This is a genomic window from Pseudomonas sp. PDM05 (genome assembly GCF_014851685.1).
In the GTDB taxonomy this organism is placed as follows: Bacteria; Pseudomonadota; Gammaproteobacteria; order Pseudomonadales; family Pseudomonadaceae; genus Aquipseudomonas.
The window spans coordinates 514,696-570,281 of the sequence record NZ_JACVAC010000001.1; the positions used below are offsets into that span (position 1 = coordinate 514,696).

General features: G+C 59.7%; 59 protein-coding genes, 5 tRNA genes and 4 pseudogenes (2 of these 68 only partly in view). 19 read left to right on the forward strand and 49 right to left on the reverse strand.

Features of this window, described 5'->3' with window-relative positions; genetic code table 11:
• Positions 1-313 carry the 5' portion of a GntR family transcriptional regulator gene (locus IB241_RS02400; RefSeq protein ID WP_192296803.1) on the reverse strand. The gene continues 356 nt to the left of window position 1, outside the view, so only the first 313 of its 669 coding nucleotides appear in the window; its start codon is at positions 311-313; its stop codon lies off the left edge, out of view.
• Between the two features lie 376 nt (positions 314-689).
• On the opposite strand from IB241_RS02400, the gene IB241_RS02405 reads away from it, so the two are divergent.
• From IB241_RS02405 to IB241_RS02415, 3 genes are all read left to right on the forward strand, one after another.
• Positions 690-1,532, forward strand: a complete 843-nt coding sequence (locus IB241_RS02405; RefSeq protein ID WP_225595207.1) for a lipopolysaccharide biosynthesis protein — start codon at positions 690-692, stop codon at positions 1,530-1,532.
• 151 nt (positions 1,533-1,683) lie between these two features.
• Positions 1,684-1,926 carry a hypothetical protein gene (locus IB241_RS02410; RefSeq protein WP_192296804.1) on the forward strand — a complete coding sequence of 81 codons (243 nt, stop codon included), beginning with the start codon at positions 1,684-1,686 and terminating at the stop codon, positions 1,924-1,926.
• 118 nt (positions 1,927-2,044) lie between these two features.
• Entirely contained in the window at positions 2,045-2,371 is a 327-nt protein-coding gene (locus IB241_RS02415; protein WP_192296805.1) for a DUF2388 domain-containing protein, read from the forward strand.
• A gap of 335 nt (positions 2,372-2,706) precedes the next feature.
• Here IB241_RS02415 and IB241_RS27875 read toward each other — a convergent pair whose 3' ends face one another.
• From IB241_RS27875 to IB241_RS02430, 4 genes and pseudogenes are all read right to left on the reverse strand, one after another.
• Positions 2,707-3,144: a methyl-accepting chemotaxis protein gene (locus IB241_RS27875; RefSeq protein ID WP_225595239.1), complete on the reverse strand. Its 438-nt coding sequence runs from the start codon at positions 3,142-3,144 to the stop codon at positions 2,707-2,709.
• 99 nt (positions 3,145-3,243) lie between these two features.
• Positions 3,244-4,020, reverse strand: a pseudogene (locus tag IB241_RS27880) (PAS domain-containing protein); the annotation flags it as partial.
• Between the two features lie 164 nt (positions 4,021-4,184).
• Entirely contained in the window at positions 4,185-4,931 is a 747-nt protein-coding gene (locus tag IB241_RS02425) for a C40 family peptidase (protein ID WP_192296807.1), read from the reverse strand.
• 2 nt (positions 4,932-4,933) lie between these two features.
• Positions 4,934-5,635 (reverse strand): phage minor tail protein L, encoded by a 702-nt coding sequence (locus tag IB241_RS02430; protein WP_192297229.1) that lies wholly within the window; start codon positions 5,633-5,635, stop codon positions 4,934-4,936.
• Between IB241_RS02430 and IB241_RS02435 the strand changes: the two are divergent.
• The 3 genes and pseudogenes from IB241_RS02435 to IB241_RS27475 all read left to right on the forward strand — a co-directional run.
• Positions 5,635-6,879, forward strand: a pseudogene (locus IB241_RS02435) (DNA cytosine methyltransferase); the annotation flags it as partial. The gene IB241_RS02430 and the pseudogene IB241_RS02435 overlap by 1 nt on opposite strands.
• Positions 6,880-7,368: 489 nt before the next feature.
• Entirely contained in the window at positions 7,369-7,737 is a 369-nt protein-coding gene (locus IB241_RS27885) for a hypothetical protein (protein ID WP_192296808.1), read from the forward strand.
• Positions 7,679-7,828: pseudogene (locus tag IB241_RS27475) on the forward strand (site-specific integrase); the annotation flags it as partial. The gene IB241_RS27885 and the pseudogene IB241_RS27475, both read left to right, overlap by 59 nt.
• A gap of 79 nt (positions 7,829-7,907) precedes the next feature.
• On the opposite strand, the gene IB241_RS02445 reads toward IB241_RS27475, so the two are convergent.
• From IB241_RS02445 to thrS, 9 genes are all read right to left on the reverse strand, one after another.
• A tRNA-Pro gene (locus IB241_RS02445) sits at positions 7,908-7,984 on the reverse strand.
• 90 nt (positions 7,985-8,074) lie between these two features.
• Positions 8,075-8,431: a MerR family transcriptional regulator gene (locus IB241_RS02450; protein ID WP_010209127.1), complete on the reverse strand. Its 357-nt coding sequence runs from the start codon at positions 8,429-8,431 to the stop codon at positions 8,075-8,077.
• Entirely contained in the window at positions 8,412-8,714 is a 303-nt protein-coding gene (gene ihfA / locus IB241_RS02455; RefSeq protein WP_002553164.1) for an integration host factor subunit alpha, read from the reverse strand. The genes IB241_RS02450 and ihfA overlap by 20 nt, the downstream gene beginning before the upstream one ends.
• Positions 8,715-8,717: 3 nt before the next feature.
• A complete protein-coding gene (pheT, locus tag IB241_RS02460; protein WP_192296809.1) occupies positions 8,718-11,096 on the reverse strand; it encodes a phenylalanine--tRNA ligase subunit beta in 2,379 nt (792 codons plus the stop codon).
• A gap of 26 nt (positions 11,097-11,122) precedes the next feature.
• On the reverse strand, positions 11,123-12,139 hold the full coding sequence (pheS, locus tag IB241_RS02465) for a phenylalanine--tRNA ligase subunit alpha (RefSeq protein ID WP_017737822.1): 1,017 nt from the start codon (positions 12,137-12,139) through the stop codon (positions 11,123-11,125).
• A gap of 109 nt (positions 12,140-12,248) precedes the next feature.
• Positions 12,249-12,605, reverse strand: a complete 357-nt coding sequence (rplT, locus tag IB241_RS02470) for a 50S ribosomal protein L20 (RefSeq protein ID WP_003174975.1) — start codon at positions 12,603-12,605, stop codon at positions 12,249-12,251.
• 30 nt (positions 12,606-12,635) lie between these two features.
• Positions 12,636-12,830 (reverse strand): 50S ribosomal protein L35, encoded by a 195-nt coding sequence (gene rpmI, locus IB241_RS02475; protein ID WP_002553160.1) that lies wholly within the window; start codon positions 12,828-12,830, stop codon positions 12,636-12,638.
• A gap of 60 nt (positions 12,831-12,890) precedes the next feature.
• The gene (gene infC, locus IB241_RS02480; RefSeq protein ID WP_169850653.1) at positions 12,891-13,442 is read right to left on the reverse strand and encodes a translation initiation factor IF-3; all 552 of its coding nucleotides are present in this window, start codon (positions 13,440-13,442) and stop codon (positions 12,891-12,893) included.
• Positions 13,442-15,364 carry a threonine--tRNA ligase gene (thrS, locus tag IB241_RS02485; RefSeq protein WP_192296810.1) on the reverse strand — a complete coding sequence of 641 codons (1,923 nt, stop codon included), beginning with the start codon at positions 15,362-15,364 and terminating at the stop codon, positions 13,442-13,444. The genes infC and thrS overlap by 1 nt, the downstream gene beginning before the upstream one ends.
• 366 nt (positions 15,365-15,730) lie before the next feature.
• On the opposite strand from thrS, the gene IB241_RS02490 reads away from it, so the two are divergent.
• Together IB241_RS02490 and IB241_RS02495 are read left to right on the forward strand one after the other, a co-directional pair.
• Entirely contained in the window at positions 15,731-16,045 is a 315-nt protein-coding gene (locus tag IB241_RS02490; protein ID WP_192296811.1) for a hypothetical protein, read from the forward strand.
• Positions 16,046-16,334: 289 nt separating this feature from the next.
• A complete protein-coding gene (locus tag IB241_RS02495) occupies positions 16,335-16,547 on the forward strand; it encodes a cold-shock protein (protein WP_003234260.1) in 213 nt (70 codons plus the stop codon).
• A gap of 73 nt (positions 16,548-16,620) precedes the next feature.
• Here IB241_RS02495 and IB241_RS02500 read toward each other — a convergent pair whose 3' ends face one another.
• Positions 16,621-16,941, reverse strand: a complete 321-nt coding sequence (locus tag IB241_RS02500) for an I78 family peptidase inhibitor (protein ID WP_192296812.1) — start codon at positions 16,939-16,941, stop codon at positions 16,621-16,623.
• Between the two features lie 144 nt (positions 16,942-17,085).
• The gene (locus tag IB241_RS02505; RefSeq protein WP_192296813.1) at positions 17,086-17,394 is read right to left on the reverse strand and encodes a hypothetical protein; all 309 of its coding nucleotides are present in this window, start codon (positions 17,392-17,394) and stop codon (positions 17,086-17,088) included.
• 154 nt (positions 17,395-17,548) lie between these two features.
• On the opposite strand from IB241_RS02505, the gene IB241_RS02510 reads away from it, so the two are divergent.
• Positions 17,549-17,761, forward strand: a complete 213-nt coding sequence (locus IB241_RS02510; RefSeq protein ID WP_192296814.1) for a hypothetical protein — start codon at positions 17,549-17,551, stop codon at positions 17,759-17,761.
• Positions 17,762-17,779: 18 nt separating this feature from the next.
• Here IB241_RS02510 and IB241_RS02515 read toward each other — a convergent pair whose 3' ends face one another.
• From IB241_RS02515 to IB241_RS02545, 7 genes are read right to left on the reverse strand one after another with little or no spacing between them, the layout of a single operon-like run.
• The gene (locus IB241_RS02515) at positions 17,780-18,808 is read right to left on the reverse strand and encodes a nucleoside hydrolase (RefSeq protein ID WP_192296815.1); all 1,029 of its coding nucleotides are present in this window, start codon (positions 18,806-18,808) and stop codon (positions 17,780-17,782) included.
• Between the two features lie 26 nt (positions 18,809-18,834).
• Positions 18,835-19,239: a D-ribose pyranase gene (gene rbsD / locus IB241_RS02520; protein WP_192296816.1), complete on the reverse strand. Its 405-nt coding sequence runs from the start codon at positions 19,237-19,239 to the stop codon at positions 18,835-18,837.
• Positions 19,236-20,153 (reverse strand): ribokinase, encoded by a 918-nt coding sequence (rbsK, locus tag IB241_RS02525; protein WP_192296817.1) that lies wholly within the window; start codon positions 20,151-20,153, stop codon positions 19,236-19,238. The genes rbsD and rbsK overlap by 4 nt, the downstream gene beginning before the upstream one ends.
• Positions 20,154-20,176: 23 nt before the next feature.
• Positions 20,177-21,199, reverse strand: coding sequence for a LacI family DNA-binding transcriptional regulator (locus IB241_RS02530; protein ID WP_192296818.1), 1,023 nt, complete (start codon positions 21,197-21,199; stop codon positions 20,177-20,179).
• 3 nt (positions 21,200-21,202) lie between these two features.
• Positions 21,203-22,180: an ABC transporter permease gene (locus IB241_RS02535; protein WP_192296819.1), complete on the reverse strand. Its 978-nt coding sequence runs from the start codon at positions 22,178-22,180 to the stop codon at positions 21,203-21,205.
• The gene (locus IB241_RS02540) at positions 22,177-23,730 is read right to left on the reverse strand and encodes a sugar ABC transporter ATP-binding protein (protein WP_192296820.1); all 1,554 of its coding nucleotides are present in this window, start codon (positions 23,728-23,730) and stop codon (positions 22,177-22,179) included. Before IB241_RS02540 ends, IB241_RS02535 begins: the two co-directional genes overlap by 4 nt.
• A gap of 57 nt (positions 23,731-23,787) precedes the next feature.
• Entirely contained in the window at positions 23,788-24,747 is a 960-nt protein-coding gene (locus tag IB241_RS02545; protein WP_192296821.1) for a sugar ABC transporter substrate-binding protein, read from the reverse strand.
• Positions 24,748-25,230: 483 nt separating this feature from the next.
• Here IB241_RS02545 and IB241_RS02550 point away from each other — a divergent pair, with 483 nt between their 5' ends.
• From IB241_RS02550 to IB241_RS02560, 3 genes are all read left to right on the forward strand, one after another.
• Positions 25,231-26,319 (forward strand): asparaginase, encoded by a 1,089-nt coding sequence (locus IB241_RS02550; protein ID WP_192296822.1) that lies wholly within the window; start codon positions 25,231-25,233, stop codon positions 26,317-26,319.
• A 171-nt stretch (positions 26,320-26,490) separates the two neighbouring features.
• Positions 26,491-26,742 (forward strand): DUF1654 domain-containing protein, encoded by a 252-nt coding sequence (locus tag IB241_RS02555; protein ID WP_192296823.1) that lies wholly within the window; start codon positions 26,491-26,493, stop codon positions 26,740-26,742.
• A 4-nt stretch (positions 26,743-26,746) separates the two neighbouring features.
• Positions 26,747-27,436 carry an endonuclease gene (locus IB241_RS02560; RefSeq protein ID WP_192296824.1) on the forward strand — a complete coding sequence of 230 codons (690 nt, stop codon included), beginning with the start codon at positions 26,747-26,749 and terminating at the stop codon, positions 27,434-27,436.
• Positions 27,437-27,467: 31 nt separating this feature from the next.
• Here the strand turns inward: IB241_RS02560 and IB241_RS02565 are convergent, their stop codons facing one another.
• Positions 27,468-27,833 carry an SPOR domain-containing protein gene (locus IB241_RS02565; RefSeq protein WP_192297230.1) on the reverse strand — a complete coding sequence of 122 codons (366 nt, stop codon included), beginning with the start codon at positions 27,831-27,833 and terminating at the stop codon, positions 27,468-27,470.
• 262 nt (positions 27,834-28,095) lie between these two features.
• On the opposite strand from IB241_RS02565, the gene csrA reads away from it, so the two are divergent.
• Positions 28,096-28,290, forward strand: coding sequence for a carbon storage regulator CsrA (gene csrA, locus IB241_RS02570; protein ID WP_003192511.1), 195 nt, complete (start codon positions 28,096-28,098; stop codon positions 28,288-28,290).
• Between the two features lie 209 nt (positions 28,291-28,499).
• Positions 28,500-28,763: a hypothetical protein gene (locus tag IB241_RS02575; protein ID WP_192296825.1), complete on the forward strand. Its 264-nt coding sequence runs from the start codon at positions 28,500-28,502 to the stop codon at positions 28,761-28,763.
• Between the two features lie 28 nt (positions 28,764-28,791).
• On the opposite strand, the gene IB241_RS02580 is transcribed toward IB241_RS02575, so the two are convergent.
• From IB241_RS02580 to IB241_RS02600, 5 genes are all read right to left on the reverse strand, one after another.
• Positions 28,792-29,457, reverse strand: a complete 666-nt coding sequence (locus IB241_RS02580) for an HAD-IA family hydrolase (RefSeq protein ID WP_192296826.1) — start codon at positions 29,455-29,457, stop codon at positions 28,792-28,794.
• A 108-nt stretch (positions 29,458-29,565) separates the two neighbouring features.
• Positions 29,566-30,018 carry an anti-virulence regulator CigR family protein gene (locus IB241_RS02585; protein WP_192296827.1) on the reverse strand — a complete coding sequence of 151 codons (453 nt, stop codon included), beginning with the start codon at positions 30,016-30,018 and terminating at the stop codon, positions 29,566-29,568.
• Positions 30,019-30,096: 78 nt separating this feature from the next.
• Positions 30,097-30,726 carry a pyroglutamyl-peptidase I gene (gene pcp, locus IB241_RS02590; RefSeq protein ID WP_192296828.1) on the reverse strand — a complete coding sequence of 210 codons (630 nt, stop codon included), beginning with the start codon at positions 30,724-30,726 and terminating at the stop codon, positions 30,097-30,099.
• Positions 30,727-30,733: 7 nt separating this feature from the next.
• The gene (locus IB241_RS02595; protein ID WP_192296829.1) at positions 30,734-31,684 is read right to left on the reverse strand and encodes a DUF979 domain-containing protein; all 951 of its coding nucleotides are present in this window, start codon (positions 31,682-31,684) and stop codon (positions 30,734-30,736) included.
• Entirely contained in the window at positions 31,681-32,397 is a 717-nt protein-coding gene (locus tag IB241_RS02600; RefSeq protein ID WP_192296830.1) for a DUF969 domain-containing protein, read from the reverse strand. The genes IB241_RS02595 and IB241_RS02600 overlap by 4 nt, the downstream gene beginning before the upstream one ends.
• On the opposite strand from IB241_RS02600, the gene IB241_RS02605 reads away from it, so the two are divergent.
• Together IB241_RS02605 and IB241_RS27480 are read left to right on the forward strand one after the other, a co-directional pair.
• Positions 32,396-32,773 carry a hypothetical protein gene (locus IB241_RS02605; RefSeq protein ID WP_192297247.1) on the forward strand — a complete coding sequence of 126 codons (378 nt, stop codon included), beginning with the start codon at positions 32,396-32,398 and terminating at the stop codon, positions 32,771-32,773. The two genes, IB241_RS02600 and IB241_RS02605, sit on opposite strands and share 2 nt — an antisense overlap.
• Positions 32,774-32,854: 81 nt before the next feature.
• A pseudogene (locus tag IB241_RS27480) lies at positions 32,855-33,091 on the forward strand (helix-hairpin-helix domain-containing protein).
• 83 nt (positions 33,092-33,174) lie between these two features.
• On the opposite strand, the gene IB241_RS02610 reads toward IB241_RS27480, so the two are convergent.
• A tRNA-Val gene (locus tag IB241_RS02610) sits at positions 33,175-33,251 on the reverse strand.
• Positions 33,252-33,435: 184 nt separating this feature from the next.
• Between IB241_RS02610 and IB241_RS02615 the strand changes: the two genes are divergently transcribed.
• A complete protein-coding gene (locus IB241_RS02615; RefSeq protein WP_192296831.1) occupies positions 33,436-34,719 on the forward strand; it encodes an NAD(P)/FAD-dependent oxidoreductase in 1,284 nt (427 codons plus the stop codon).
• Between the two features lie 237 nt (positions 34,720-34,956).
• Here IB241_RS02615 and IB241_RS02620 read toward each other — a convergent pair.
• The 19 genes from IB241_RS02620 to leuC all read right to left on the reverse strand — a co-directional run bounded on the left by IB241_RS02620 (position 34,957) and on the right by leuC (position 54,019).
• A tRNA-Asp gene (locus tag IB241_RS02620) sits at positions 34,957-35,033 on the reverse strand.
• A gap of 105 nt (positions 35,034-35,138) precedes the next feature.
• Positions 35,139-35,215: transfer RNA gene (locus IB241_RS02625), tRNA-Asp, on the reverse strand.
• A gap of 54 nt (positions 35,216-35,269) precedes the next feature.
• Positions 35,270-35,345 (reverse strand) — tRNA-Val (locus IB241_RS02630).
• Positions 35,346-35,452: 107 nt separating this feature from the next.
• Positions 35,453-36,217, reverse strand: coding sequence for an SDR family oxidoreductase (locus tag IB241_RS02635; protein ID WP_124410364.1), 765 nt, complete (start codon positions 36,215-36,217; stop codon positions 35,453-35,455).
• An 11-nt stretch (positions 36,218-36,228) separates the two neighbouring features.
• Entirely contained in the window at positions 36,229-37,440 is a 1,212-nt protein-coding gene (locus IB241_RS02640; protein ID WP_192296832.1) for an O-succinylhomoserine sulfhydrylase, read from the reverse strand.
• Between the two features lie 65 nt (positions 37,441-37,505).
• Positions 37,506-39,011 (reverse strand): amidophosphoribosyltransferase, encoded by a 1,506-nt coding sequence (gene purF, locus IB241_RS02645; RefSeq protein WP_017737850.1) that lies wholly within the window; start codon positions 39,009-39,011, stop codon positions 37,506-37,508.
• A gap of 41 nt (positions 39,012-39,052) precedes the next feature.
• Positions 39,053-39,610, reverse strand: a complete 558-nt coding sequence (locus IB241_RS02650) for a CvpA family protein (protein ID WP_003192538.1) — start codon at positions 39,608-39,610, stop codon at positions 39,053-39,055.
• 274 nt (positions 39,611-39,884) lie between these two features.
• Entirely contained in the window at positions 39,885-40,562 is a 678-nt protein-coding gene (locus IB241_RS02655; protein ID WP_192296833.1) for an SPOR domain-containing protein, read from the reverse strand.
• A complete protein-coding gene (folC, locus tag IB241_RS02660) occupies positions 40,546-41,853 on the reverse strand; it encodes a bifunctional tetrahydrofolate synthase/dihydrofolate synthase (protein ID WP_192296834.1) in 1,308 nt (435 codons plus the stop codon). The genes IB241_RS02655 and folC overlap by 17 nt, the downstream gene beginning before the upstream one ends.
• Positions 41,850-42,770 (reverse strand): acetyl-CoA carboxylase, carboxyltransferase subunit beta, encoded by a 921-nt coding sequence (gene accD / locus IB241_RS02665; RefSeq protein WP_192296835.1) that lies wholly within the window; start codon positions 42,768-42,770, stop codon positions 41,850-41,852. Before accD ends, folC begins: the two co-directional genes overlap by 4 nt.
• A gap of 244 nt (positions 42,771-43,014) precedes the next feature.
• Positions 43,015-43,635, reverse strand: a complete 621-nt coding sequence (locus tag IB241_RS02670) for a phosphoribosylanthranilate isomerase (RefSeq protein ID WP_192296836.1) — start codon at positions 43,633-43,635, stop codon at positions 43,015-43,017.
• Positions 43,636-43,699: 64 nt separating this feature from the next.
• Entirely contained in the window at positions 43,700-44,524 is an 825-nt protein-coding gene (gene truA / locus IB241_RS02675) for a tRNA pseudouridine(38-40) synthase TruA (protein WP_192297231.1), read from the reverse strand.
• Positions 44,525-44,718: 194 nt separating this feature from the next.
• A complete protein-coding gene (locus IB241_RS02680) occupies positions 44,719-47,298 on the reverse strand; it encodes a FimV family protein (RefSeq protein ID WP_192296837.1) in 2,580 nt (859 codons plus the stop codon).
• Positions 47,299-47,460: 162 nt separating this feature from the next.
• Entirely contained in the window at positions 47,461-48,471 is a 1,011-nt protein-coding gene (locus IB241_RS02685; protein WP_192296838.1) for an aspartate-semialdehyde dehydrogenase, read from the reverse strand.
• Between the two features lie 250 nt (positions 48,472-48,721).
• Entirely contained in the window at positions 48,722-49,834 is a 1,113-nt protein-coding gene (asd, locus tag IB241_RS02690) for an aspartate-semialdehyde dehydrogenase (protein WP_192296839.1), read from the reverse strand.
• 64 nt (positions 49,835-49,898) lie between these two features.
• Positions 49,899-50,981 carry a 3-isopropylmalate dehydrogenase gene (gene leuB, locus IB241_RS02695; RefSeq protein WP_192296840.1) on the reverse strand — a complete coding sequence of 361 codons (1,083 nt, stop codon included), beginning with the start codon at positions 50,979-50,981 and terminating at the stop codon, positions 49,899-49,901.
• A 53-nt stretch (positions 50,982-51,034) separates the two neighbouring features.
• On the reverse strand, positions 51,035-51,799 hold the full coding sequence (locus IB241_RS02700; RefSeq protein WP_192296841.1) for a class I SAM-dependent methyltransferase: 765 nt from the start codon (positions 51,797-51,799) through the stop codon (positions 51,035-51,037).
• A 146-nt stretch (positions 51,800-51,945) separates the two neighbouring features.
• The gene (gene leuD / locus IB241_RS02705; RefSeq protein ID WP_015884976.1) at positions 51,946-52,590 is read right to left on the reverse strand and encodes a 3-isopropylmalate dehydratase small subunit; all 645 of its coding nucleotides are present in this window, start codon (positions 52,588-52,590) and stop codon (positions 51,946-51,948) included.
• 10 nt (positions 52,591-52,600) lie between these two features.
• Entirely contained in the window at positions 52,601-54,019 is a 1,419-nt protein-coding gene (gene leuC / locus IB241_RS02710) for a 3-isopropylmalate dehydratase large subunit (protein ID WP_192296842.1), read from the reverse strand.
• Positions 54,020-54,159: 140 nt separating this feature from the next.
• On the opposite strand from leuC, the gene IB241_RS02715 reads away from it, so the two are divergent.
• The gene (locus IB241_RS02715) at positions 54,160-55,050 is read left to right on the forward strand and encodes a LysR family transcriptional regulator (RefSeq protein WP_192296843.1); all 891 of its coding nucleotides are present in this window, start codon (positions 54,160-54,162) and stop codon (positions 55,048-55,050) included.
• 65 nt (positions 55,051-55,115) lie between these two features.
• Positions 55,116-55,586, forward strand: partial view of an EAL domain-containing protein gene (locus tag IB241_RS02720; protein ID WP_192296844.1) — the 5' end (the start) only. It continues 2,808 nt past the right edge of the window; only the first 471 of its 3,279 coding nucleotides appear in the window; the start codon lies at positions 55,116-55,118; its stop codon lies off the right edge, out of view.

Consider the following 55,586-nt stretch of genomic DNA (forward strand, 5'->3'; position numbering starts at 1 on the left):
CGACCGCGACACGCACTGCCAGGCCTTCGAGGGCGCTGCGCATTTCGAAGACTTCGTGCAATTCATCGATGTCCAGGCCGCTGACGATCGCGCCACGGTTGGGGCGCAGGGTCACCAGGCCCTGGGCATCCAGGCGGCGGAACGCTTCACGCACCGGCATGCGGCTCATGCCGATTTCACTGGCGATGTCCTCGGCGATCAGCCGGTCGCCCTTGCGGTAGCGGCCACCGCAAATGGCATCGAGCAGAAAGTTGTAGGCCTCCTCCTCGGCGGTGAGGGGTTGGCGGTCTACGTAAGCGGGGGCAAATTGCATCGGCAGCACCTTTTGAATTTTTGTATCCAATTATCCACGGATGCAAAAAAGCAGAATATGTGCCAACTGCTGTGTAGCCGGATTAAGTCACTGATTTAAAGAAAGTAACCGGCATGCTCGGCTTTCGGACATGCAGGCAAGGAAGGCGGGTTGTGCTACCGAATAGCCCAGCGGCTGCCCCAATACTGTGCCGAACGGTAGCGTTGTCGGGGCCGGTACACACCCAATGCGGGAGCGGGCAAGCAGATTTTCCAGTTCTCCATGGGGCAGACGTTTTGAGCGGGGGTTTATGTAGTTTTCTTCATCAATTGAATTATCCGAGCCCCCTAAGATCCGACCCTATACACATTTTTACTTTATTGCATGGTTGGGTCCGATGAAACCGATGTCCCTCGTCGACACCACGCCTGCCCGCGACAGTCAGCAGGCTTTGTATGCAGCAGCGTCGGGATCACGGCGATCCCAGCTGACCCTGCACGATTTTGACGCCTGTCGAAACACCCGCACCGGGCCTGTGTTCATCATCGCGTCCGGCATGTCGGCCAAGTCGTTTCCACTCGAACAGTTTGCCCACGTGCCGATGATCACGATGAATGGCGCTATTTCGATGTTTATGGATACCGGCGTTAAACCGTGTTTTTACGCCTGCACCGACAAGAGCTTTTCCGAGCAACAGCCGGAGTTGTTCAAGTACGCGATGGCTGTCAGCCAGAACGTGGCACTTTGGGAAGATCACGCACGTTCGTCGGGCATTCGTCCTACCGGACGGGTGTATCCGCTATCCAAGGCAAAACGCCCGTCCTGGCTCGACGCTGTTCTGGGCAAGCATGAGGCGCTGGTCGCCAATCATGCGTTGCCGGGATTTCGCCAGCGGCCTGTTGGGTTCAGCAAGGACATGAGCGAGGGCTTCTTTGACGCACGCACCGTGGCCTACCTGGCCTTGCAACTGGCCTATCATCTCGGGTTTTCCAAGGTGTTTTTGGTGGGGGTGGATCTGAACGAGAAATCGGGAAGGTTTTACGAAAAGCGGGAGGGCATCAACTCCCCTTGCGGGCTGGACCAGCACTATCACACGCGGATATTGCCGTCGTTTGAGTTGATGTCCGAGAAGGTCGTCGGGGATGGGTTCAGGGTTTATAACCTTTCGGATTGTTCGAGGATTCCGGAGGCAGTGGTGCCGCGAGTGACGTTGGCGCAAGCACAGGCGTTGCTTGGATAACTGATGCCGGTTGGGCAGGCCGGCAATGCCTAGCAGCATTCGACCAACAACTGCGCCTTTACGTATCGCCCGAGCAAGGTCGGCGCCACTCATCACGGGCATGTGGCAGTCGGTAATTTGCAAAGTAGCAATGTGACTTTAAGTAAGCCTAATGGCGCTCACCAAGCCAAACCAGCGACTGCGCCGCGACCTGAAGGCCATCGACTTCAACCTTGAGCAGTCCTGTGTCGACCTGGATAGGTTGGCCAGCCTACTCAGCGATGCCAATGCCATAGCCCTGATGGGTTTGGTGGGCACGCTCTATGAGGAAGCCGACAGGCTGGTGGGTTATGCGGCTGAGGTGAAGGCGGGAAGGATTGTGAGGACCAAAGATGCGCCATCTGTCACAGCATAAGATTCGCGACTGCTACAAGCCTGGGTGTACAGCCCGGCCCTGCCCCGGGCTTCTTGTATCTGGCGATCCCCGACCCTGCTAAGGTGGCGCCCTCAGATCGCAATGGAAGCATCGAAGAATGGATTCATGGAAGACTCTGGCAATTGCCCTCTTGGTGTCTATCAGCACACCGGCCGTATCAGGTGATGGCGCCAACCCTATCGCTGCCGCGATATTTCTCACAATCTCCGCGCCGACCATTTTAATTGGCGCGACCACATCTCTCACGACCGAGCCGCCGAAGATCTTCAAGTCAGCCAAGACCGACGCCCTGGCATTCATTGGTTCAGACGGCGAGATTCGTGGCGCAGAGTTTGAGCAGGCATCCAGATACTACCATTCGACCTATCCTTCTCCGCTCATGTCAGACATGCAGCTGGCCCAATCGATAGCTACATCATTCTGAAAACGGCCTTCAAGCAGGCCGCGATGCGAGACCTTTCGTTTCGGCGACATCCTTTTCACCTGGCATTTACAGTACAGGACGTACTTGGCAGCCCTTGAACTGCAGGCAGACGGAAGCTGGATTGCCTACTTCGGTGTTGAGATTGAGCTATCACCAGATGCTCGCAAAAAGCTATCGACGATTTGATTGGCGAGGCAGAGGCCGATATCGCTGATGGCCGCTGAGTAGGTTGAGTGGGATCCGAATGCGCTGAAGGAGCTTAGGAAGCTCGGCGGCGCTATCCGTCTCCAGTTTCTGAAAAAGCTTCAGGAGCGAAAATAGAGCTAACCCAATTGCTAAGCCACCTGTGTAGCGAACCTACCCACCGCGTCAACCACTCGCTTGGCTCCATCTTGAATTTCAACAATAACCTGGCCTGCCTGAGTGGCAAGTTCAAGGCCCTGCTCGGCTTGAGATTTGCTATTTGCCATCTCTGCGACGGTTTCATCTACCAGTTTCTGGTTCTGCAACACAACTGACGCGATTTCTTCAGTAGCTGTGCTGGTTCGTCCAGCTAGCTGTCGTACCTCATCAGCCACAACGGCAAAACCTCGACCTTGCTCGCCTGCGCGAGCTGCTTCAATCGCTGCGTTTAAAGCCAAAAGATTGGTTTGCTGGGCGATGCTGCTGATCGTCTGAATAATTGAGCTGATCAACAGTGACTGCTTGCCAAGCGCCTCCACTCCCCCAGAGGCTGCCTGCATATCAACGGCGATTTTACGCATTGTATGCATAGTGTCATTAACTACGACCGCACCTCGTTGAGCGCTTACATCAGTTTGCTGCGATATTTCGAATGCTGTTTTGGCTGCACCACTGACTTCTTGTTCCCGGGCCACCTGATCACTTACTACCGTCGCGAACTTTACCACTTTGCAAAGTTTTCCCTCTGGGTCATAGACCGGATTGTAAGTAGCTTCCAGCCAAACGGTTTGGCCGCGACTATCTATACGTTCAAATCGACCAGCGACAAACTCTCCTCTGTTCAACGTTAACCAAAAATCCTTGTACTCCTGGGAGGAAGTATGCTCTGGCTTGCAGAAAATACGGTGATGGCTCCCTTTCGCCTGTCCAATGCTATAGCCCATTGCTTGTAAAAATTGGTCATTTGCCGTGAGTACATGCCCAGAAAGATCGAACTCAATCACCGCAGTAGAACGTAACAGCGCGTTAATGAACGATGCATTTTCTGAGGCTTTTTCTATTCGGGACGTGATATTTGTCGCATAACATGTGACATGACTTAGCTGGCCGCTCTCATCTGTGATGGGCTGCCAATGTGCATGAATCCAAACCAATGAACCGTCAGCGTGAAGGTACCTGTAATCGTCGGTGATAGACTTGCCCGCAGCAACTGCAGCTCGGAAGTTATGAAAGCACGGCAGCTTCGAAACGTACTGCGGAACAATATCTGCCATGGCGCGACCTAGAAGTCGGTCCGGAGCGTAGCCCAAAGCAGCTCCAAAATTTTCGTTGCATGCCTTAATTTTAAACGTCGAGTCGATACTCAGCGTCAACATTTCACGGTTCAAGCCATCGCGTAGCTGGCGCAGCTCAAACAGTTCGCTTTCTTGTGATTGAAGCTGCTTTTTAAGCCTAGCGTTGAACATACGAAATAGCCTCTTGGGTCATATCTACTCTATCGGCATGTCATTGCGCAAATTAAGGGCATCTGATGATAAAAATGTAGCTGCCTATGACGCACTGAGCAAATAGGATGCTGCGTCCATGAGATGCGCAACACGATCTCTCCCCGCCTTACTAAACGGGCCTTTTAATCGCTTTGAGCATCTTTGTGTCTAAGAATCAGACGGGTTCGGTCATACCAGGGACCGCCATAGACGAGGATCTCGGAGGGGCGACCGTATAGGTTGTGTAGCAGAAACGCGCCCGACCCTTCTCCGGCCAATGCCGTATCAGTGCCCAGGTAGATCCCAGCATGATTCAGGTGAACCGTCCGCCCCACATGCATGACGATCAGGTCACCGCGCTGCGCTTGATCGACGCGCACAAACCCCGCAGCCTCGTAGTTCGCCTCGTACAGGCTGGCGTTCTCCGCACTCTCCCACCAGCCGTCGGTGCGCTGGAAGGCTTCAAACTCCAAGCCCAACTCACGCTGGTACCAGTCAGCACAGACCTGCCAGCAGTCCCAGGCGCCATGTACGAAGGGGCGCTTGAGCAGCAGCGTGATGCCCGTAGGCGTGATCGTGCGCATGTCGCCCTCTGGCCATGACAGGATGTGCCAGGGCAAGGCGGTGGCCTCGCACATGGCCTGGTCATGCGGTGACGGCCTGCTGGTGGCGTCAGGATGCGAGTGAACGATGCCGATCACCTCGCCCAGGTCTTCCCCCGCAGCGTAGTCCTCTGGATCAAGCCGAAACTCTTCATTCGGTTCCGTGGCGATGTTCCGGCACGGGAAGTACTTCTGTGCCCGGCCAACGGCCAGCAACAGGCCGCAGCACTCGCGTGGATATTCCGCCGCCGCGTGCGCCTGGATGGCCGCAATTATGTGCTTGCGCATGGTCAGCTCCGGGCAATCAGGGAAACGGCGGGGAATCCGCCGAAGGCCAATTCGTTGTTCTCGCCGAAGCGCAGCTTGCAGGACGACAAGCAGCCCTTGCACTGGTCAAGCGCCGGATCATCCGTGGGGTTGTCCTCGTCATCGAACATCGCCGAGCCGGTGTAGCCGCAATCCGGCCCCCGGTAGCCATTGATCATGGCCCAGTGGCAAAACGTCGTCATCTGCCGTCCCGGCAGCCCGTGGTTGTCGATCTCGCCCGGGGAAGACAGCTCCCAGACCACCGCTTCGCCGTCCTCACTGGTTTTCTGGTCGATGAACCAGATCTCCAGCGCCTCCCGGGTCGGATCAGCCGTTGGGTTCCCCTCCGGAAAATTCGCCGCATCCAGGTACTGCACCAAAGTTTCCCGAACCGTCAGCTTGAACTTGAGCATGTCCTCGAACGCCAGGCACAGCGCCGTGACTCGTCCGTTGATGTTGCCGGCGGCGAACGTCGGGCGTGAGGCGGTGCCGTCACTGCTGGAGGAAATGCCCTCGATCTGCACCGGCCAAGCCGCGTATTCCTCGCCCTGCCACCAGATGGACTTGGCGGGCAGATCCTCTTCCGAGTGTTCGTAGGCCAGCAGCTCTTCCGGCGTGTGCGGAATCGCGTGCCCGTGGAAGCGCAGATAGTCGGCACCGTATTCGGTCCCGTCGATTTCAAACAGGCGAACAGGTGCCGGTGTCGAACCAGTTCCTGGTGCCTGACCCGAAACAACGCGGCCGCACCTGGCGCCGCTTTGTGGCCCTGCTGGAAGGCATAGGCTATGTGGTGGAGTGGCCAGAGCCGACCCACGCGAAGAGCCCGGCCAAGGGCCAGCAGAAGTACAAGACCGCGGCCGACTGCATCGACTTCAGCGACCAGGACAAAAGCATCTTCGGTCGCAAGAAAGACCTGGCTGACGCCACCCTGCGCCGCGTCGCCAAGGGCATGAAGAAATTCGTCATCGACAGCCCGGCGCCGTTCATTGTGCCTATCGCGAACTGGTCGGGTGAGTCGGTGCAGTCCGCCAGCGAGCCGCTGCGCACGATCACTTCGTACCCCAAGGGCGGTGCCTTCTCGGTGGTCAGCCCGGTGATCGCACCGGCAACGCACCAGGGCAGTGACCGGATCAATGACCCGCTCGAACCACTGCCGACGGTGACCTGTGCGAATCGCGGCGAGCTGACGCTGATCAGCCCACTGATGGTCGGGGCCGGTGGCCCAGCATACTCAGGCAAGCCCGTAAGCGTGGATCAACCCACCGGCACCCTGATGACCCAGAACCACCGGGCACTCGCCTCGGCCTGCATCGTCCAGGCCGGGCACGGCGAGGGTTCCGGTGCGACCAAGCGCCGCTCCCACGGGGTGAACGACATCTGCGGCTCGGTGGGCACGGTCACTGCCAGCGCCGGCGGCCAGCACCACGGGCTGGTCAGCGCATTCATGGAGCGGGCATTCGGCGGAAGCGTGGGCCAGGGCCTGGATGATCCGACGCCGACCATCACCGCCGGTGGCGGCGGCAAGAGTTCACTGGTGTCGCTCACCCTGTCACCTGAACACGAAGCCGGTGCCCTGCGCGTCGCTGCCTTCCTGATCAGCTACTACGGTACCGAGAACGTCAGCGTCTACGATGCGCCGACCCCAACTATCACCACCAAGGACTGCCTGGCCCTGGTCACCGTCAGGGTTAAGGGTACGCCCTACGTGATCGTCGACATCTGCCTGCGGATGCTCAAACCGGCCGAGCTTTACAAGGCCCAGGGCTTCCCAGCCGACTATCACATTACCCACGGCGCCGACGGCAAGCCTTTCACCATCACCCAGCAGGTGCACATGTGCGGCAACAGTGTGAGCCCACCGCCCATGGCAGCACTGGCCAGGGCCAACGACCCATGGCGCGCCGAAGAACGACAAGCACGCGCCACATAACTCCCCCACTCCACCGCCCGGGCATGGCCCGGCAAGGACTCCCCGTTAAACGGATTTACCTCAGCGGGCCCATGACCGGCCTGCCCGGCCTAAACTTCGAAGCCTTCCACGCAATGAACATCTGCATGCACGCAGGGCAGCCCTTAGTCCGAACTGATCTCAATATCTTCTGGAAAGATAAGCTTTCCATGCCAGCCGTGCCCGGCTGTAAGAGCAGATATCGGAGCAAGTAAAAGTGCTGCCAGTAACAGGGCTCTCTTCAACCCGCCGATGCTGCTGACCATCACCCTGCAGATAAGCCATAGATGAAGAAGACTCGCACCACACGCAAGAAAGATAAACCCGAAGGCCTGAAACGAGCTAGACATCCGTGTTCCTCACGTCCTTGAAAACCGAAGCATAGCGCGTCGGAAGCGCCCCCTGTCAGAAACCCCTCCCCCTTCAAAGTCAGCCGCAATAGCGGCAAGGACACCCGGCCCGGAATGGGCTGTGGGAGCTCAACAGCTGATCCCTCGATTCATCAGGGCAAAGGAAGCACCTGGATACCTGGGAATGTGCCGGGCAGTTTTCGACGAAACCGTCAGACCCTTCGTCAGCGAGTTCCCCATCGGCGGGCGTGGCGTCGGGTTCGACCGCCAGGAGTTGGACGACTGGGCCACGGCTTACGTCGAGGCAAAGGCGATTGATAAAAAAGGCGCAACGGAGCAACAATCGCCCCGCAGCGAGCGCCAGAAAGGAGATAAGTCATGGCGCGAAAATCGATCACAGGCCTCTTCCAAAGGAAAGGTATCTGGCATATCGACAAGAAAATTTGGGGCACAAGAACGGCAGCATCACCAATCACTACTCGGGCGCTGAGCTCGGGCATCTGATAGAGGTTGCGAACATGGTATCAGCAACCGATTCGCGAGGACCGGTCCTGACAATTTTGAAGAGGAAGCAGGCGTGAAAAAACGACAAGTCACGCAAATGTCACGCACATGAAAAAGGCCAATGTTGTGAACATTGGCCTAAGTCATTGAAAAATATGGTCGGGACGGAGTGATTCGAACACTCGACCCCTAGCACCCCATGCTAGTGCGCTACCGGACTGCGCTACGCCCCGACTAGGCGTGTTACTGGGTTCGCTTCTTGATGAAGCGATCCGGAATATACCGCAAGCTTTTGAAATGTGGAAGTATTTTAAAAGCCGGTATCACTTCTTCAAAACCACCAGCACATCTTCGAGCTCGGCGATCATCTGGCGGATCATTTGCTTGTATTGGGTGGTGTCGTCTTTGGCTTCATCACCGGACATACGCTGGCGCGCACCGCTGATGGTGAACCCCTGGTCATAGAGCAACGCGCGGATCTGTCGGATCATCAGCACATCCTGGCGCTGATAATACCGACGGTTCCCGGTGCGTTTGACGGGGTTGAGTTGAGGAAACTCCTGCTCCCAATAGCGCAGCACGTGCGGTTTTACCGCACAGAGCTCGCTGACTTCACCAATGGTGAAGTAGCGTTTGCCTGGGATGACGGGTAGCTCGTCGTTATGACTTGGTTCCAGCATAAGCCTCAACTCGGGCCTTCAACTTCTGCCCTGGACGAAAGGTGACCACACGGCGAGCCGTGATCGGGATTTCTTCTCCCGTTTTTGGATTGCGGCCAGGCCGCTGGCGTTTGTCCCGCAGGTCGAAATTGCCGAAACCGGACAATTTGACCTGCTCGTTGTCTTCCAGAGCGTGTCTGATTTCCTCAAAAAACAGCTCGACCAATTCCTTGGCCTCGCGTTTGTTCAGACCCAGCTCTTCGTACAGACGTTCCGCCATCTCAGCTTTCGTCAAAGCCCCCATACGTCACTTCCTTAACGTGGCGTTCAACCTTTGTTCGAGCGAGGTGAGGATATTTTGTGTCGTGGTATTCACCTCATCGTCATTAAGAGTGCGCGATGGATGCTGCCAGGTCAAGCCAACTGCAAGGCTTTTTCTATGCGGATCAATACCTTTACCCTGATAGACGTCAAATAGCCTGAGGTCTGTCAGCCATTCCCCTGCATTTTCACGGATTACATCCAGGACAGCAGTGGCGGCCACTTCACGGTCGGCGATCAGCGCCAGGTCGCGGCGCACTTCAGGGAAGCGCGACAGCTCGCTGAACTTCGGCATCTTGCCTGCGGCAACTTCCGCCAGGACCAGTTCGAAGACGAAGACCGGGCGATCAAGACCGAGGGTTTTCGACAATTCAGGGTGAATGGCACCGATGAAACCAACCAAACGACCTTCACGCTCGATGCGCGCTGTCTGGCCCGGGTGCAACGCCGGGTGGCTGCCGGGTACAAAGCTGAATGCATCCAGCGCACCAGCAAAGCCCAGTACCGCTTCTACATCAGCCTTGACGTCGAAGAAGTCCACGGCATCGCGGCCCTGCGCCCAACCTTCCGGCAGGCGGCTACCGCACACCACGCCAGCCAGCATCGGCTCTTGCTTCAAACCATCCAGTTGGCCGACGAAACGCAGACCGCTTTCGAACATGCGCACGCGATCTTGCTGACGGTTCAGGTTGTGGGAAAGTGCTTTCACCAGGCCTGGCCACAGGGACGAACGCATGGCAGCCATGTCGTTGGAAATCGGGTTGGCCAGCAACAGCGGCTCGACGCCTGGGTTGAACAGTTCGAACTGCTTCGGATCGATGAAGCTGTAGGTCACCGCTTCCTGATAACCACGGGCAACCAGCAGACGACGCAACTCAGGCAGGTGCGCGCGCGCCTCGGCCTTGGGTTGTGGTGCCAGGCGCGCTTGTGGGTAACGAACCGGCAGGCGGTTGTAGCCGTACAGGCGGGCCAACTCTTCGATCAGGTCGACCTCGAGGCTGATGTCGAAACGATGACTTGGCACTTCAACGTGCCACTGCCCTTCCCCACTCACGGAGATCGCCAGGCCCAGGGCCGACAGCAGTTGCTCGATTTCAGCCGGCTCGATCACCAGGCCAAGCATTTGCTCAACGCTTTTGGCCCGCAGGGTGATCGGCGCAACGGACGGCAGGTACTGTTCGTTGACGGTTTCGGTGATCGGGCCGGCTTCGCCGCCAGTGATTTCCAGCAGCAGGCCAGTGGCGCGCTCCATGGCTTCACGGGCCAGCTTCCAGTCCACACCACGCTCGTAACGGTGCGAGGCATCGGTGTGCAGGCCGTAGGAACGCGCCTTGCCCGCGATGGCGATCTGGTCGAAGAACGCACTTTCAAGAAAGACGTCACGCGTGGTCGCGGACACGCCGCTGTGCTCGCCACCCATCACGCCGGCAATCGCCAGAGCGCGGGAGTGGTCGGCGATGACCAGGGTGTCGGCACGCAGGCTGACTTCCTGGCCGTCAAGCAGTACCAGCTTCTCGCCTTCTTCCGCCATACGTACGCGGATGCCGCCGTTGATCTCGGCGAGATCGAAGGCGTGCAGCGGCTGGCCCAGCTCGAGCATCACGTAGTTGGTGATGTCGACGGCCGCGTCGATGCTGCGCACATCGGCGCGACGCAAACGCTCAACCATCCACAATGGGGTCGGCTTGGACAGGTCGACGTTACGGATCACACGACCCAGGTAACGCGGGCAGCCGTTTGGCGCCAGCACTTCAATCGGGCGCACCTCATCGTGTACCGCTGGCACAGCGGCGACGGTTGGACGCGTGACTGGGGCGTTGTACAACGCGCCCACTTCACGGGCCAGACCGGCCAGGGACAGGCAGTCGCCACGGTTCGGGGTCAGGTCGACCTCGATGCTTGCGTCTTCCAGTTCCAGGTAAACGCGAATGTCCTGACCCACTGGCGCGTCGGCCGGCAGTTCCATCAGGCCATCGTTGCCCTCGCCTACTTGCAGTTCGGCCTGGGAGCACAGCATGCCGTTGGACTCGACGCCACGCAGCTTGGCCTTCTTGATCTTGAAATCGCCCGGCAGTTCGGCACCGATCATGGCGAACGGGATCTTCAGGCCCGGGCGCACGTTGGGCGCTCCGCACACGACCTGGAAGGTTTCCGCGCCATTGCTGACCTGGCACACACGCAATTTGTCGGCATCCGGATGCTGCTCGGTGCTCAACACCTCGCCCACCACCACACCGCTGAAAACACCGGCGGCCGGGGTAACGCTATCGACCTCAAGACCGGCCATCGACAGACGGGCAACCAGCTCGTCGCGACCTACCTGCGGGTTTACCCAGCCACGCAGCCATTGTTCACTGAATTTCATCCTGCTCTCCTAAAGATTCGTTACGACTAGCGAAATTGCGCGAGGAACCGCAAGTCGTTGTCGAAGAACAGACGCAAGTCGTTCACGCCGTAACGCAGCATGGCCAGACGCTCAACGCCCATGCCGAAGGCAAAGCCCGAGAACTCTTCCGGGTCGATCCCGGACATGCGCAGCACGTTGGGGTGAACCATGCCGCAGCCCATCACTTCCAGCCAGCCGGTCTGTTTGCAGACGCGGCAGCCTTTACCGCTGCACATCACGCATTCCATGTCGACTTCGGCGGATGGCTCGGTGAAGGGGAAGAACGATGGACGGAAACGTACCGCCAACTCCTTCTCGAAGAACACGCGAAGGAACTCTTCGATGGTGCCTTTGAGGTCGGCGAAATTGATGTCGCGATCAACCAGCAGGCCTTCGACCTGGTGGAACATCGGCGAGTGGGTAATATCGGAGTCGCTACGGTACACACGGCCTGGGCAGACGATGCGGATCGGCGGCTTGTTCGCTTCCATGGTGCGGACCTGTACCGGCGAGGTATGGGTGCGCAACAGCATGTTCGCGTTGAAATAGAAGGTGTCGTGCATCGACCGGGCCGGGTGATGGCCTGGGATGTTGAGCGCCTCGAAGTTGTGATAGTCGTCTTCGACCTCAGGGCCTTCGGCAATGCCGTAGCCAATGTGGGTGAAGAACTGCTCGATACGTTCCAGAGTCCGGGTGATCGGATGCAGGCCGCCCGAGGCCTGGCCACGGCCAGGCAAGGTTACGTCAATGGACTCGGCGGCGAGTTTGGCCGCAAGATCAGCCTCCTCCATCGTCGCTTTACGCGCATTGAGCACCTCTGTGACACGCTCCTTGGCGACGTTGATCAGCGCACCGACTTGCGGACGCTCTTCAGCCGGCAAATTCCCCAGGGTCTTCATCACCTGAGTCAATTCACCCTTTTTGCCAAGGTAGTGAACCCGGATTTGCTCCAGGGCATTGATATCTTCAGCGCTTTGCACAGCCTCAAGAGCTTGAGCGACGAGCGCGTCCAGGTTTTCCATGTACAGACTCCAGATACAAAATAGGGGAAGAGCTTGAAGGCTCTTCCCCTATTTAAGACGTTTACCACCTTGGGCTACAGGAGCAGCCCAGGGTGATTGTCGGGGGTACTTAAGCCAGAGTGGCTTTAGCTTTCTCGACAATCGCAGCAAACACCGCTTTTTCGTTCACTGCCAGTTCGGCCAGAACCTTACGGTCGATCTCGATGGAAGCTTTTTTCAGGCCAGCGATGAAACGGCTGTAGGACAGACCGTTAACACGTGCACCAGCGTTGATACGAGCGATCCACAGAGCGCGGAACTGACGTTTTTTCTGACGACGGTCACGGTAAGCGTATTGGCCTGCCTTGATTACCGCTTGCTTGGCAACACGGAATACGCGTGAACGCGCGCCGTAGTAGCCTTTAGCAAGTTTCAGAATTTTTTTGTGACGTTTACGGGCAATGACGCCACGCTTTACACGAGCCATGAGTTACTTCCTCTATTCTTGATCCAAAAATTAACGAAGGCGCAGCATGCGCTCGACTTTTGCCACGTCAGACGGATGCAGCAAGCTGCTACCGCGCAGTTGACGCTTACGCTTGGTCGACATTTTGGTCAGGATGTGGCTCTTGAAAGCGTGCTTGTGCTTGATACCGTTAGCAGTTTTCAGAAACCGCTTAGCAGCACCACTTTTAGTCTTCATCTTTGGCATGTTCGGATACTCCGCATTCAGTTGATAAACATAATCAGAAGGCCTGCCGTGCCCTGTTGATTACTTCTTCTTTTTCGGGGCGATGACCATGATCAGCTGGCGTCCTTCCATCTTAGGATGCTGTTCGACGGAACCGTACTCGAGCAGGTCAGCTTCAACCCGCTTGAGGAGTTCCATACCCAGCTCCTGGTGGGCCATCTCACGGCCGCGGAATCGCAAGGATACCTTGGCCCTGTCCCCATCACTCAGGAAACGTACCAGGTTGCGCAGTTTTACCTGGTAATCCCCTTCCTCCGTCCCTGGACGAAACTTGATTTCTTTTACTTGAATCTGCTTCTGGTTCTTCTTCGCCGCAGCAATCTGCTTCTTCTTTTCGAAGATCGATTTGCCGTAGTCCATCACCCGGCAAACAGGCGGGACTGCGTCGGCGGAGATTTCCACCAGGTCCAATTTGGACTCTTCAGCGATACGAAGCGCTTCATCAATCGAGACGATGCCAATCTGCTCGCCGTCAGCGCCAATTAACCGAACCTCGCGTGCCGAGATATTCTCGTTGATCGGGGCTTTCGGTGCAGCTCGTTTATCTTGTCTCATTTCACGCTTAATAATAATTACTCCGAATCTGGGCGACCACGCCGGGAAACCGCTTGCGCGAGGAACTCAGCGAACTGGGCGACGGGCATCGAGCCCAGGTCAGCACCTTCACGAGTACGCACAGCGACAGTCTGCATCTCGACTTCCCGATCTCCGATAACCAAAAGATAGGGAACCTTGAGCAAAGTATGCTCGCGGATTTTAAAGCCGATCTTTTCATTTCTCAAGTCGGACTTGGCACGAAATCCGCTTTCGTTGAGAGTTTTTTCAACTTCAGCGGCAAAATCTGCCTGTTTATCAGTGATATTCATGATCACTGCCTGGGTCGGCGCCAGCCACGCAGGGAATGCACCCTCGTAGTGCTCGATCAGGATCCCGACGAACCGCTCGAACGAGCCGAGGATCGCCCGGTGCAACATAACCGGGTGTTTACGGCTGTTGTCTTCGGAGACGTATTCGGCTCCCAGACGGATCGGCAGGTTAAAATCGAGCTGCAAAGTACCACATTGCCAGACACGACCAAGACAATCTTTCAGCGAGAACTCGATCTTAGGACCGTAGAAGGCCCCCTCGCCAGGCTGCAGATCGTACGCAAGGCCCGCACTGTCTAGCGCTGCGGCCAGTGCGGATTCGGCGCGATCCCACAACTCGTCGGAACCGACGCGTTTTTCCGGACGAGTGGACAGCTTCATCTCGACTTCGGTAAAGCCGAAATCGCGGTAAACGTCCATGGTCAGCTTGATGAACGCAGCGGATTCAGCCTGCATCTGCTCTTCGGTGCAGAAGATGTGGGCGTCGTCCTGAGTAAAACCACGCACGCGCATGATGCCGTGCAGCGCACCCGATGGCTCGTTACGGTGGCAGGCACCGAACTCGGCCAGGCGCATCGGCAACTCGCGGTAGCTCTTCAGGCCCTGGTTGAACACCTGCACGTGGCAAGGGCAGTTCATTGGCTTGATGGCGTAATCGCGGTTTTCCGACTGGGTGGTGAACATATTGTCGGCGTAGTTGGCCCAGTGCCCGGATTTCTCCCAGAGGCTGCGGTCAACGACCTGGGGAGTCTTGATCTCCAGGTAGCCATTGTCGCGCTGCACCTTGCGCATGTACTGCTCAAGCACCTGATACAGGGTCCAGCCGTTCGGGTGCCAGAACACCATGCCCGGTGCTTCTTCCTGGAGGTGGAACAGGTTCAGGCGCTTGCCGATCTTGCGATGGTCACGCTTTTCGGCTTCTTCGATGCGCTGGATGTAAGCGGCCAGCTGCTTCTTGTCAGCCCAGGCGGTGCCGTAGATCCGCTGCAGCTGCTCGTTCTTCGCGTCGCCACGCCAGTAGGCGCCGGACAGCTTGGTCAGCTTGAACGACTTGAGGAAACGCGTGTTCGGCACGTGCGGGCCACGGCACATGTCGACGTATTCTTCGTGGTAGTACAGGCCCATGGCCTGCTCGTCCGGCATGTCTTCCACCAGACGCAATTTGTAGTCTTCGCCACGGGCGGTGAACACGTCGATCACTTCGGCGCGCGGCGTGACTTTCTTGATCACGTCGTAATCTTTTTCGATCAGCTGATGCATGCGCTGTTCGATAGCGGCCAGGTCGTCCGGAGTGAAAGGACGCTCATAGGCGATGTCGTAATAGAAGCCTTCGTCGATGACCGGGCCGATTACCATTTTCGCCGTCGGGTACAGCTGCTTGACCGCGTGGCCAATCAGGTGCGCGCAAGAGTGGCGAATGATCTCCAGCCCCTCTTGGTCCTTGGGCGTGATGATTTGCAGGCTGGCGTCGCTGGTGATCAGGTCGCTGGCATCAACCAGCTTGCCGTCGACTTTGCCGGCGACGGTGGCCTTGGCCAGACCGGCACCGATGGATGCGGCGACCTCGGCTACGGAAACCGCATGATCGAATGAACGTTGACTGCCGTCGGGAAGAGTAATAGTTGGCATGGCGCCTCCTCTCCTAGTGGTGACCCCTACCAAAGGTCACGTGGGTTGGGATGAGCCAGTACAAGATCCAATACCAGGCCGTTCAGTGATGAACGCCTGCCTTACAGCGGCAGGAGCCTTTCGGCCAACCGATAATCGAACCAGAGTGACTGGAGTGAGCTAAAAAGAACATGGCAAGGCGGCAAATGGCACACCTGGAAATAGCCAGGGCACCGATGCTAGCACAGATGAACGGTCATCGCGCCGAAGCCATGCCTGGTAAAGACAAATTCCAGGCTTTATAGCTGCAAAACGGAACTTGAGCTGTACGCACCACCTCCAATCCCCTGAGAATTGCCGTTTGTCCCCGACCCAAAGGAGCATCCCATGATGCGTTTTACCTCGACCCTCGCTCTCGCCGCCTCCCTGAGTCTTCTGTCCCTTGGCGCACAGGCAGCCGCCCCGTCGAACTGGCCGGCCGGAGCCCGCGACAGCTTCGTCAAAGACTGCAGCGCTGCAGCCAGCCAGAACGTAGACGCTAAAACTGCCAAAGACCATTGCGAATGCGGCGCCGACAAGATCAATGCCGAATTGACCACGGCAGAAATCAAAGAGTTGATGAGCAACCCGGATGCCAAGCCCGAGCTCAAAAACAAAGCGGTCTCGGCGATTTCGTCCTGCAAAGTCGTGAAGAAAAAGTAAGAACGACCACTGATCAGACGGTCGTCTTGCCGAAAAAACAGCCCAAAAACAGCCATTTCATACAAATTACGCAGCTTTTACGGCTTTTTTTACCAGCTGACATTTCGGCTGAAAGCCCCGTAGATCGGGGCTTTCAGTCGAAAAAAGCACTAAACGCAACGCTATTGATTAGCAAACAATGCCTTGGGGGGGCTCCCAAGCCGAACATTTCGACTATGATAGCCCAGTGTGCCCAGTTGGCCTGAGCAGCACAGTACTACTGAAAATATATGTTTCTTGGAGATACACCATGTCTAATCGCCAAACCGGCACCGTTAAATGGTTCAACGATGAAAAAGGCTTCGGCTTCATCACTCCTCAAGGTGGCGGTGACGACCTGTTCGTACACTTCAAAGCTATCGAAAGCGACGGTTTCAAAAGCCTGAAAGAAGGCCAAACCGTTTCCTTCGTGGCTGAGAAAGGCCAAAAGGGTATGCAAGCTGCACAGGTTCGCGGCGAGTAATTCTCCGCTGAGCTAAAAAAACCCCGTCCATGTGACGGGGTTTTTTATGAGCGCTGCAAAAAGCTGGAAGCAATCAGCCGCAATTGACGCGCGTGATCACCAGGTTGTCATCGGTGTTCAGGTTCAGGCGGTCGGAGCGGTATTCCAGGGTGATCATGTCATTGGGCTTGAGAATCCGGGCGTTCTGCGCACCAGCGCGGGCACGGGCCTGCTCCAGCAACTGGGGAGACGCTTTCTGGCCGATTGCGAACTCGGCGGCCTTCGACTCACAGCGGCTATGACCTGCATCGGTCACGGCGGCGTCTTTGGCTGGCTCAGAGGCACCCGGGGTGCTGCAACCCGCCAATGCGAGTGCTGCCAACAAAGTACCGAATGATGCGAGCTTCCAAGGCATGAAGCCTCCTATGTAAAAAAATGGACAGAGATCGTGCGACAGCTGTGAGGCGGATTGGTTTCAAGACGTAAACCGCCGGTGGGCAAGTCTGCCTGACTCTCAAGCGGTATTCGCCAGGTCAATCGTCACCAAATATGAACGCAGTCAGTAGATGTCGATGTAGTCAAACGGCGGCTTCGGCCAATTCTGCTTGAGGGCGTTGAAAATCTGCGTCACCCAGACCTCGTCGCTGGCCGCCACGTTGCCGACATATCCGGAACCCTTGGCCCAGGTCTCCAGGCGAAACAACAGACCATCAATCTCCACACCACCTACGGCCCTGCCGGACGAGATGTAGGCAATACCGGCCTTGGTCACCCGCAACTGCGTGTGCTCGTCGTCACTGGCACTCGCAATCAACTGGCGCACAGCGGCCAGTGTCAGGTTCTCGGGGTTGTTCAAATCGATCTGCACGCGGTGTTCCCCGGTAATTAAACAGGAGAACAGTGTCGCACAGCGCTTGCCTCATGCCTAAGTAGCAGTGCCAAACGCGGCGCAAAATGCTTAACTGCCCGCGTAAAAGCCGCGTTCCAGCGCACCGCCCCGCACTTCAGCCCGTGAGATTTCCATGACCACCGTAACGCTCCAAGCCGACATCAAAGCCAAGTGGCCCCTGGGACAGAGCTCCTATAGCCCCGGAAGCCCGGAAGAATTGGCAATCATCGGCATCGACCTGTTGGTCAAGGAGCTGGGCACCCAGGCTGCGCAAGCGTTCATCGGCCAGGTATTCGAAAAATACCCAGCCGATCACAAGGGGGCACACGACCCCGAGCGCGAGTAAGCAACACCGCCGAAAGCGTTACTTCAGGCGCGCCAGGCGCTCGGTCAGCAGATCAAAGAAGCCCTGGGCATCACCGTTTTCAACCCAGAACACATTCTTTTCCTGCTTCAGGCCATCGTACCAATCGACGATGGTCTGGCCGAAAGTCGGGCCTTCGCGGCTGTCCACCACCATGTTGGCCTGACGACCACTGAACAACGAAGGCTTGAGCAGATAGGCAATGACCGTGGCGTCATGCACCGGGCCACCCGGGATGCCGTAATGCTCCATGTCACCTTTGACGTACTCGTTGAGAATATTGCTGACGACCTTGCTGGCATTGCTGTTCAGGTCGGCAATCTTCTTCAGGCGCGCTTCACTGGTAAGCACCTTGTGGGTCACGTCCAGCGGCAGGTAGGTCAACTTCACGCCACTCTTGAGCACAATCTCCGCTGCTGCCGGGTCGGCAAACAGGTTGAATTCGGCCACCGGCGTGATATTGCCGCCGTTGAAGTGCGCGCCGCCCATCACCACCACTTCCTTGATGCCCTGGGTGATTTCCGGGGCCTGGGTCAGTGCCAGTGCCAGGTTGGTTTGCGGGCCGAGCATGGCGATGGTGATGCTGTGGGGCTTGGCGGTGCTCAGGGTCTTGATCAGGTAATCAACGGCGTTGCCTTCAGCCAGGCCTTTTTTCGGCTCGTGCACGGTGACCCCGGAGATACCTTCCTTGCCATGGATGTTCTCGGCATAGATCGGCGTGCGCAGCAGCGGCTTCGGCGCACCGGCATAGACCGGAACGTCCTCGCGCCCTGCCCACTCGCGGGCCAGGCGCGCATTGCGTGAGGTCTTGTCCAGGCGCACGTTGCCGGCGACGGTGGTCAGCGCACGGATCTGCAATTCCTCCGGGGACGCCAATGCGAACAGCAAGGCCACCACATCGTCGGCGCCGGGATCGGTATCAATGATCAGGTCGATCTTTTCCGCCGCTTGGGCGCTTGCTGCAGTGAGTGCGGACAAGAGCAGAACACTCCGAAACAGATTTCTCAGGGTTGGAAGACCACGTTGCATAAAACACTCCTTGTTGTTGGGACACGCTAGAACGTTACGCCGGACACCAGCGCGATATTGCAATACGGCTGGCACTCGCCGGTACGCACCACGGCACGCGCCTGGCGGCTGAGCTGCTTGAACGCTTCATGGCTGAGCAGACGCCGCTCACCGAGCGCCGCCTGCCCATTGAGCGTATTGAGATCCGCCAGCGCCGGCGGTTGCTTGAGCAGGATTTCTTGCGCCAACACATGACTTTCCACCTGCATTTCACTGAGCACCACACGTAACGTGCTGATGAAATCAGGAATGCCCTGGGTCAACGCGAGGTCGATCAACTCGACACCCGGCGGCACGGGCAACCCCGCATCACCGATGACCAGAATGTCGCCATGGCCCAGGGAGGCGATCACGCGCGACAAAGCGATATTAAGCAGTGGCGTCTTTTTCATGAGGGTACAAAACCTTGTACGTCGCGCAGCGTAGGAATGGAGGGTTGCGCACCGGCACGGGTCACCGACAGCGCGGCGGCAACCTGGCCGAAACGGATGGCTTGGGCTTCGCTTTTGCCGTTGGCCAGCGCGGCGGCAAAACCACCGACAAAGGTATCGCCGGCCGCCGTGGTATCCACCGCCTTGACCTTGGGCGCGAGCAAATGCTCAAACCCCTGGCCGTCGGCGAACAACGCACCTTGGGCACCCAGAGTGATGATGACTTTACCGGCACCCGCCTTGATCAAATGCGTAGCAGCCAGCTTGGCACTGTCGAGGGAGTCGACCGTCACGCCGCTCAACGCCGTGGCTTCGCTTTCATTCGGGATCAGGTAATCGATCGAGGCGTACCATTCGGCAGGCAGCGGGCTGCTGGCCGGCGCCGGGTTGAGGATCACGGTCTTGCCCAGCTCACGGCCACGCTGCAGGGCATACCCGACCGTGTCCATCGGCACCTCCAGCTGGCAGACGATCACGTCGGCCGCCTGCAGCACAGCGTCAAACGCCTGCAATGAGTCGGGTGTCAGCGCGCCGTTGCTGCCGGCGACGATCACGATGGCGTTCTGGCTGCTGTCATCCACCACGATCAACGCCACGCCGCTGGAGCCTTCCACGGTACTGACGGCCTGGCAATCGATGCCTTCGACCAGCAACGCATCACGCAACTCGCTGCCGTAGGCATCGCTGCCGACACAACCAACCATCGCCACCTGCGCGCCCAGCCGCGCCGACGCCACCGCCTGGTTGGCGCCCTTGCCGCCGGGCACTGTGGAGAATGTCTGGCCGATCAAGGTTTCACCGGCACGGGGCAGCCGGCTGGCCCGGGTGACCAAGTCCATGTTCAAGCTGCCTATTACCACTACGTTTGCGGACATACATCAGTACTCATCAATTCGGTTCAGCGGTATTGGGCAAACACACCGGCGACGGGCGCCGTGGACTCGCGCAACACAATGCTCGGCGTCACGATGCGTTGATCGATCGGCAGTTGGGGTGTCGCAATTCGTCGCAATAAAAGCTCGGCCGCCGTCTCGCCCAGTTGCACGATCGACTGCCCGACCGTGGTCAGCGCCGGGTACACGTAGCGGCCCATTTGAATGTCATCGAAACCGATCACCGACAGCTCGCCCGGCACACGGATATTACGCTCGGCAGCTGCACGCAGAACGCCGAAACCGATCATATCGTTGCTGGCGAAAATCGCGCTGGGCGGGTTTTGCGCCAGCAATTGCACGGCAGCGGCATAACCACCGGTGCTGGTGAAATCACTTTCCTGGGTACGGTCGGGCGCCACGTCCACGCCTGCCTCACGCAACGCGCGGTGGTAGCCTGCCAGGCGCATCTGCGCGACGCGGGTGTGCGCCGGGCCGCCGATGCAGGCGATGTCCCGATGACCCAACTCAAGCAGGTGCCGAGTCGCCAGGTAAGCGCCCTGTTCGTGATCGATGCGCACCAGATCGACATCAATGCCGTCCAGCGCCCGGTCGACAATCACCATGGGCGTGCGTACTGCGCTCAAGCCAGCGGCCAGGCCGCTGTCGTCGCCGCCCACCGACGTCACGATCAGGCCGTCGATGCGCTTTTCCAGCAACACCCGTAAATAGTTACGCTGTTTTTCCGCGTTGTCGTCGGAGTTGCACAGGATCACGCAATAGCCGTTACGCTCGCAGTAATCCTCGATGCCCCTGGCCAACTCCGCGAAATACGGGTTGAGGCTGTTGGGCACCAGCAGGCCGATGGTGGCAGTGGTCTTGGCCTTGAGCGAACGCGCAACGGCGCTAGGCACGTAGTCGAGTTGCTTGATCGCCGCTTCCACCTTGATGCGCACCGGCTCACTGACCGGGCGCGTCTTGTTCACCACATGGGAGACCGTGGTGTAGGAAATACCTGCAAGCGCGGCCACATCCTTGATCGTTGCCATGGGTCAGCCCCGCCGACTGGCGCGCTGGCTGCGGTAGGTATCCAGGACCACCGCAATCACGATCACGGCACCGGTAATGATGCGCTTGGTCGGCTCCGTAGCTCCGATCTGCGCCAAACCGGCGGCCAGTACCGAAATAATCAACACACCAAAAAAGGTACTGATTACCGAACCGCGACCGCCCATCAGGCTGGTGCCACCGATAACCACCGCCGCAATCACTTGCAGTTCAAGGCCAGAACCAGCATTCGGGTCCGCCGCTTCCAGACGCGATATCTGGAACAGCGCCGCCACACCGGCCAACAGGCCCATGAGGCTGAACACCAGGATTTTGTAGGGCTTGGGATTGATCCCTGCCAGGCGCACCGCTTCTTCGTTGGTGCCGATACCGATCAGGTAGCGACCAAACACCGTACGGGTCAACACCAGTTGGGCGACGATGATCACCAGCAGCGCAATGACGAACGACGGTGAAATGCCGAAGGCCACTGGGTTGGACAGCCAGGCAAACGAGTCGCCGATGTAGGCGGTACGCGAACCGGTCATTTGGTACGCCACGCCACGGGCCATTTCCAGCACGCCAAGGGACACGATAAACGACGGAATACGCCAGGCCACGGTGATCGAACCGGTGATGGTGCCCGCCAGCGCGGCGCAGCCCATACCGAGTATGGCGGCGGGGAAGACGCTCCAGCCCCAGCCAAGGATCGCCACGCTGACCGCCGACGCCGCCAATGCCAACACCGAGCCCACCGACAAATCGATGCCGCCGATGATCAGGATGAAAGTCATGCCGACTGCCAGCACCATGAGGTCCGGGATCTGGTTGGCCAGGGTACTGAAGGTGTCGTAGGACAGGAAGTGATCGCTGAGTACCGAGAACAGCGCAATCATTGCCAGCAACGCGCCAGCCAGCCCCAGGTAAGTACCCAGGCCGTAGAAGTTGCCGCCGGTTTTGCCCGGGGAAATTGTGGTTTTCATGGGGTATCCCTAAGCGCTGCGTCGTTCAGCAGCGCGTCACGTTTCTGATAGCCGGCAAAGGCGGCGGCAAGCAATTCGTCCTGGGTCCAGCTGTCGCGCTCGAAGGTCTCGATCAAGCGCCCGGCGGACAACACCCCGATGCGATCGCAGATCAGCATGAGTTCGCGCAGGTCGCTGGACACCACCACCAGCGCTTTGCCTTGGCGCGTCAGTTCACCAAGCAAGGCATAAATGTCGAATTTGGCACCTACGTCGATGCCACGGGTCGGCTCATCGAACAGCATCACCGAGCAGTCGCGCTCCAGCCAGCGGCCAATCACCACCTTCTGCTGGTTACCACCGGACAGTTCAGAGACCAACTGCGCCGGACTGGAACTGCGGATGCGCATGGCATCGATCTGGCGCTTGGCCAAGGCCGTTTCGTTGCGGCTGTTGACCACCCCACCAGCGGAAATTTCCGGCATGTTGCCCAGGGCTATGTTGGCGCTGATGGACTGGGTCAGCAGCAGGCCTTCACCCTTGCGGTCCTCGGTGATCAGCGCAATGCCATGGCCCACCGCGTCCACCGGCGAACGAATGCTCACCACCTGGGCTGGCGAGCCGAGCGCCACGGTGCCGCTGTCGGCCAGGTCGGCACCGAAGATCAGGCGCAACAGCTCGGTACGACCGGCGCCGATCAGGCCGGAGATGCCATAGATCTCGCCTGCGCGCACTTCAAAGGACACGTCGCGAACCTTGTCCGAGCGAGTCAGGCCTTTTACTGTCAGGGCCAGATCGCCGATGGTGCGCGGGCCCAGGTCGATGTGCTCGCCCAGCTCGCGACCGACCATCAAGGTCACCAATTGCTCGCTGTTGTAGTTGGCCATTGGCTCGACGCACACCAGCTTGCCGTCACGCAGCACCGCAATGCGCTGGGCGACACGGGCGAGCTCTTCCAGCCGATGCGAAATATAAATGATTGCCACGCCCCGAGCCTGCAGGCGGGTGATTTGCTCGAACAGCATCTCGACTTCACGGGCGGTCAGCATGGCCGTCGGTTCATCGAGGATCAGCACGTGGCAGTCGCCGATGAGGTTGCGCGCGATCTCGACCATTTGTTGATGGCCGATACCCAGGCTGCCGACCAGGGTGTCCGGGTCGATCGCGTCCAGGCCGACCTGGGCCATGGCCTCAATCGCGGCCTTGCGCAGTTGCTTGCGGCTGATCCAGCCACAGTGGCTGGGCAGGTTATCCAGAAACAGGTTTTCGGCGACGGTCAGCGTCGGCAGCAGGTTGAGTTCCTGCATGACCATGCGCACCCCCAGCCCTTCAGCCTGGGTACGACTGCCAGGACGGTAGTCCTGACCATTGAATTGCATATGCCCGGTGGTCGGCGTGACCAACCCGCCGATAATCTTCGACAAGGTGCTTTTGCCTGCGCCGTTTTCTCCGGTCAGCGCCAGTACTTCTCCGCGATTGAGCGTCAGGGTGATGTCGGACAGAACCGGCTGGGCATAGGTCTTACCGATACCGCTGACCGAGAGGACAGCGTTCGGGGCGGAAGATGACATAGGAAAATCTCCAGGCGCCCGTCCAGGACGAACGGGCGCTGTTGGGTGCTGCCGGGATTACTGCTTGATGACGAGTTCGACCGGGGTTTCGATCACGCCGTCTTTGGCATCGACCTTTTCACCCTTGACCAGCTTGAGTGCGTTCTGGATGCCGAACACGGCTTGCTGGGCAGCAGCTTGGTCGGCGGTCGCCAGGACGCGGCCGTCTTGCAGCATCGGCTTGATGGCTTCGATGTTGTCGTAACCTACGACCAGTACTTTGCCAGCCTTGCCTGCTGCGCGAACAGCGGAGACCGCGCCCAGGGCCATGTTGTCGTTACCGGCCAACAAGGCCTTGAGGTCTGGCGTTTCGCTGAGCATCGCGGCGGCGATCTTGTTGCCCTGGTCGATTTCCCAGTTACCGGATTGGGTGGAAACGATCTTCATGCCGGCCGCGTCCATCGCATCCTTGAAGCCCGCGGTGCGCTGCTGGGCGTTGGTGGTGGTCGGCACACCTTCAATGATGCCGACCTTGTCACCCGCTGCCAGATGCTTGGCCAGGTAGTCCCCCACCAGCTTGGAGCCTTTGCGGTTGTCGGGGCCTACAAACGGGATGTCGAGGTTCTTGCTTTTGAGCACGTCCGGATCAAGGCGGTTATCGATATTGACGACCTTGATACCGGCATCCGAGGCTTTCTTCAGCACAGTGACCAGTGCCTTGGAGTCGGCAGGGGCGATCACGATCGCATTCACCTTGGCGAGGATCATCTGGTTGACGATATCGATCTGCGCACTGGTATCGGTTTCGTTCTTGATCCCGTTGGTGATCATGTCGAAATCGGCGGCGTGCTCTTTCTGATATGTCTTGGCACCGTCTTGCATGGTGACAAAGAATTCGTTGGCGAGTGATTTCATGACCAGGCCGACCTTGGGTTTGGCGACGGCGTCATCGGCAAATGCAGAGGAAAGAGGTAAGGCGGCGGATGCGGCAGCCAGCACAGCGACAGCAAGAAGACGTCCAGCGAATGGCAGCTTCATGGGTTCACTCCGATCTTATGATTATTGTGAGCAACGCCTGCATGGAAATATCTCGCAAACGTTTGCGTTATTGAAACTATGAGAACCTTGTCGAGATTTGTCAACGGTATCCCACAGCCTTTCATCCAGGCCCTCTGCCCCCCCACCTTCACGCCACGTCCTTAAACATCGCCAGCGCTCGGTCGTTCTCTAAAACGACAGGCCTTTGGGCTGAAGTCATACACGCCCAGGGAAGATCCGATCATTTTTTCGGACAACCGAACGCGATAACGTCCAGCTGTTCGGAAAGCCGGACAGCAGATCGTCCGAGTCGCTTAAAAATCCAAACCAAACCCTTAAAAATCAACGATTTATTTTATGAACACAAACTTGTCCAGGCTGGTACAGATCCTGCTGTTCCCCTGAACCTCGCGGCGTTCAGAACCGCCCGAGCGCTCTAGATGAACCTGCACCAGCACTCATCACAAACCAGAGAGAAAAATAATGAAATCTGCACTGAAGAACATTGTTCCGGGCGCGTTGGCCCTACTGCTGCTGTTCCCCGTTGCCGCCCAGGCAAAGGAAGCTGAAACCAAGACCAAACTGTCCAACGTGGTGATCCTCGCCACCGGCGGTACCATCGCCGGCGCTGGCGCCAGCGCGGCCAACAGTGCCACGTACCAGGCAGCCAAGGTCGGTATCGAACAACTGATCGCCGGTGTTCCTGAGCTTAGCCAAGTCGCCAATGTGCGTGGCGAACAAGTGATGCAGATTGCGTCCGAGAGCATCAACAACGACAACCTGCTGCAACTGGGCCGTCGTGTTGCCGAATTGGCCGATAGCAAGGATGTGGACGGTATCGTGATCACACACGGTACCGACACCCTCGAAGAGACCGCCTACTTTCTGAACCTCGTGGAAAAAACCGACAAGCCGATCGTCGTGGTCGGCTCGATGCGCCCAGGCACCGCCATGTCGGCGGACGGCATGCTCAACCTGTACAACGCCGTGGCCGTTGCCGGCAGCAAAGAAGCACGCGGCAAAGGCGTGCTGGTGACCATGAACGACGAGATCCAGTCGGGTCGCGACGTAAGCAAGATGATCAATATCAAGACCGAAGCCTTCAAGAGCCCATGGGGCCCGCTGGGCATGGTGGTTGAAGGCAAATCCTACTGGTTCCGCCTGCCAGCCAAGCGCCACACCATGGATTCGGAATTTGACATCAAGAACATCAAGAGCCTGCCCGACGTTGAAATCGCCTATGGCTACGGCAACGTGAGCGACACCGCCTACAAGGCGCTGGCCCAGGCTGGCGCCAAAGCCATCATCCACGCCGGCACCGGCAATGGCTCGGTGTCATCCAAGGTTGTCCCTGCCCTGCAGGAACTGCGTAAACAAGGCGTACAGATCATTCGTTCTTCCCACGTGAATGCCGGTGGTTTCGTTCTGCGCAATGCCGAACAACCTGACGACAAATACGACTGGGTAGTCGCCCATGACCTGAACCCGCAAAAAGCCCGCATCCTCGCGATGGTCGCCTTGACCAAGACCCAGGACAGCAAAGAGCTGCAACGGATGTTCTGGGAATATTGATTCCTGGTGATTGACCGGCAGGGGTGGTTTACCGCCCCTGCCTCCCCCCGCAATGACCCCTGCGCCAAACCACCTTTATCGACGTCAATCAGGCTTCCTGAGTTTTAAGCAGTTGCGAAATTGCGCACAGTTAAATACTGTATGCACGTACAGCTTATCAAGGAATCTTCCGTGGCAAAGTCTTCTTCCGCAGCGTCAACTCCACCTGATGCCTACACACGCCTGGCGACGCGTGTGCAAAAGATCATCAATTCGACCAATGCCCAGAAAGCGAAGGCAGCCTTGATCTTCCGCCTACCGGATGAGCCGGAAGACGAGTGGCAGCGCCTGCTTGAGGAAATCGCAGAGAACGACAACGTCACCCTCGCCTACCGGGATGATGGTGGTGTGCAGATTTTCTGGGTTGTGCCGAAGGAAGATTGATTCAATGAGTGCCCGTTTTATTGCTGTGTGTTGCCTGTTTTTTGCCATTAGCGCCCAGGCGCAAGCACCGCGAACGTTCAGCGAAGCCAAGAAAGTCGCCTGGAAACTCTACGCCCCGCAATCCACCGAGTTCTATTGCGGCTGCAAATACACCGGCAACCGTGTAGACCTGAAAGCCTGCGGTTACATCCCCCGCAAGAGCGCCAGCCGTGCCGCACGTATCGAATGGGAGCACATTGTTCCGGCCTGGCAGATCGGGCATCAGCGCCAGTGCTGGCAGAACGGCGGGCGCAAGAACTGTACGCGTCATGATGACGTGTTCAAGCGCGCCGAAGCCGACCTGCACAACCTGGTGCCGAGCATTGGCGAGGTGAACGGCGACCGCAACAACTTCAGTTTTGGCTGGCTGCCAGTACAACGCGGGCAGTACGGCTCATGCCTGACCCAAGTGGACTTCAAGGCCAAGAAGGTCATGCCACGTCCGTCGGTTCGCGGGATGATTGCGCGGACTTACTTCTATATGAGCAAGCAATACGGTTTGCGCCTGTCGAAACAGGATCGCCAACTGTATGAAGCCTGGAACAAGACCTACCCAGTGCAACCCTGGGAGCGTCAACGCAACCAGACCGTAGCGTGCGTGATGGGACGCGGCAATGAATTCGTCGGCCCGGTAAACCTGAAAGCCTGCGGTTGAACGTGGGCGGGATTGCCGCCCAAGCCGTCTGTTACTGCGCCGCCTTGTGCTCGATGACCTGCGACTCGGTGTCGGTTTTCTTGGCGCGGGCCATCTTCTCGTTGAGCAGCGCTTGCTTGGCCTCGGCCTCGGCCTTGGTTGCAAATGGCCCCAGCAGTACTTCGTCCTTGCCGTCGACCTTCACGATATAAAAATTGAAACCATGTTCCAGCAACCACGCGGTCAGGTCTGTAATGGCCTGCAACTTGTGGTCGGGCGGGCCTACGCGCACATCCCATTCCTGGGCGGCAATCGTACCGGTCTGTGGCTGGCTTTCAGTCACGGCAGGCTTGGCCTTGGGGGCATCGACGCTTTTGCCTTCACCGCAACCGGCCAACGCCAACACCGCAACTGCCATCGCTACTTTACGCACTGCCCTGCTCCTTTAAGGATAAAGAGGCAACTTTATCATTCACTGTCTATTCTGGCCGTCATAAACGTTGGCTTAAACAATGCGAATCATGTATCGCAGACCTGTATGATGCCGCCATGGGAATTAATGTCGCCTCTATGCGTCCTAAAAGAGGCAGTCACAGGGAAGCGCTTAGCAGTAAGCTACACACATCCGACACCTGCCCTGTCTGAAACATGTGTCCTTAAAAGTAATCAAGGAGAAGTCCATGCTTATACTCACCCGCAAAGTCGGTGAAAGCATAAACATCGGTGATGACATCACGATCACCATCCTGGGCGTTAGCGGCCAGCAAGTACGAATCGGCATCAACGCTCCGAAGGATGTTGCCGTGCATCGCGAAGAGATTTACCAGCGCATCCAGGCCGGCCTGACTGCTCCGGACAAAAACCAGACGCCTTGACGCGCCCTCAGTAGCCAGCCCTTTCGTTTACTGTAACGGCTGGCGAAAACCCCTTGGGCCTGCTCGCACTTTTCGCGAGTCGCGAATGCCCTGCCGGTTTATTGCCTGCGAAAGATGAAACTGTGTCGAAGTTTGGAACTTGTCCGCCAATTCATAGCCGAACCTCCTGAGTTTCCCCCGGCCATCAGAGTGCACTCAGGAGCACGTCGATGAGGCTTACCTCTACGCAACACATTTCCACCCGCGCCTGGACAATCACCTTGCTGATTGCGCTTGCCTTCCTCGGGATGGAATATGCCCTCAAATTGGAAGCGGAACGCACTTTCGGTAACGAAGTGAGCTCATGGCTCGACCTCGGGCTATTCCTGTGCACCTACCTGTTCGTGTTTTGCCTCAAGCCGATCCAGGTGATCGTCCAGCGAAAGCTGTGCAGGCGCGCAGCTCATCGCGCGCACCGGAAAACGGCGAGCTGATGAACCACGCCTACCTGAGCGTCGGCGGCTACAAAACCCTGCCGTGCACGTAGAGCCAACCTTCAGCGTTGCGCTTGGCCTGCAATTGTTCATATCCATCTATCGAAGGGTGCCTGGTCACCATCGGCTCGAGATGCGTCGACGTCACGACCATCACATCCGCACCCGCCGCTTCCCCGGCTCGAATACCTACGGCCGCATCCTCGAATACCAGGCAGTCCTCAACCGACACCCCCAGCCGCTGCGCACCGAGCACATAACAGGCTGGGTCCGGCTTGCCGCTGGCCACATCTTCGGCCGTCACCAACACGGCGGGCGGCGTAATACCCGCAGCCTGCAGGCGACGCAACGCCAGTGCCCGCGGGGCAGATGTCACCAGCGCCCATTGATCGCCCGGTAAATCACTCAGGAACGCAACGGCCCCAGGAATCGCGACAACGCCTTCGACATCGTTGATTTCGGCTTCGGTAATCCACTGCGCCTCAACCTCAGGATCGACCCCGGGCAGCGCCTGACGCGTGATGGTGTCAATGGCGCGGGCGCCATGAATGGTGGCCAGGAACGCCGCCACGTCCAGGCCATGACGCTGCGCCCAAGTGCTCCACACCCGCTCGGCGGCAGCGATGGAGTTGAGCAGGGTGCCATCCATATCGAACAGAAAGGCGCGGTAATGCTGGGCAACGGGGATGGACACTGCGTAATTTCCTCATGGGCGGTAACAAACAATCAGCCCGCTGCAATCTACGGATCACCTGGGTGCTTGTAAACGCTGCCGGTGCCTGGGCGCCCAGTCGGCTAGCCATCAACGTCCGTCAAACGCGCCATTGAGGATTTCATAGATGACGCCCGTAGCAATTGCTACCAATATCAGATCAGTGCCCGCTTGCCGCCACTCATAGCCATCGTAATGGGGGAGCTGGCCGGCTAAACGACCATCGAGTTTTTTTGCGATCCCTGGTGGCAAGGGCTTGCCGCGCGCCAGGTTTTTCTGGATGCCGGGGGGCAATGCAGGGCCTGGACTCCAGTAGTCCCGATGCCCCACCAGCACATTGAGTACACCGCCGCGGTCGATGCTGGGGCCGCGAGCATCCGAAGCACCTTTGCCCCTGGATTTATCATGCCCCTGCCCGCCCTGGTCATGCCCCTTGTTATTACCGCCGCCCTTGCCATTGCCCGGATCAGCCAAGGCAATAGCGCTACCCGCAGACAAGGCCAGTGACAACACCACAGACATGAACTTGGGATACTTGATCATGGCGAATCGTCCAGAACAGGAATGTTCCTGAACTGTAGCCGAACCTAGGGTTTCTCACGCAGAATCAGCGAGCCCTCATCAACTCACCCGACCGCCGACCTCAACGACATCCACCGAGGTTTTCCAAGCAGCCAGCACGGCGACCCGCAACCCCTCGACCAGGGTCGACAGCGCCATCGTTGGCTCGCCCGAACCAGGCAGGTTGGGCACATGAACAAACCCGCTACGTACCTCTGTCCCCACCAGTGCATGCTGCAACAGATAAAACACCTGGTTGCACACAAACGTCCCCGCCGTCTGCGAAACCGACGCCGCAATCCCCACCTCGCGCACAGCCTTGACCATCGCTTTGATCGGCAACGTACTGAAGTACGCCGCCGGACCGCCCACCACGACAGCAGTGTCGATAGGCTGCGCGCCCAGGTTATCGGGGATACGCGCATCGTTGACGTTGATCGCCACCCGCTCGATGGAAATATCACTGCGCCCAGGCCCCAGCCCAGTCGCAATGACCATCACAGGTTGCAGCTCGGCAATCAATTGGGCCAGGCAGTCACCCGCCGTGGCAAATGCGCAAGGCAAGCGGCGCGCAACAATCTGCACACCGTCGTCCAGCAGCACCCCGTCCAGCTGGCGCGTAGCCTCCCAGGACGGGTTCACTGGGGCTTGATCAAAGGGCTCAAACCCCGTCAGCAGTAGCGTTCGCATCTTCGCCTCACATCAACAGATAAAGCAGGACGATATTGACCACCAGCATCATCAACGCAGTCGGCAACTGCGCCTTGATCACCGCGTTCTTGTCCGGCAGCTCCAACAGCGCGGCGGGCACAATATTGAAGTTGGCCGCCATGGGCGTCATCAGTGTGCCGCAGTAACCGGAGAACATGCCGATGGCCGCCATCACCGCAGGGTTGCCGCCGTAGATGCCAACCAGTACCGGCACGCCGACACCACCGGTCATCACCGGAAACGCGGCGAAGCCGTTCCCCATGATCACCGTGAACAACGCCATGCCAAGCACATAGACCATCACCGCCACCAACTTGAAATCCAGGTTGATGTAGGTGGTGGTGACGTGAGCCACAGCAGTGCCGACCCCCGCCTCATTGAACAACAGCCCAAGCATCGCCAGCATCTGCGGCAGCACCATGGCCCAGCCCAGGGCTTCGGTCAGGCGTCGGGATTCACGCAAGGCTTGCACCGGGGTATCACGGGTCAGCCAGCACGCCAGGCCAAGGGCGATCAGGCAGCCGATGCCGAGAGACACGAAGGTGGTGTTTTTCGGGTCCAGCAACGGTACACCGCCGATCTCGGTGTGCTTGAGCAATACCGAGCCAATTACCGTGGTCAACGGAATGGCCAGTGCCGGGATAAACAGCTTGTGCCCCAGGCGACCGGCGCTGGCACGGGAAGCCTTGTCATGCAGTTCGGCATGGGCTCCTCGCCCGACACCGCCCAAGCCTGCGATCAACGCCATCACCACCACACCGACGCCGATAACCACCGACGGCAAGCGCTCGCCGACCAGGAACGGAATGGCGAACAGCAGCCAGAACAACGCGCTGGACCAACGCTTGGGATGGGTGCGATCCAGCACGATCATGCCCGCCGTGATCAGCAACAGCACACCGGCCAGCCAGTACAGGTATTGAATGGAGATAATCATTGCGCGGCCTCCACGGCGGTAGCGACCGGCGTCAGCTCACGGGTGAGCCGGCGGTCGAATCGGTGCAGGCGGATCGCGTGAATGATGAAGGCACAGATCGCCGTAGGGATGCCCCACACAGCAATGTGCAGCGGTTCCACATCGATTCCGGAGCCGAGCAGGAAGGTGTGCATCAGCGCGATGGCACCAAAGGCGACAAAGATGTCTTCACCGAAAAACAGCCCAACGTTGTCGGTCGCCGCGCACATGGCCAACACCTTGTGGCGCACCTTGTCTGGCAGTTTGCCGTAGCGTTTTTCTGCCGCACCTTCTGCCATCGGCGCCAGCAGCGGCCGCACCATCTGTGGATGCCCGCCCAGGCTGGTCAGCCCCATGGCTGCAGTGGATTCGCGCACAAACAAATAGATGATCAACAGGCGCCCGACGGTCGCACGTTCGAACCGTGCGATCCAGTTCTGCGCATGCAGGCGCAAGCCGTGGCGCTCCAGCAGCCCAATCACGGCCAGGGGTAATAAAAGAATCAGTTGCAGGGCGCGGGTCTGAAGGAAACCTTCACCCATGCTGGCGAGGATTTTCTCCAAGGGAAAATGGGCAGCAAGCCCGGTCGCGATGGCGGCAGCGGTGACCACCAACAGCGGATTGAAGCGCAAGACAAAGCCAACCACGATGACAAGTACGCCGATCAACGGCCATAGGTTCACAACAGTTTGCATGACGATGAAGTCCTTATGTGCGCGCTGCGGCGCCATTACAGCAGGATGCGAACAAAGGGTTCGCAGCAAGAATGTGGCGGGCAGTCGGCTCGGTTTTTTATTGTTGACCCGGAAGGTCGAGCGTCAGTGGCGGCAACTTTGCTGTCTGGGATGGGGAGGTGTCCAACAAGAAAAATTGTTGCTGCACACCAATAAATTTTGTCGGCAATTCAAGACCGATCCAGGGCCGCCCCCCGTGATCGCGACAACAGTGACGAATCCGGCGCAGGACCTATACTCATTGGAGCGACAGCGTATTTCGCTGCTTCGCTTTGCTGACGAAGAGGTAATTCACTATGTACGCCGGACAAATGGGTATGGCGACAACGAATGGTGAGATCCGCTGCCAGATGGTTGTACAGATCATCTGCCTGCTATCGGTGGCTCAGCTTTTTTGCTGACTGATCAGTAAGCCCAAATACCCGACACCCGAAAAAAGGACTTTTTGCTTGCGCTCAAGGGCGTAGGTCCCACTGTGGCTGCCCGATTGGAGCAAATGGGCATCCAATCCCTGGCCGAACCAGGGGCGTCAGATGTCGGTGACATCCTCGCGCAAGCCTAAGCAGCGTTAGGCTCGACGTGCCGGAGAAACAGCCCGCACGCTCGGGCGGCTATCACTGCGGCGGTGGATATTGCGAGACGTGCCAAGGCGTAACGCCGCGCAAAAAACCAAGACAACAAAAAAGGGCCCACCTTTCGGTGAGCCCTTCTAGACCGCCCAGCAGAGCGGATTTTGTTTGGTAGGCGCGATTGGACTCGAACCAACGACCCCCACCATGTCAAGGTGGTGCTCTAACCAACTGAGCTACGTGCCTGCTGTGAGGCGGCATTCTACGGAATTCCGGAGGGGTGTCAACATCTTTTTTGCAGCTAACCCTATGAATATGCGAATTTTTTATTTGCGCCGGGTAGACCCGTGGTTTTCGGGTGGCTGGCAGGCAATTTTCAACTCAGGTAGGATCGGCGCACTCGTAAAAAATATAAAACAGAGGTTCCAGGATGGCGAACACCCCCTACCCCCAGTCGTATTACGCCGCGTCCGCAAACGCGGTTCCGCCGCGCCCGGTGCTGCAAGGTGACGTCGAAACTGATGTATGCGTGATTGGCGCCGGTTACACCGGCCTGTCCAGCGCGTTGTTTCTCCTGGAGAACGGCTTTCGCGTGACGGTGCTGGAAGCCGCCAAGGTCGGGTTTGGCGCGTCGGGGCGCAACGGCGGGCAGATCGTCAACAGCTATAGCCGCGACATCGATGTGATCGAACGCAGTGTCGGCCCCAAGCAGGCGCAGTTGCTCGGGCAGATGGCGTTTGAGGGCGGCAAGATCATTCGCGAGCGGGTCGCCAAATACCAGATCCAGTGCGACCTGAAAGACGGCGGCGTATTCGCCGCGCTCAACAGCAAGCACATGGGCCACCTGGAGTCGCAGAAGCGCCTGTGGGAGCGCTATGGCCATACCCAGCTGGAACTGCTGGACGAGCGCCGCATCCGCGAGGTGGTGGCCTGTGACAACTATGTCGGCGGCCTGCTCGACATGAGCGGCGGGCACATCCACCCGCTCAACCTCGCATTGGGTGAAGCCGCGGCCGTGGAGTCACTGGGCGGTACGATCTATGAGCAATCCGCTGCACTGCGCATTGAACGCGGCGCCAATCCGGTGGTACACACCGCCGAGGGCAAGGTCAGGGCCAAGTTCATCATTGTCGCAGGCAACGCCTACCTGGGCAATCTGGTGCCCGAGCTGGCGGCCAAGTCGATGCCGTGCGGCACCCAAGTCATTACCACAGCCCCACTGGGGGACGAACTGGCAAAAACGTTGCTGCCACAGGATTACTGTGTCGAAGACTGCAACTACCTGCTCGACTACTACCGCCTCACCAGCGACAAGCGCCTGATATTCGGCGGCGGCGTGGTGTACGGCGCGCGCGACCCGGCAAATATCGAAGCGATCATCCGTCCGAAGATGCTCAAGGCGTTCCCGCAGCTCAAGGATGTAAAGATCGACTACGCCTGGACCGGCAATTTCCTACTAACCCTGTCGCGCTTACCGCAAGTAGGTCGCCTGGGCGACAACATCTATTACTCCCAGGGCTGTAGTGGTCATGGTGTGACGTACACGCACCTGGCGGGCAAGGTATTGGCGGAGGCACTGAGAGGCCAGGCAGAGCGCTTTGACGCGTTTGCCGACCTGCCGCACTACCCATTCCCGGGTGGACAGCTGTTACGCACACCATTCGCAGCACTGGGAGCCTGGTATTACGGGCTGCGGGATAAACTGGGGTTCTGACCGAATCCAACTGTGGGAACGGGCTTGTGTGGGAGCGGGCTTGCTCGCGAATGCAGTGTGCCAGTCGCCAGATTTATTGACTGATCCACCGCTTTCGCGAGCAAGCCCGCTCCCACATAAAATAAAATCGCAGACACAAAAAACCCCGGTCTTTCGACCAGGGTTTTTGCTATCGGATCAAAGTAGCCAGAGGCTTTCTTTGTGCTTCAAGGCGTTCAGTGGGCCTTGATGCAGATATGGCGCAGCGGACGGGACTCGAACCCGCGACCCCCGGCGTGACAGGCCGGTATTCTAACCGACTGAACTACCGCTGCGTATCGCTTGACCAGTTGAACACAAACATTCAACCGCCTTTAAACATCTGATTGATCAACCTTGGTTGTTCAATCTCAAGCCCGAAAAATCAAGCCTGGAAAATATGGCGCAGCGGACGGGACTCGAACCCGCGACCCCCGGCGTGACAGGCCGGTATTCTAACCGACTGAACTACCGCTGCGCGTCGGTGCAACCTTTACGTTGCGTCTTGCCCTAAGGCAAAACTCTCAAGAAGTGGTGGGTGATGACGGGATCGAACCGCCGACCCTCTGCTTGTAAGGCAGATGCTCTCCCAGCTGAGCTAATCACCCTTTGCTTCGTTGAGGCCGCGAAATTTACGCAGGTAACGGACCTAAGTCAATAGCCTGCTTGAAGTTTTTCTGAAAAAGACAAAATTACTTCAAGACGGCCACCTGCCCTACTCGCTGTAAATCATCTTCTTGCTCATGCCACCGTCCACGACAAACTCTTGGCCGGTGACAAACCCGGCCTGACGCGACAACAACCACGCTACCATCGCCGCGACGTCCTCCACCGTGCCAACCCTGCCCGCTGGATGCTGGGCGTGGTCAGCGTCCGTCAAAGGCTCGGCGCGCCGTGCGGCAGGATCACGCGCATCGATCCAACCCGGGCTGACCGCATTGACCCGCACTTCCGGCCCAAGGCTCATCGCCAAGGCGTGTGTCAGGGCCAACAAACCGCCCTTGCTCGCCGCATAGGCTTCGGTGTCCGGCTCCGATTGACGGGCCCGGGTCGACGCCAGGTTGACGATGGCACCGCCATGGGCACGCAGGTACGGCGCACAGTGTTTGGCAAGCAACATCGGCCCACTCAGGTTGACCGCCAGCACACGATTCCAATACGCCAGATCAAGGCTTTCCAACGTGATATTGCGCGGATCGGCCACCGCCGCATTGCACACCAACGCATCCAGGCGCCCAAACTGCCCAAGCACCTCGGCAACGCCCTGCGCAACCTGCTTCTCGTCGGCCACATCCATACTGATAAACCAGGCATTCTCGCCCAGCACCTTGGATACTTTGGAACCGCGCTCACGGTCCAGGTCAGTCAGAACCACCTGCCAGCCTTCGCTGATCAGCCACGCGGCAATCCCGAGACCAATACCCCGCGCCGCGCCAGTCACCAGCGCGACGCGCCCGTTACTGGCTGCCGCCGCCTCCAAGGACCACTCGATCACAAGGCCGCCAGCCCGCGAGCCAGGTCAGCCTGCAAGTCAGCCACATCTTCCAGGCCCACCGCGATGCGGATCAGGCTGTCACGGATACCGGCCGCCTCGCGCTCTTGCGGCGCCAGGCGCCCGTGGGAGGTGGTGCTCGGGTGCGTGATGGTGGTCTTGCTGTCACCCAGGTTGGCGGTGATGGAGATCAGGCGCGTGGCATCGATAAAGCGCCAGGCGCCGTCCTTGCCACCCTTCACTTCGAAACTCACCACCGCCCCGAAACCACGCTGCTGGCGCTGGGCCAATTCGTGTTGCGGATGGCTCTTGAGACCGGCGTAATGCACCTTCTCGATACCGTCCTGCTGCTCCAGCCACTCGGCCAGGGCCTGGGCGTTGACGCAATGGGCCTTCATGCGCAGGCTCAGGGTTTCCAGGCCTTTGAGGAAGATCCAGGCATTGAACGGGCTCAGGGTCGGCCCGGCGGTACGCAGGAAGCCGACGATTTCCTTCATCTGCTCACCGCGACCGGCAACCACCCCCCCCATGCAACGGCCTTGGCCGTCGATGAACTTGGTGGCCGAGTGCACGACAATGTCCGCGCCCAGCTTCAGCGGCTGTTGCAATGCAGGCGTGCAGAAGCAGTTGTCGACCACCAGCATCGCGCCCTTGGCGTGAGCCACTTCGGACAGCGCGGCAATGTCCACCAACTCGGCCAGCGGGTTGGAGGGCGACTCGACAAACAGCAACTTGGTGTTGGCCTTGATCGCCGCATCCCAGCCGGACAGATCCGCCAACGGCACGTAGTCCACTTCGATACCGAAGCGCTTGAAGTACTTTTCGAACAGGCTGATGGTCGAACCGAACACACTGCGTGACACCAGCACATGGTCGCCGGCGCTGCACAGGCTCATCACCACCGCCAGGATCGCCGCCATGCCAGTCGCCGTCGCCACCGCCTGCTCAGCACCTTCCAGGGCCGCAATACGCTCTTCGAACGCCCGCACGGTCGGGTTGGTGTAACGCGAATAGACGTTGCCCGGCACTTCACCGGCAAAACGCGCAGCTGCATCGCCAGCGGTGCGGAACACATAGCTGGACGTGAAGAACATCGGGTCGCCGTGCTCGCCTTCCGGCGTGCGGTGCTGACCGGCGCGCACAGCCAGGGTATCGAAAGCTACGCCATCGAGGTCGCTGTCCAACCGACCGGCATCCCATTCCTGACTCATGCTGCGACTCCTTACTCAATTCTTTATTTAAGATACAAAACCGGCCCCTCAGGGCCGGTGTCTACTCAGTTGTTGTACAGATCAATGATCGCGCTGACCGCCTGGGTCTTGATCTTCGACGAGTCGTTACGCGCCTGCTCGATCTTGTTCAGGTAGGCCTCATCGACGTCACCGGTTACGTACTTGCCGTCGAACACGGCGCAGTCGAACTGCTCGATCTTGATCTTGCCACCACCGACGGCTTCGATCAGGTCTGGCAGATCCTGATAGATCAGCCAATCGGCGCCGATCAGGTCGGCTACGTCCTGGGTCGTGCGGTTATGGGCGATCAGCTCGTGGGCGCTCGGCATGTCGATGCCGTAAACGTTCGGATAACGCACGGCTGGGGCTGCCGAACAGAAGTACACGTTCTTCGCACCGGCTTCGCGAGCCATCTGGATGATCTGCTTGCAGGTGGTGCCGCGCACGATGGAGTCGTCCACCAGCATCACGTTCTTGCCGCGGAACTCCAGCTCAATGGCATTGAGCTTCTGGCGCACCGACTTCTTGCGTGCTGCCTGGCCCGGCATGATGAAGGTACGACCGATGTAGCGGTTCTTCACGAAGCCTTCGCGGAACTTGACGCCCAGGTGGTTCGCCAGCTCCAGCGCAGCGGTACGGCTGGTGTCCGGAATAGGGATCACCACGTCGATATCGTGCTCAGGCCGCTCGCGCAGGATCTTCTCGGCCAGCTTCTCGCCCATGCGCAGGCGCGCCTTATAGACCGAAACGCCGTCGATGATTGAATCCGGACGCGCCAGGTAGACGTGTTCGAAGATGCAAGGGGTCAGTTTCGGTGCCACGGCGCACTGACGGGTGTGCAGCTTGCCGTCTTCGGTGATGTACACCGCTTCGCCCGGCGCAAGGTCGCGGATCAGGGTGAAGCCCAGCACGTCCAGGGAGACGCTTTCGGAAGCGATCATGTACTCGACGCCTTCGTCGGTGTGACGCTGGCCGAACACGATCGGACGGATGCCGTGCGGATCACGGAAACCGACGATGCCGTAACCGGTCACCATCGCCACGACGGCGTAGCCACCCACGCAACGGTTGTGCACGTCGGTGACGGCGGCGAATACGTCTTCTTCGGTCGGCTGCAGCTTGCCGCGCTGGGCCAGCTCGTGAGCGAACACGTTGAGCAGCACTTCCGAGTCGGAGCTGGTGTTGACGTGGCGCAGGTCAGATTCGTAAATCTCCTTGGCCAGCTGTTCAACGTTGGTCAGGTTACCGTTATGCGCCAGGGTGATGCCGTAAGGCGAGTTGACGTAAAACGGTTGAGCTTCGGCCGAAGTCGAGCTACCGGCAGTCGGGTAACGCACATGGCCAATACCCATGTGCCCGACCAGGCGCTGCATGTGACGCTGATGGAACACGTCACGAACCAGGCCATTGTCCTTGCGCAGGAATAACCGGCCGTCGTGGCTGGTCACAATACCAGCAGCGTCCTGGCCGCGGTGCTGGAGGACGGTTAGCGCGTCATACAGCGCCTGATTGACGTTCGACTTACCGACGATACCGACGATGCCACACATGCGACGCAACCCCTACTTAATGAATCTTGACTGAACACAGCTTACTGAGGCGTTTTGGCCGGCAAGAGGTGTTCCTTGAACGGAAGATCAGCGGGTACGCTGATTCCGCTGGCCAGCCACTGACTGCTCCACCCCAGAATGAGATTCTTGGACCAATCCGCAACCAATAGAAATTTTGGCACGAGTACCGACTCCTGCCACCACGAATCCTGCTGTACCGGCCCCAGGCTCAACAGCCCGACTGCCACAACCACCAGCAACGCGCCACGCGCGGCGCCGAAGGCCATGCCGAGGAATCGATCGGTCCCGGAGAGGCCGGTGACACGTATCAACTCGCCAATAAGATAATTGACCATTGCCCCCACCAGCAGCGTGGCGATGAACATGATGGCGCAGCCCGCAATGACGCGAGCCGAAGGTGTCTCGATGTATCCGGCCAGGTAGACCGACAGTGAACCACCGAACATCCAGGCTACGACTCCTGCGATAATCCAGGTCAGCAACGACAGTGCTTCTTTTACGAAGCCGCGGCTTAGACTGATCAAAGCGGAGATGGCGACGATTGCAACGATCGCCCAATCAACCCAGGTAAATGGCACAGTGCAGCCTACAGACGGATAAGGCGGCGCATTTTAGCAGAGCGCTGGGCTATCGGTAAGCTGTGATTGCAGGCGCCTTGCAAATCAGTAGTTTGTGGCCAAGGAATCCAATTTCAACCCCACCATAAAACGAATGTGGGAGCGGGCTTGCTCGCGAATGCGGTGGGTCAGCTGAGGTATCTGTAGCTGATACACCGCATTCGCGAGCAAGCCCGCTCCCACACAAGCCCGCTCCCACATTTGAACCGCATTGCCAACCGGAGGCGGCAGCTATTCAACCGCGCTCAGGCTGGAACCGCACCACAAAACCATTGAGGTTCTGCTGGCGCCCCAACAAATCGCGCAGGCGATCCGCTTCGGCACGCTCGATCAACGGCCCGATAAACACCCGGTTCTTGCCATCGGCACTGCGGATGTAGGCGTTATAGCCTTGGGCGCGCAGTTTTTTCTGCAAGGCTTCGGCGCTTTCGCGATTGGCCAGGCTGGCGAGCTGGATCGACCAACTGATCGGCAGACCATTCGGATCAATACGGCTCTGGCCCACATCCGGCTTGCCCGGCGCGGCCGGCTGCGGCGCTACAGGCTTGGGCGCAGGTGCCGGCGCAGCAGGCTTGGCCGCCACGACGGGCGCCGGCGTTGGCTTGACCACCGGCACACTTGGCTGCACCGGCGTCGACGGTGCGGCTTGCGCGGCCACTTCCTCATCGGTCGGCACCGGCTCTTCCTCAGGCAAGGCCTGCGGCTCAGGCACCACCACCGGCTCCACCTGCACTTGAGGCACCACCGGCGCCTGGGGCGCAGCCGGCGCCTGGGGCGCAGCCGGCGCCTCAACCACAACCTGGCGCTGTTCGTCCTGACGGGAAAACAGCATCGGCAGGAAAATCACCGCCAATGCCACCAGAACCAGGGCTCCAACCATTCGCTGCTTGTATGCGCTATCCAGTAATGCCATGTGCAGCTTCCTCCGTGGAGCGCCGGGCCAACCACTCAAGCGCCTCGGCAACACAATAAAATGATCCGAACAACAGAATTTCGTCGTCAGGCGTGGCAACCGCGCACTGCGCCTCAAGGGCAGCGGCGACGCTTGCATACGACGCCACCGGCGCGCCAAGGTTCTGCAAGGCCTGCTCCAGCTCAACAGCCGGACGACTACGCGGCGAACCCAACGGTGCGACCGCCCAGGCCTGGACATCGCCCAACAATGGCGCAACCACGCCATCCAGATCCTTATCGGCCAGCAGCCCGAATACCGCAAGACGACGACCGACCGGCGGCGTGCGCGACAGGCGGCGCGCCAGGTATTCAGCGGCGTGAGGGTTATGCCCCACGTCGAGCAACAGGTTCAGGCGCTTGCCTTCCCATTCGAATACACGCCGATCCAGGCGCCCTACCACGCGGGTCGCCAGCAATGTCGCAGCGATCTGCTCGGCATCCCATGGCAGATCCAGCAACAGGTAGGCTTGCAGCGCGAGCGCGGCGTTTTCCATCGGCAGATTCAACAGCGGCAAGTCGCGCAGCTCTACAACCTGGCCACGCGCATCCCGCCCGCGCCATTGCCAGTGCTGCTCGCCGATCTCGAGATTGAATTCACGCCCACGCAGGAAGAACGGGCAATCCAGCTCGCGCACCTTGTCCAGCAAGGTATGCGGCGGGTCCAGGTCACCGCACAGGGCTGGCTTGCCCTGGCGAAAGATCCCAGCCTTTTCATAGGCCACCGACTCACGGGTATCCCCCAGGTAATCGGCATGATCCACGCCAATACTGGTCACCAGCGCGAGATCGGCATCCACCACGTTGACCGTATCCAGACGCCCGCCCAGGCCGACTTCCAGTACCACCACATCCAGCTGCGCACGCTCGAACAGCCAGAACGCCGCCAGGGTGCCCATTTCGAAGTAGGTCAGGGATGTCTCGCCACGCCCGGCATCAAGTGCGGCGAAGGCTTCGCAGAGTTGCTCATCAGTGGCTTGGACGCCATTGAGTTGCACCCGCTCGTTATAACGCAGCAGGTGCGGAGAATTGTAGACGCCCACTTTCAGCCCTTGGGCCTGCAGCAGCGCCGCGACAAAGGCACAGGTGGAGCCTTTGCCGTTGGTGCCGGTCACCGTGATCACACGCGGTGCCGGCCGTCCCAACCCGAGGCGGGCCGCTACCTGTTGCGAGCGCTCCAGGCCCATGTCGATGGCGGACGGATGCAACTGCTCAAGGTAGGCGAGCCATTCGCCCAGGGTACGTTGGGTCATAGGTTTGCAGGCACCGGCGGTACGACGATTGGCTCGACCTTTGGCGCGACGTATACAGGCGTCGGCAGGCCCATCATTTGCGCAAGCAGGCTACCCAGGCGCGGACGCAGCTCGCCACGCGGGATGATCAGGTCGATCGCACCGTGCTCCAACAGGAACTCGCTGCGCTGGAAGCCTTCCGGCAGTTTTTCACGCACGGTCTGCTCGATCACACGCGGGCCGGCAAAGCCGATCAGGGCCTTTGGCTCGCCGACGATCACGTCACCCAGCATCGCCAGGCTGGCGGAAACGCCGCCGTAGACAGGGTCGGTCAGTACAGAGATGAACGGGATGCCTTCTTCACGCAGACGCGCCAGTACCGCGGAGGTCTTGGCCATTTGCATCAGGGAGATCAGGGCTTCCTGCATGCGCGCACCACCGGAGGCAGCGAAGCAGATCATCGGGCAACGGTTTTCCAGGGCGTAGTTGGCGGCGCGAACAAAGCGCTCACCGACGATGGCGCCCATGGAGCCGCCCATGAAGGAAAACTCGAACGCCGAAACCACCACCGGCATGCCCAGCAGCTTGCCGCTGACGGAGATCAGCGCATCTTTCTCACCGGTCTGCTTCTGCGCGCCGGTCAGGCGATCCTTGTACTTCTTGCCGTCGCGGAACTTGAGACGGTCAACCGGCTCGAGGTCAGCACCCAGCTCGGCACGGCCGTCGGCATCCAGGAAGATGTCGATGCGGGCGCGGGCACCGATGCGCATGTGGTGATTGCACTTGGGGCAAACGTCCAGGGTCTTTTCCAGCTCCGGGCGGTACAGCACCGCGTCGCAGGATGGGCACTTGTGCCACAGACCTTCAGGAACCGAGCTTTTCTTCACCTCGGAACGCATGATCGAAGGGATCAGTTTGTCTACTAACCAGTTGCTCATGCTTTCTTTCTCCAGTACCGGTGGCTTGAACACAGCCCCGCGTATGCCCTTGAGCTAAATTCATATGTGGCGATGACACATGCTGGACGGGGTCAGACGTTCGACCAGCCATTTCCCGCATGCATCCTCAGCCTTCCAGACAACCTGCCAGCGCAAGGTTGCCACTTCATTTCCGGGCCACCTACAGGCGGCGCCGGGCTGTTTTACACAGTGGTAGTTATGGACGGCGGCAGACTGCCAGCCGTCACATCCCGCGCACAGCCTGCATGAATGCGCGGATCTTGCCGTGATCCTTGATGCCCTTGCCCTGCTCCACTCCACCGCTGACATCCACGGCGTACGGGCGCACCTGTTCGATAGCGGCCGCGACGTTCACGGGATTGAGCCCGCCCGCCAGGATGATCGGCTTGCTCAAGCCTTCGGGAATCAGTGACCAATCAAACGCTTCACCCGTACCGCCCGGCACGCCTTCGACATAGGTGTCCAGCAGAATCCCGCGAGCGCCCGTGTAGATGGCGCAGGCCGCGGCGACATCGTCCCCGGCCTTGACCCGCAGCGCCTTGATATACGGACGCTGGTAGCTCTCACACTCGTCGGGGCTTTCGTCGCCGTGGAATTGCAGCATGTCCAACGCAACGGCATCCAGGGTCTCATTGAGTTCGCAGCGGCTGGCGTTGACGAACAAGCCCACCGTGGTCACGAACGGCGGTAACGCGGCGATGATCGCCCGCGCCTGCAATACATTAACCGCCCGCGGGCTCTTGGCATAAAACACGAAACCGATGGCGTCCGCGCCCGCTTCGACTGCCGCCAGCGCGTCTTCTATGCGGGTAATCCCGCAAATCTTGCTGCGAACGGCTGGCATGTCGTGGAAACCTCAGGGGTTGGGCCGAGAAAGTCCCGGATGGTAACAAATGCTTTTCCGGGCGTCAGCCGCCAAGTTCGCTGAAACCTGTGAGGAAGTGTGGCCCGATAAAACGTTCCGGCAATTCGAACTCGTCGCGGTACTCCACATCCACCAGGTACAACCCGAACGGATGCGCCGTCACCCCGCCGGTACGGCGGATGCGGCTTTCCAGCACTTCCCTGGCCCATTCCACCGGGCGCTCGCCCGTGCCGATGGTCATCAGCACGCCAGCAATGTTGCGCACCATATGGTGCAGGAACGCACCGGCACGAATATCCAGCACGATCATCTTGCCGTGGCGCGTGACCCGCAGATGGTGGACTTCCTTGATCGGCGACTTGGCCTGGCACTGACCCGCCCGGAACGCGCTGAAATCATGTACACCGACCAGGTGCTGCGCGGCCTCGGCCATGCGCTCGGCGTCCAGCGGGCGGTGGTTCCAGGTGATTTCTTCGTTGAGATGAGCAGGGCGGATCTGGTCGTTGTAGATCACATAACGATAGCGCCGGGCAATGGCCTTGAAACGCGCATGAAAGTGCGCAGGCATGACCTTGGCCCAGCTGACACTGACGTCATGGGGCAAATTGATATTGGCACCCATCACCCACGCCTTCATCGTGCGCTCGGCCTGGGTGTCGAAGTGCACCACCTGGCCGCAGGCGTGCACGCCAGCGTCGGTACGCCCGGCGCACATCAGCGACACCGGCGAGTCAGCGACTTTAGACAGAGCCTTTTCCAGGGTCTCCTGCACCGTCGGCACACCCGACGCCTGGCGCTGCCAGCCGCGATAGCGCGAGCCTTTGTATTCCACGCCCAGGGCGATGCGGTAAAAGCCTGCGGCCGCCATTTCGGCGGCCGCGTTATCTATATTTGCCAAGAACTGAGAGCCTGATGAGTTACGCAAAGGCGGCCATTATAAAGATGACCGCCCAAATGTGGGAGCGGGCTTGCTCGCGAAGGCAGTCACTCAGTCACGACATCATTGACTGACACTACGCCTTCGCGGGCAAGCCCGCCCCCACAGTGGATTTTCGTTACCCTTCAAATGCGGCCGAGCATTTCCTTGGCCTCGCCGCGCTGAGACTCGTCACCTTCGGTCAGCACTTCGGACAGGATGTCCCGCGCGCCATCAGCATCACCCATGTCGATGTACGCCTGAGCCAAGTCCAGCTTGGTCGCTACTTCATCGGTTCCGGACAGGAAGTCGAACTCCGGCTCATCACCACCCAGCGCCGCATCTTCAGCGGTAAAGGATGGCTCGATAGGCGGATGCTCCAGGCTCTGGGACAGACGATCCAGCTCAGCGTTGACGTCATCCAGCTCGGACGCAAAGGCATCAGGCTTGGCAGCCGCTTCAGGCTCGTCGGCCAGGGACAGGTCGAAGTCTTCCGGCAGGTCAAAATCGTCCAGCGCAGCGGGCGTCAGGGTCGGCGGCTCGACGGCAGGCACATCCTGCATCTGCTCTTCAAGGCCTGACAGGAAGTCGTCATCGGCCTGCGCCGAAGCCGGCTCATCGAGTTGCAGGTCCAAATCAAAGTCGGACAGGTCGTCCGGGCTGGCCTTGGCTTCGGTCTGCTGTTGCAGCACCGACTCAAAACTCAACTCATCGTCCAGGCTGGCAGGCGAAGCGGCTTCCAATTCATCCAGGCTCAGGTCGAAATCAGTCTCGAAGGCCTCAGGTGCCGGTGCCGGTGCCACCGGCTTGTCTTCCAGCAGGTCCTTGACGTATTGAGCGTCCAGGGCGGCGGCGGCCACTGCGGCGCTGACACCCGCCGCGAGCACGGCCATGGCCGGGAAGCGTGACTTGAGCTGCTCGACCTGGGCATGGTTCTCACCGTTGGCTACCAGCTGGCGCTCCTGGGTGACAAAGCCGTCCTTGTCGTTTTGCAGGCCGTAGACCTCCATCAGCTTCAAGCGCAAATCGCTGCGCTTGGGTTCGTGCTTGATCGCTTGCTCCAATACGTCGGCGGCCTGGTTCAGATGGCCGCGGTCGACAAGGGATTGGGCCTGGGCCAGCGCATCGTTGGCGTTGACCGGGGCAACGGCCACTGCCAGCGGCGAGAGCACCGAGGCGACGGTTGGCACGACTGTCTGCTCGACCACAGGGGCAGGCGCAGGCGCCGGAGCGGCTGACAGCTTGACGTTCGGCGGCGGGACTTCCAGACCCTCGAAGCTGTCCGGTGGCAGATCCTGGTCAATATCGGAGGTGAACACCGGTTCTTCGGCCAGGGCACGGGCCATGCGCAGGTGCTTTTCCTCTTCGCGACGGGCATTGCGATGGCGCGCCCACAGCAGCAGGAGCAACAACACCACCAGGCCCGCCGCGCCACCGATCACACCCAGCACCACCGGATTGGTCAGCAGGTCGTTGAATTTGTCGTCCGCGCTGGCAGGTGCCGCTTCAGGCTTGATCGGCTCAGGCGCAGGCGCCGCCGGGACAGGCGCAGGAACGGGCGCCGCTACCGGAGCGGCAGGCGTCGTCGCGGCCGGCTCGCCAGCCAATTGTGCAGAGATGGGTGCCGTTGCAGCTGCCGCAGCGGGATCACCTTTTTCAGCCTGCAAACGCGCCAACTGGTCGTTTTTCAGTTGAATCAGCTTTTGCAACTTGTCCAACTGGCTTTGCAGGTCCGCCGCACGGCTTTTCAGCTCGGCGTTGTCGCGACGGGTGGTGTCCAGCTCTTCCTGGGTCATCGCCAGCTTGTCGCTCAGGGCGCGGCCGTCAGCGGCCTTGCCTTTCGCGCCCTTTTTGGCGGACTCGGCCGAGACCAGGCTCAGGTTGTCCTTGGTCGTGGTGCTCGACGGCGCATTGCCCGCCTGGGTGCGCTTGGTGGCATCCAGTTGCTGCTTGCCCGCGACTTGATTGGTCGCCGAGCGACGGCCCTGGCGCCAGGCGGCGTTTTGCGCGGTGACTTCGGCAATCGCCTGTGGCTGTGGCAGCGCGGTGCTTTGTACGGTATCCGGCAGGCGCAGGACCTGGCCGGTCTTCAAGCGGTTGATGTTGCCATCGATAAAGGCGCCAGGGTTGAGTGCCTGGATCGCCAGCATGGTCTGTTGGACCGAGCCGCCGTTGCGGTTCTTCGCGGCAATTTCCCACAAGGTGTCGTGAGAAGTCGTGGTGTGCTGGTTCGGCTTGCTTACGACAGGGGCGGCAGGTGCAGCGGGCGCGGCACTCGCCGGCGCCGACAAGCGCGGCGCTGGGGCGGCAGCTGCCGGTTGTTCAAATTTGGCGGGATCAAGCAGCACGCTGTAGTCGCGCATCAGACGACCATTGGGCCACTGCACCTGCAACAGGAAACGTACGTAGGATTCCGGAAGCGGCTTGCTGGAGGTGACGCGCACCACGCTGCGGCCACTGGGATTGATCACGGGGGTAAAGGTCAGGTCATTGAGGAACGCCTGGCGATCCACGCCCGCATCCACAAACGCCTGGGAGGAAGCCAGGCTCGGCGTGATCTCGGATGCCGTGAGGCCGCCGACATCAAGCAATTCGATTTCCACCGACAAGGGCTGGTTCAACTTCGACTTGAGGGTCATCTCCCCAAGTTGCAGCGCCTGCGCCATACCGGAGGACAGCGCCGAGGCGGCCGCTATTGCTAACACCAGTTTGCGAACTTGAACCATAGCCTCATCCTTTGTTTGAACACTCCCCGGCCTGCGAGAAGGTTGGTAACCGCTGCCATTAGGCATGGCGAGCCGATAGGTCACCGACGCGCAACTTTTCCAGCTTGGGGCCAAGCATAGCGCCTGGTTAGAATCAATCTACAAATTGCCGCCAAGTATCTTTTACGCAAGGTCTTTTATCAACAACTGTGCCAGCTGTACGGCGTTCAGTGCCGCGCCTTTGCGTACGTTATCTGACGTCAGCCACAGATTTAGTTCCGACGGATCATCCACACCTGCGCGAACCCGTCCGACATACACCACGTCTTGTCCGACTGCGTCGCCAACCGCGGTTGGGTAATCACCCTCCTCCACCAGCTCTACACCCGGCGCTGCGTCGAGTGCGCGGTTGACGGCGGCGAGGTCGACCGCTGCACCCAGCTGCAATGACACTGTCAGGCTATCGCCAAAAAACACCGGGGCTTGAACGCAAGTTGCGGAAATCTTTAGTAAAGGAGTTTCCAGCACCGCGCGCAGTTCGTGTACGAGACGTTTCTCAAGGGCTGTATGACCTTGGGCATCTGGCGTACCGACTTGTGCCAACAGGTTGAAGGCCATTTGCCGATCAAAGAACTTCGGCTCCAGCGGGCGCACGTTCAGCAGTTCAGCGGTTTGCCGCGCCAGCTCGCTGACGGCTTCGCGCCCCTGGGCAGACACGGCCAGGCTGGCGGTGACACTCACGCGCTGGATGTCCAGCAAGCCACGCAATGGCGCCAGGACCACCGCCAGGTTGGTTGCGGACGGGCTCGGGCTGGCAAGCTGGAAAGGTTTTTTCAGGCCCTTGAGGACCTGCGCATTCGCCTCCGGCACCACCGGCGGCGCCTGTTCGGCAGGCAAGGCACCCGACAGGTCGATCACCGCACACCCGGCTGCCGTGGCGCGCGGGGCGAAACTCAGGGTGACGGCCGGCCCGGCTGCAAAGAACGCCAGCTGCGCCTTGCTGAAGTCAAATTCGTCGACTTCCTTGACCCGCACGTTCTTGCCGCGAAACGGCACCGATGCCCCCGCCGAGTTGCTGCCAGCCAGCAGATACAGGGTACCCACCGGGAAATCCAGTTCTTCGAGGATCTGCACCAGGGTCTCACCCACGGTGCCGGTGGCGCCGATCACGGCGATTTCAAAGGTCTGGGTCATGGGGGCTGCCTCGGGCATTGCGGGGGGGAGCGGCACTTTACCGGGTGGTTGGGGGTGAGGCAATTGGACCGGGTCTTGGGGTGTCGCTGATGGCCTCTTCGCGAGCAAGCCCGCTCCCACATTCGACCGAGTTTCTCCAATTGAAATGCAATCAAATGTGGGAGCGGGCTTGCTCGCGAAGAGGCCCGAAAGCACAACAAAAAACCCGCGCCTGTCACCAGAGCGCGGGTTTCCTGATTGCCTCAAGCGATCAACGCTCCAGCAAGATCCGCAGCATGCGCCGCAGCGGTTCAGCCGCGCCCCACAACAGTTGGTCGCCAACCGTGAACGCGCCCAGGAACTGGCTGCCCATGTTCAGCTTGCGCAGACGGCCCACGGGTACATTCAGGGTACCGGTGACCTTCGTCGGGCTCAGCTCCTGCATGCTGATGTCGCGGTTGTTCGGCACCAGCTTGACCCATGGGTTGTGCGAGCTGATCAACGCTTCGATATCAGCGATCGGCACGTCTTTGTTCAGCTTGATGGTCAGCGCCTGGCTGTGGCAGCGCATCGCGCCGATACGCACGCAGATGCCATCCACCGGGATCGGGCTCTTGAAGCGACCGAGGATCTTGTTGGTCTCGGCCTGGGCCTTCCACTCTTCGCGGCTCTGGCCGTTCGGCAGTTCCTTGTCGATCCACGGGATCAAGCTACCGGCCAACGGCACGCCGAAGTTCTCGGTCGGGTACGCATCGCTGCGCATGGCTTCAGCCACACGACGGTCGATGTCGAGGATCGCGCTGGCCGGGTCGGCCAGTTGATCGGCGACGGCCGCGTGGGTTGCGCCCATCTGCTTGATCAGCTCACGCATATTCTGCGCACCGGCACCGGAGGCCGCCTGATAGGTCATGGCGCTCATCCACTCGACCAGGCCGGCTTCGAACAAGCCACCCAGGCCCATCAGCATCAGGCTGACGGTGCAGTTGCCGCCGACGTAGTTCTTGGTGCCCGCATCCAGCTGCTGGTCGATGACCTTGCGGTTCACCGGGTCCAGGATGATCACGGCGTCGTCCTGCATACGCAGGCTCGATGCAGCATCGATCCAGTAACCCTGCCAGCCGGCTTCACGCAGCTTGGGGAAGACTTCACTGGTGTAGTCGCCACCCTGACAGGTCACAATCACGTCGAGGGTTTTCAGCTCTTCAATGCTGTAGGCGTCCTTGAGCGGGGCAATATCCTTGCCCACGGACGGGCCTTGGCCACCCACGTTCGAAGTGGTGAAAAACACCGGCTCAATAAGATCGAAATCCTGCTCTTCCAGCATCCGCTGCATGAGCACGGAACCGACCATACCGCGCCAACCGATCAGACCTACACGTTTCATCGCAACTACACCTTGTTAAAAAGTGGGCCGCCTTGCAGCAACAACTGCAAGCGGGCCCGAGAGATTACAGATTCCGCAGCGCGGCGACTACTGCGTCGCCCATTTCTTGCGTCCCAACCTTGGTGCAACCCTGCGACCAGATGTCGCCGGTGCGCAAACCCTGATCCAGCACCAGGCTCACGGCCTTCTCGATGGCATCCGCCGCTTCGCTCAGGTTGAAGCTGTAACGCAGCATCATCGACACCGACAAGATAGTCGCCAGCGGGTTGGCAATGCCCTGGCCCGCGATGTCCGGCGCCGAGCCGTGGCAAGGCTCGTACATGCCCTTGTTGTTGGTGTCCAGGGACGCCGACGGCAGCATGCCGATGGAGCCGGTGAGCATCGACGCCTGGTCGGACAGGATGTCGCCGAACAGGTTGTCGGTAACGATCACGTCGAACTGCTTGGGCGCACGCACCAACTGCATGGCGGCGTTATCGACGTACATGTGGCTCAGCTCGACATCCGGGTAGTCCTTGGCCACTTCTTCGACGATTTCGCGCCACAGTTGGCTGGAGGCCAGCACGTTGGCCTTGTCGACCGAGCAGACTTTCTTGCCACGCACACGGGCCATGTCGAAACCGACACGGGCGATACGGCGGATTTCGCTCTCGCTGTACGGCAGGGTGTCGTAGGCCTGGCGTTCGCCGTTTTCCAGCTCGCGCACGCCACGTGGCGAGCCGAAGTAGATACCGCCGGTCAGCTCGCGCACGATGAGGATGTCCAGGCCCGCGACCACTTCCGGCTTGAGGCTCGACGCGTCAGCCAGCTGCGGGTAGAGGATCGCCGGGCGCAGGTTGCCGAACAGGCCCAGTTGCGCACGGATTTTCAGCAAGCCGCGCTCAGGGCGGATGTCACGTTCGATCTTGTCCCACTTCGGGCCACCCACGGCGCCGAGCAGCACGGCGTCGGCCGCGCGGGCGCGGTCCAGGGTTTCGTCGGCCAGTGGCACGCCGTGCTTGTCGATGGCGGCACCGCCGATCACGTCGTGGCTCAGTTCAAAGCCCAGGCTGTACTTGCTGTTGGTGAGCTCCAGCACCTTGACCGCTTCGGCCATGATTTCCGGACCAATACCGTCGCCAGGGAGAATCAGAATCTGCTTGCTCATGGGTTCCTCATTTCATCAAGCGACCCGCCCGCGGGCAGGTCGGGAAAAATTGCTCAGCGCTCGGCAAACACCACCAGCACGTCGGTGCTGAAGGTGCCGTCGGCTTGAATCTCGTAGTAATCGCGTACTTCCTGGCCCATCGCCCGTTGCAGCTCAAGGATGGCAGCGCGCAGCACTTCGGGCGTGCGCATGCGCTCGACCCACGAAGTGTATTCCAGGCGCAGGCGCTGGCGGCTGCTGTTACGCACATGCAGGCCGGACTCGCTGAGCAGCTGCATCCATTCGGCGGCGGAGTAATCGCGTACGTGGCTGGTGTCGCGCAGCACTTCGACGGTTTGCAGGTAAGTGTCCAACAGCGGGCTGCCCGGTGACAAGACATCGACAAACGCCACTACCCCGCCCGGCTTGAGCACCCGGCGCACTTCGCGCAGGGCCAGGCCGACGTCGCTCCAGTGGTGCGCCGAGTAGCGGCTGAACACGAAGTCGAACTCGCCATCGGCGAACGGCAGGCGCTCGGCGGCGCCATGGACGGTGCGGATATTGTCCAGGCCCCGATCGTTTGCAGCGCCCGCGACGACATCGAGCATCTGCTGGGAAAGGTCGTAGGCCACCACCTCTTTAACCAGAGGGGCGACGTAAAAGCTGACATGACCGGCACCGCAGCCCAGATCCAGCAGTCGTGCAGCGCCCTGCCCGGCCAGTTCGGCCTGGAGCAGCGCGAACTCGGTGCCCTGGGCGTGCACGGCACTGCTCAGGTAGGCCGAGGCTTGTTCGCCGAATTGTTTTTGCACGACTTGGGTGTGGGCGGTGGTGGTCATGAGGGTTTCCTTGGGACTTATGGTGTTTGTGCTGCCGTCTTCGCGAGCAAGCCCGCTCCCACATTTGGCCGCATTTCAACTGAAGGAACTCGGTCGAATGTGGGAGCGGGCTTGCTCGCGAAAGGGCCAGTCCTGCTTACATCAAATCAGGCATCGCGAAACAACCAAGGCTGGCTAGCCCGGTGCTTGGCTTCAAAGGCGGCAATTGCATCGCCGTCCTGCAAGGTCAGGCCAATATCGTCCAGGCCGTTGATCAGGCAGTGCTTGCGGAACGCATCGACCTCAAAGTGATACACCTTGCCATCCGGACGGGTCACGGTTTGCGCGGCCAGGTCGACGGTCAGCTGGTAGCCCTCTTCGGCTTCCACCTGCTTGAACAACTCGTCGACTTCTGCGTCGCTCAAGATGATCGGCAGCAAGCCGTTCTTGAAGCTGTTGTTGAAGAAGATGTCGGCATAGCTCGGTGCAATGATGCTGCGAAAGCCATATTCTTCCAGGGCCCACGGCGCGTGTTCACGGCTGGAGCCGCAACCGAAGTTCTCGCGGGCGAGCAACACGCTGGCACCCTGGTAACGTTCGGCGTTGAGTACGAAGTCCTTGTTCAGCGGGCGCTTGGAGTTGTCCTGGTAGGCGTAGCCCACGTCCAGGTAGCGCCACTCGTCGAACAGGTTCGGGCCGAAACCGGTGCGTTTGATCGACTTCAAGAACTGCTTGGGGATGATCTGGTCGGTGTCGACGTTGGCGCGATCCAAAGGGGCGACAAGGCCGGTGTGTTGGGTAAAAGCACGCATCGGGTATTCCTCAGATCAATTCGCGAACGTCGATGAAACGACCGTTGACGGCCGCCGCAGCAGCCATGGCCGGGCTGACCAGGTGGGTACGCCCACCGGCGCCCTGGCGCCCTTCGAAGTTACGGTTGGAGGTGGACGCGCAATGCTCGCCCGACTCCAGGCGGTCCGGGTTCATCGCCAGGCACATCGAGCAGCCCGGCTCGCGCCACTCAAAACCGGCTTCGAGGAAGATCTTGTCCAGGCCTTCGGCTTCGGCTTGTGCCTTCACCAGGCCCGAACCCGGCACCACGATGGCTTGCTTGATGGTCGAGGCGACTTTGCGGCCCTTGGCGATCACCGCCGCAGCGCGCAGGTCTTCGATCCGCGAGTTGGTGCAGGAGCCGATAAACACGCGGTCCAACTGGATGTCGGTGATCGCCTGGTTGGCCTGCAAGCCCATGTACTTCAGGGCACGTTCGATGGAACCGCGCTTGACCAGATCGGCTTCCTTGGCCGGGTCTGGCACGTTCTGGTCGACGGCCAGGACCATTTCCGGCGAGGTGCCCCAGCTGACTTGCGGCTTGATCTGTGCGGCATCGAGTTCGACCACGGTGTCGAACACCGCGTCGGCGTCGGAGACCAGGTCTTTCCAGGCTTCGACGGCAGCGTCCCAGTCTGCGCCGGTCGGTGCGAATGGGCGGCCCTTGACGTATTCAACGGTCTTTTCGTCCGCCGCCACCATGCCCACACGGGCACCGGCTTCGATGGACATGTTGCAAATAGTCATGCGGCCTTCGATGGACAAGTCGCGAATCGCGCTGCCGGCGAACTCGATGGCATGCCCGTTACCGCCGGCGGTGCCGATCTTGCCGATCACGGCGAGGACGATGTCCTTGGCGGTCACGCCGAACGGCAATTGGCCTTCGACGCGCACCAGCATGTTCTTCATCTTTTTGGCGACCAGGCACTGGGTCGCGAACACATGCTCAACCTCGGACGTGCCGATGCCGTGGGCCAAGGCACCGAAGGCACCGTGGGTGGAGGTGTGGGAGTCGCCGCAGACCACCGTCATACCCGGCAAGGTTGCACCCTGCTCCGGGCCGATCACGTGGACAATCCCTTGACGCACGTCATTCATCTTGAATTCGGTGATGCCATATTCGTCGCAGTAGTCATCGAGGGTTTGCACCTGCAAACGCGACACGGTGTCGACGATCGCGTCGATGCCGCCCTTGCGTTCCGGGGTGGTCGGTACGTTGTGGTCCGGGGTGGCGATGATGGAGTCGACGCGCCAAAGCTTGCGCCCTGCCAGCCGCAGGCCTTCGAACGCTTGTGGCGAGGTCACTTCATGGATGATGTGACGGTCGATATAGATCAGCGACGAGCCATCGTCGCGCCGTTTCACTTCATGGGAATCCCAAAGTTTGTCGTAAAGCGTTTTGCCGGCCATCAGTCGGTCCTCATCATCGGTCTTTCTATGCCCTGGGCATTTCAATAACCCTTTGGCTTGTGAGGCTGATGGTATGGCGCTACAGTAAATAACTCAAATTCATATTTTTTATGCTTTGGATTACCAACTGGAATACAACCATGGACCTGGCCAACCTCAATGCCTTTATTGCCATCGCCGAGACCGGCAGCTTCTCCGGAGCCGGTGAGCGCCTGCACCTGACCCAGCCGGCCATCAGCAAACGCATTGCCGGCCTGGAGCAACAATTGAAGGTGCGCCTGTTCGACCGCCTGGGCCGCGAAGTCGGCTTGACCGAGGCCGGGCGGGCCCTATTGCCACGGGCTTATCAGATTCTCAACGTGCTGGACGACACCCGTCGCGCCCTCACCAACCTGACGGGCGAAGTCAGCGGGCGCCTGACCCTGGCCACCAGTCACCACATCGGCCTGCACCGCCTGCCGCCCGTGTTGCGCACCTTTACCCGTAAATACCCGAACGTGGCGCTGGATATTCAGTTCCTCGATTCGGAAGTGGCCTACGAGGAAATCCTCCACGGCCGCGCCGAGGTGGCAGTGATCACCCTCGCGCCCGACCCCCATCACCTGGTGCGTGCGACCCCGGTCTGGGATGACCCGCTGGATTTTGTCGTGGCGCCGGAGCACAGCCTGACCAGCAACGGCCACGTCAGCCTGGCCGATATTGCCGGTCATCCGGCGGTTTTTCCCGGCGGCAACACCTTTACACACCATATCGTCAGGCGCTTGTTCGAAGCCCAGGGCCTGACGCCGAACATCGCGATGAGTACTAACTACCTGGAAACTATCAAGATGATGGTGTCCATCGGCCTGGCCTGGAGCGTCTTGCCGCGCACCATGCTGGATGATCAGGTGGCGAGCATCGCTTTACCGGGCATACAACTCAGTCGCCAGCTAGGCTATATCGTGCACACCGAAAGGACGTTGTCGAACGCAGCGCGGGCTTTCATGAGCCTATTGGATGCACAGGTCGATCTGCCAGGAATACCGGCATGAAGCCGTGCGGCCTCAGGTTTACGTGAAACCGCGCCTTACGCCCATTGAGCCAAGGCCCTTTGATAATGCGCAATCCCGTCGATTCCGTGCCACCCCTGCCCCGCATTTACGCTCTGGACCCCCAAGAGGCGGAACAGAGCTGGGACAGCGCCCCGCAATTGCTGGCAGCCCTCAACGGTGCCCGGCTGGGGGCATGGTGCTGGGAAATCGACACCGGCAGGATCAGTTGGTCACGGGGGACCCAGGCGCTGTTCGGCTTCGACCCGCGCGCGCCACTGCCCAAAGACCTGGATTACCTCGACCTGCTCGCCCCGGCCGACCGCGCCAAGGTCGTGCGGGCCTTCCATGCGGTGCTGGCCGGCGAACCGTTCGAGCAGGCGATGCGCCACCGCATCCAGTGGCCCGACGGCAGCTATCACTGGCTGGAAATCAACGGCAGCCTGGCGCCGGACAAGACCGGGCGGCGTCGGATGATCGGGGTGATCCGTGAGATCACCCAGCAGCGTGAACGGGAAACCGCCCTCGGCCACTCCGAA

Excerpts from the sequence above, each read along its gene's own strand:
- IB241_RS02405 (WP_225595207.1), top strand. The coding sequence starts at position 690 with ATGAAACCGATGTCCCTCGTCGACACCACGCCTGCCCGCGACAGTCAG.
- IB241_RS02410 (WP_192296804.1), top strand. The coding sequence starts at position 1,684 with ATGGCGCTCACCAAGCCAAACCAGCGACTGCGCCGCGACCTGAAGGCC.
- IB241_RS02415 (WP_192296805.1), top strand. The coding sequence starts at position 2,045 with ATGGATTCATGGAAGACTCTGGCAATTGCCCTCTTGGTGTCTATCAGC.
- IB241_RS27875 (WP_225595239.1), bottom strand. The coding sequence starts at position 3,144 with ATGCATACAATGCGTAAAATCGCCGTTGATATGCAGGCAGCCTCTGGG.
- IB241_RS02425 (WP_192296807.1), bottom strand. The coding sequence starts at position 4,931 with ATGCGCAAGCACATAATTGCGGCCATCCAGGCGCACGCGGCGGCGGAA.
- IB241_RS02450 (WP_010209127.1), bottom strand. The coding sequence starts at position 8,431 with ATGCTGGAACCAAGTCATAACGACGAGCTACCCGTCATCCCAGGCAAA.
- ihfA (WP_002553164.1), bottom strand. The coding sequence starts at position 8,714 with ATGGGGGCTTTGACGAAAGCTGAGATGGCGGAACGTCTGTACGAAGAG.
- pheT (WP_192296809.1), bottom strand. The coding sequence starts at position 11,096 with ATGAAATTCAGTGAACAATGGCTGCGTGGCTGGGTAAACCCGCAGGTA.
- pheS (WP_017737822.1), bottom strand. The coding sequence starts at position 12,139 with ATGGAAAACCTGGACGCGCTCGTCGCTCAAGCTCTTGAGGCTGTGCAA.
- rplT (WP_003174975.1), bottom strand. The coding sequence starts at position 12,605 with ATGGCTCGTGTAAAGCGTGGCGTCATTGCCCGTAAACGTCACAAAAAA.
- rpmI (WP_002553160.1), bottom strand. The coding sequence starts at position 12,830 with ATGCCAAAGATGAAGACTAAAAGTGGTGCTGCTAAGCGGTTTCTGAAA.
- thrS (WP_192296810.1), bottom strand. The coding sequence starts at position 15,364 with ATGCCAACTATTACTCTTCCCGACGGCAGTCAACGTTCATTCGATCAT.
- IB241_RS02490 (WP_192296811.1), top strand. The coding sequence starts at position 15,731 with ATGATGCGTTTTACCTCGACCCTCGCTCTCGCCGCCTCCCTGAGTCTT.
- IB241_RS02495 (WP_003234260.1), top strand. The coding sequence starts at position 16,335 with ATGTCTAATCGCCAAACCGGCACCGTTAAATGGTTCAACGATGAAAAA.
- IB241_RS02500 (WP_192296812.1), bottom strand. The coding sequence starts at position 16,941 with ATGCCTTGGAAGCTCGCATCATTCGGTACTTTGTTGGCAGCACTCGCA.
- IB241_RS02510 (WP_192296814.1), top strand. The coding sequence starts at position 17,549 with ATGACCACCGTAACGCTCCAAGCCGACATCAAAGCCAAGTGGCCCCTG.
- IB241_RS02515 (WP_192296815.1), bottom strand. The coding sequence starts at position 18,808 with ATGCAACGTGGTCTTCCAACCCTGAGAAATCTGTTTCGGAGTGTTCTG.
- rbsD (WP_192296816.1), bottom strand. The coding sequence starts at position 19,239 with ATGAAAAAGACGCCACTGCTTAATATCGCTTTGTCGCGCGTGATCGCC.
- rbsK (WP_192296817.1), bottom strand. The coding sequence starts at position 20,153 with ATGTCCGCAAACGTAGTGGTAATAGGCAGCTTGAACATGGACTTGGTC.
- IB241_RS02530 (WP_192296818.1), bottom strand. The coding sequence starts at position 21,199 with ATGGCAACGATCAAGGATGTGGCCGCGCTTGCAGGTATTTCCTACACC.
- IB241_RS02535 (WP_192296819.1), bottom strand. The coding sequence starts at position 22,180 with ATGAAAACCACAATTTCCCCGGGCAAAACCGGCGGCAACTTCTACGGC.
- IB241_RS02540 (WP_192296820.1), bottom strand. The coding sequence starts at position 23,730 with ATGTCATCTTCCGCCCCGAACGCTGTCCTCTCGGTCAGCGGTATCGGT.
- IB241_RS02545 (WP_192296821.1), bottom strand. The coding sequence starts at position 24,747 with ATGAAGCTGCCATTCGCTGGACGTCTTCTTGCTGTCGCTGTGCTGGCT.
- IB241_RS02550 (WP_192296822.1), top strand. The coding sequence starts at position 25,231 with ATGAAATCTGCACTGAAGAACATTGTTCCGGGCGCGTTGGCCCTACTG.
- IB241_RS02560 (WP_192296824.1), top strand. The coding sequence starts at position 26,747 with ATGAGTGCCCGTTTTATTGCTGTGTGTTGCCTGTTTTTTGCCATTAGC.
- IB241_RS02565 (WP_192297230.1), bottom strand. The coding sequence starts at position 27,833 with ATGGCAGTTGCGGTGTTGGCGTTGGCCGGTTGCGGTGAAGGCAAAAGC.
- csrA (WP_003192511.1), top strand. The coding sequence starts at position 28,096 with ATGCTTATACTCACCCGCAAAGTCGGTGAAAGCATAAACATCGGTGAT.
- IB241_RS02575 (WP_192296825.1), top strand. The coding sequence starts at position 28,500 with ATGAGGCTTACCTCTACGCAACACATTTCCACCCGCGCCTGGACAATC.
- IB241_RS02585 (WP_192296827.1), bottom strand. The coding sequence starts at position 30,018 with ATGATCAAGTATCCCAAGTTCATGTCTGTGGTGTTGTCACTGGCCTTG.
- pcp (WP_192296828.1), bottom strand. The coding sequence starts at position 30,726 with ATGCGAACGCTACTGCTGACGGGGTTTGAGCCCTTTGATCAAGCCCCA.
- IB241_RS02595 (WP_192296829.1), bottom strand. The coding sequence starts at position 31,684 with ATGATTATCTCCATTCAATACCTGTACTGGCTGGCCGGTGTGCTGTTG.
- IB241_RS02605 (WP_192297247.1), top strand. The coding sequence starts at position 32,396 with ATGACGATGAAGTCCTTATGTGCGCGCTGCGGCGCCATTACAGCAGGA.
- IB241_RS02600 (WP_192296830.1), bottom strand. The coding sequence starts at position 32,397 with ATGCAAACTGTTGTGAACCTATGGCCGTTGATCGGCGTACTTGTCATC.
- IB241_RS02615 (WP_192296831.1), top strand. The coding sequence starts at position 33,436 with ATGGCGAACACCCCCTACCCCCAGTCGTATTACGCCGCGTCCGCAAAC.
- IB241_RS02640 (WP_192296832.1), bottom strand. The coding sequence starts at position 37,440 with ATGAGTCAGGAATGGGATGCCGGTCGGTTGGACAGCGACCTCGATGGC.
- purF (WP_017737850.1), bottom strand. The coding sequence starts at position 39,011 with ATGTGTGGCATCGTCGGTATCGTCGGTAAGTCGAACGTCAATCAGGCG.
- IB241_RS02655 (WP_192296833.1), bottom strand. The coding sequence starts at position 40,562 with ATGGCATTACTGGATAGCGCATACAAGCAGCGAATGGTTGGAGCCCTG.
- folC (WP_192296834.1), bottom strand. The coding sequence starts at position 41,853 with ATGACCCAACGTACCCTGGGCGAATGGCTCGCCTACCTTGAGCAGTTG.
- accD (WP_192296835.1), bottom strand. The coding sequence starts at position 42,770 with ATGAGCAACTGGTTAGTAGACAAACTGATCCCTTCGATCATGCGTTCC.
- IB241_RS02670 (WP_192296836.1), bottom strand. The coding sequence starts at position 43,635 with ATGCCAGCCGTTCGCAGCAAGATTTGCGGGATTACCCGCATAGAAGAC.
- truA (WP_192297231.1), bottom strand. The coding sequence starts at position 44,524 with ATGGCGGCCGCAGGCTTTTACCGCATCGCCCTGGGCGTGGAATACAAA.
- IB241_RS02680 (WP_192296837.1), bottom strand. The coding sequence starts at position 47,298 with ATGGTTCAAGTTCGCAAACTGGTGTTAGCAATAGCGGCCGCCTCGGCG.
- IB241_RS02685 (WP_192296838.1), bottom strand. The coding sequence starts at position 48,471 with ATGACCCAGACCTTTGAAATCGCCGTGATCGGCGCCACCGGCACCGTG.
- asd (WP_192296839.1), bottom strand. The coding sequence starts at position 49,834 with ATGAAACGTGTAGGTCTGATCGGTTGGCGCGGTATGGTCGGTTCCGTG.
- leuB (WP_192296840.1), bottom strand. The coding sequence starts at position 50,981 with ATGAGCAAGCAGATTCTGATTCTCCCTGGCGACGGTATTGGTCCGGAA.
- IB241_RS02700 (WP_192296841.1), bottom strand. The coding sequence starts at position 51,799 with ATGACCACCACCGCCCACACCCAAGTCGTGCAAAAACAATTCGGCGAA.
- leuD (WP_015884976.1), bottom strand. The coding sequence starts at position 52,590 with ATGCGTGCTTTTACCCAACACACCGGCCTTGTCGCCCCTTTGGATCGC.
- leuC (WP_192296842.1), bottom strand. The coding sequence starts at position 54,019 with ATGGCCGGCAAAACGCTTTACGACAAACTTTGGGATTCCCATGAAGTG.
- IB241_RS02715 (WP_192296843.1), top strand. The coding sequence starts at position 54,160 with ATGGACCTGGCCAACCTCAATGCCTTTATTGCCATCGCCGAGACCGGC.